The following is a 53,005-nucleotide window of genomic DNA, read 5'->3' as shown; positions in this document are numbered from 1 at the left end:
AACAACGACATCATCTTCATCGCAGAAAACCCCGTAACACGATGGGGACGCACCATCTCACAAATCACCCCATCCCTCATAACAACTCCAATCAACGCCGCCGTGAATTAAAAACCTCAGCAATATCCCTGCTGATATGACGTCGCCGATTCCGGAAAACAGCTGTTTCATGTGCGGCATATACCTGCTTCAGCTACAGAGCTGTGGATGTTTTCGGGTTGGCAGAGCACCCACGCCGTTAAGCGGCAACGATTGCTCAAGTCAGCCAATGACCCCTGATTTGTGTGCAAAGAACTGCCTCACCTGTGCAATTTCCTAATTGGTCAAGCGTCAGTTTGTCTAAAATGTACCGTGCCAGCACCGACAGGTGCCTTCGGATTGGGACACATCCCAAGTCTCTGAGGTTGTCAAAAGTCGTGTTATCTCTGAAGAGTATCCTGATACACGAGCAGAACTTCCTTGCCGCGCGGTCCGGACCTGACCGCAAGGATCGCGCAATTTGCAGCCAAAACCTTGGCGAAGTGTCTCTGAAAGCCGTTGACACCGCCGCTCGAAAACGAGCGACAACACGGGAGTACCAACCTCGCGAGGCGTAGGTGCTATACAGGCATCACCGGGGTCTGGGTCATGCCAGAACCATTGCGTGAATTCCCAACGCCGTTGTGCCAGTGGAGTGCACCCGCAAGACACCGACAGGAAGGATAGAAAAATCTGTAACCTGAACTGTTCGTGTCTCACCCCGTTCTGTGGTCATTACCACAGTACCGCCTGTTTCGACGTATAGACCGATTGCTGTGTTGGCCATATCCACCGTGTCAGAGGGTACAACGGGTACAACATCACGCGCGGGACCGGAAAGGCTGGATACGCGATTTGTAAATGGATTTGCTGTCATCATGAGTCAGGTCTCGTTGTTTGTGTTAACTGGCAGCACGTTAGGCAAAACCGTTTAACGACCTGAAAGAATAGCGAGCGTTGCATCCCGCGTACGCACAGAGGATGTAGGAAAAAATTCAAGAACTTGCCAGTAAAGCTGTTTCAATCGGTGGTATTGAGCCAAATTGCCCGTCCGCTAGGGCCTCCAGGTGACGATCCCAAGAACTCTTTGCGTCTGCCGCTCTTGCTCTTCAAATTCGCCTGAGTGCCCGGCACGCATAGTGGCCAAGAAGGTATCAGGCCACGGACCCGTCGCCGCCAGATTCCATTTTTGCTGAGATTTCGGCAACTTCCTTGTCAATGTAATAGAGCGAGTGCGGACCGTCCCCGATCAATTTGATCCGGTCTATAATTCCCTGAAATATCTTTATTTCCTCACGCTGCTCCATCACGAACCATTGCAGGAACTCGAAGGTGCTGTGGTCGTCCGAAGCCTGAGCCTCTTTCACGGCCGCGTTGATCCCATCTGTCACTTTCTTTTCGTGGTCTAGGATCAACTGAAACAACTCTTGTACCGAGTTCGGCTCAACCTTTGGTTCCGGCAAGGCTTTGAAGCGGATCGGCCACTCGCAATCAATAAGGTAGTTGAGCATCTTTTTCATATGCGTCAGCTCTTCATCCGCATGGCTCAACAGAAGGTCCGAGCAGCCGTTCAAGTTGCGTTCGACACACCACGCGCCAGCCTGCCAATACAGGTGCGCTGCCCTGAGCTCACCATTCATCAGATCGTTCATAGTGGTCGCAGTTGCCGGATGGGTCATCGGGAAATTCCTAAGTCAGCATGGATCAAAAGGTGGCTACTTATGCTCGGTGTGGACAGATCAACCTTGAAAGTTCTCGAAGTCTGCTCACAAATCATGTTGATTATCAGGGTGTTGACTGAAACTATCGTGTAACCCGAGATTTCTGTCAACGTTAGGTTTCATCCGCATTCACAACGGGGAAACAAAGACTCCCACTCGTTATTACCCTGCCTTTATTCAAAACGGAGACTGCAAGCCTCAAGCTGGTTTGCATGACTCGCCATCAACGGTTTGGCGACGCAGCATCCAATTTGGTAGCGTCATTCCAATAGGAACCCTCTTTCCGGTCAATATGCAGCTTTAGGATGGACAGAGCCTTCGGGATATCGCCCTTTTCAACACAATCGACCAACTCGATATGTTCGCGGTAGGATTTCTCCATGTGATCAGGGTGATGGCCCAAACGGCTGCGTAGCGCGGCCATTTTTAGGGCAATCGTTTGGTATGCGTCGTTAAGAAACCTATTGTCGGCACAATTGAACAGGCTCTGGTGAAACACAGTATCCTGAGACAGGTATTCGGCATCGTCTCCGGCCTCTCGGGCGACTTTCATTCTGGTGACACAATCGGCAAGCTCTGAATGCAATGCGTGCTGATTGGTCTGCATGGCTGCTGTCATTGCTGCGGTTTCCAGACAGACGCGAGCGTCACACAATTTTGCCAGTTCTTCGGGTTCAAGGTTGAACACAAACGAGCCGCGTTGCGGTTCGATGACCAACAAACCTTCCATTTCAAGCCGGTTGATTGCCTCGCGAACCGGGGTCCGGCTGACCTCAAGATCTTTGGCGATTCTCGCCTCGGATAATTGCTCCCCAAGTTCGAACTCACCCTTGATGATCCGTTCACGCAGGTTCTCGGTAACCAATTCCGTCAATGATTTCGGTCTGTTGAATAAGCCCATGTCGCTCTCCTCGGTTCGACAGTAGCAGCCCTGTATCTAGCATACAATATGTTAGTGTTGACACATTAGCATACTGTATGCCAGTTTTGATTCTCACAAAGAGACGGCAATGGGAGGGGCGTCTTTGCAAACTCTGGAGACATGGATTGTTGTGTTGAACCGCGCGCTGGTCGCCCTAGCGTTGGCTGCGGTCTTTGCAATTGTCTTCGCCAATGTGGTCGGCCGATACGGGCTAGGCACGTCTCTGGCCTGGGTTGAAGAGGTCGCCCGCCACTTGATGATCCTGGGTGCATTCTGCGGTGCCGGTCTTGCCCTACGTGAAGGCCGGTTGGTTGCGATCACCACATTTCCTGATCTGTTGCCGGATGCTCTGGCTCGGCTGCTGCGCTGGGGCATCGTCATCGTCATGTTCGGCTTCATGGCAACGATGCTTTGGCTGGGCATCCAGTTCGTCGAATTCGGCTGGAACAAAGAAACCATGTCCACCGGAATTTCTCGCGGCATCCCCTATCTGGCGATCCCGATAGGGTGCGCGCTGTTCCTGATCCAACTCGCCTTCTTCGCCAAACGCTTTGTCGACCAAGATTTTGAACACGGCCCAAACCCCGATGGCGACGAGGCGGAGGTCTGAGCTGTGGCAAAAACTCTGATCATTCTCTTCTTTGCCACTCTGTTTCTAGGCGTCCCTGTCGCCTTTACCATGGGGATCGCCGGGCTTGCGGCGATCTTCATCGACGGCTCGCTAAACCCACTGGTGGCAACCCAACGCATGTTCGCTGGCATTGACAGCTTTCCCCTGATGGCGGTGCCATTCTTTATTCTGGCGTCCGAGCTGATGACGGCATGCGGCCTGACCAACGCCCTTTTGCGGTTCGCAAATGCTCTTGTTGGCCACGTACGCGGCGGGCTGGGGCATGTGAACATCCTTGTTTCAATGCTGTTTGCCGGGATCAGTGGGTCCGCATTGGCAGATGCGGCGGGACCCTCGGCCATCGTCATGCGCATGATGCGCGAGGCGGGGTATGAGAAGAACTATGCCGGAGCCTTGTCGGCCGCGACAGCCACCATCGGCCCAATTATTCCACCATCAATTCTGGCTGTGATTTTTGCGATCTCAACCAATGGCGTGACAGTTGCCGGGCTGTTTCTGGCCGGGATCGTGCCGGGCGTTCTGCTAGGTGTCGCATTGGCAATCGCCAACCACTTCGTCTCTAGCCGCTATGGTTATCGCGGGCGCGACCATCGCGCGACTATGACCGAATTGCGTAGTGCAACCCTCACGGCAATCCCTGCCCTGATCATGCCTGCGATTATTCTGGGCGGTATTCTGTTTGGTGTATTCACTCCGACCGAAGCAGGCGCGGTGGCTTCGGCCTACGCTCTGTTCCTTGGCTTCGTCCTGCGCGCCTTCACTTTCCGCACGCTATATGCCGCTTTTGTGCGAGCTGCCGTGGTGACATCTTCGGTCTTTTTGATTGTGGCGATGGCGTCAATCTTTGCCTGGCTTCTGACCTACCTGCAAATCCCGCAAGAACTGGCCAAGCTGATCACCCAGATCACTGACAACCGTCTTGGCATCCTGTTCATTCTGGCGGCTTTCGCCCTGATTTGCGGCTTCTTCATCGACACTCTGCCCGCGCTAATTATCCTGACGCCGATCCTTGGCCCCATCGCCTATTCCGCCGGGATCGATCCGCTTCAATTCGGCATGATGCTGGTGCTGAACCTGACTATTGGCATGATCACACCTCCGGTTGGCCCGGTGCTGTTTGTAATCGCTACGGTCGGACAACTGAAAATCGAACGCCTGTCAAAAGCAGTGTTGCCGCTGCTGCTGGCTGAACTTGTGGTGCTGCTTCTGGTCATTCTTGTCCCGAGCGTCAGCACTTTCATCCCCAACTTCTTTGGATTTGCGAACTGACATGAAAGGGAGGAACCTCATGAAAACCATGTCGAAACTGATGACGGCCACGGCTGTTGCTGCGATGACCGCCGCAGGTGCTGCCTCGGCCAAGGAACTGAAATACGCACATTTTCAAGCCGCTGACCTGAGCTCGCCCAAACACGCCGCCGCGCTGGCCTTTGAGGCCTGTGTCGAGGGCAAGACCTCGGGCTCGATTGACGTCCAGATCTTCCCGGCTTCGCAGCTGGGTGGCGGACCCGAGATCATGGAAGGTCTTCAGCTGGGCACCGTTCAGATGGCAGCGATTCACGATGGCCCGATCTCGGCTGTTTACAAACCCTTCTCGGTCCTGGCGATGCCGTATCTGTTCGACGACCAGGCGATGGCCTGGGCGGTTATGGACGGCGACTTCGGTGACGCGCTGGCCGAAGACATGCTGGCCAAAACCGGTATTCGCAGCTTTGGTGTGGCCGACAACGGCGTGCGCAACTTCACCAACAACGTCAAACCCGTGGCCGAGCCTGCAGATATGGAAGGCCTGAAGGTGCGGGTGATGACCGCGCCGGTCTGGGTGACTCTGGTTGAAAGCCTAGGCGCTTCGGCAACCCCAGTTCCGTGGCCGGAACTGCCTGGCGCGCTGCAGCAAGGTGTTGTGGATGGGCAGGAAAACGGTGTGACCAACATCGTCAACGCCTCGCTCTATCAGCACCAGAAATACGTCTCGCTGGATGGGCACGTGTTCAGCTGGCACGCCTACCTGATGTCGGACATGTTCTACGAAAGCCTGACGGACGACGAGAAAAAAGCCGTCGAGCAGTGTGTAGAAATCTCAAAGACGATCCACCGCGGTATGACCGCCGCGCAGGACGCGAATGCAACCGCGATTCTGTCTGAGAAAGGTATGGAAGTTGTTCCGGTAAGCCCTGAGCAGAAGGCCATGTTCCGCGCCGCAGCCCAACCCGCTGTTCGCGAGTACATTGTCGGTGAGATTGGCGAAGAGTGGCCCGATCGTCTCGACGCAGCTGTTGAAGCCTACAAGGCCCAGTAACCCAGGCCGAGGGACCGTCACATGACCCGCCAAACCATCGCAATTCTTGAACCAGGCTATGCCGCCTACGGCACCGAGGCCTCGGTGCTGGCCGAGCAGGACGTTCAGATCGCGCCGGTTGAGCCGGAGACTGAGGCGGTCCCAGCTTTACGGGCGCTGGATCCCGTCGCGATCCTCGTGCGGGAACGCACCGTGGATGCGGCTGTGATCGACGCCTGCCCTAACCTGAAAGTCGTCGTCCGCTATGGAGTGGGCGTCGACAACATCGACATGGACTACGCTCAGTCACGCGGTATCTATGTTGCGAACGTTCCCGACTATGGTGCCGAAACCGAAGTCAGTGAACACGCGCTGGCGCTGTATCTGGCGGTGCAGCGGCGTATCCCATCGCGCGACGTCGAGGTACGACAAGGCCAATGGGGCATCGGCCAAGCGGCCCTTATCCCCAGTCGGGAAAACGCCACGCTGGGTCTGATCGGGTGTGGCAAGATCGGTTTGCAAGCTGCGCAGAAGTTCCGGGCGCTGGGATTTTCATCAGTTCTGGTGTTCGACCCCTATTTGCCGGACGACGCGGCCATCGCGGCGGACGTGCGCAAAGTGGAACTTGCCGAGCTTTGCGAAACCGCTGACGTGATCAGCCTGCACGCCCCGCTGACGCCCGAGACGCGGCATATTCTGGATGCCGACCATATCGCGCTGATGAAGCCAACCTCGATTGTCATCAATGTCTCGCGCGGCGGTTTGGTCGACGAGGCCGCCCTGGCCGAAGCCCTAAGCGAGGGCCGCGTTTTTGGTGCCGGTATCGACGTGTTCGAACAGGAGCCTGTTGCCCCCGACAATCCACTGCTGCGCAGCCCCAACACCATCGTTTCCGACCACGCTGCCTGGTATTCCGAACGGTCGGTCGCGGTTCTGCAACGCAACGCTGCCGAAGAAATCACCCGCGTTCTCAACGGGGATCAGCCCAAAAGCTGGAAAAACCCGTGGTGAGACGCCCCGCTTTCTAACTACCTGATCTAAGAGGACTAAACTCATGAACACTCAAGAACTCGTTGCCGGGTTTCGCGAAGTGGCGACGGCATCCGTCGCGGATGCCGTGGACAAGATCGCAGGCAAGACCGGATTTCTGCCCGCGTCGATCAAACCCCGCATCAACGAACAAAAGATCGTTGGCCCGGCTGTAACCATTCTTGAAGGCCCCACCGACGAATTTCTGCCGCCCCAGCACGCGCTGGACGCCATTGACGAATCCGAGGCCGGTTCGGTCATCGTGATCTCGACCAACGGCACCACCGATGTGGCGCTGTGGGGTGGTCTGATGACCGCCGGTGCTGTCGCCAACAAGCACGAAGGTGCTGTTCTGGACGGTGGTGTCCGCGATCTGGTTGAGATCAAGCGCGACTATGACTTCCCGGTCTATTCCCGCTGCGTCAGCCCGGGTACTACGCTGGGCCGCATTCGTACGCTGGCTTCGAACGTCGAAGTCGCGATGGGTGAGGTCATCGTTCACCCAGGTGACATCATTGTCGCCGACATCGACGGTGCGGTTTCCGTGCCCAGCGAACACGCCGAAGCCATCCTGGAAATGGCACGTGAGATTGATGAACGCGAAGCCGAACAGGCGCGTTTGATCATCGAGAGCGGCTCGCTGCGCGAAGGCTTGGCAAAGTACGGTCGCATCTAAAAACAAACGTTCCGCAGGCTGCTGCAACAGCCTGCGGAACACCAGACATCAGCAAGGGAGGAATACATGCTGAAACGAATGCTCAACACGGTGGCCCTTACCGCCGTTCTGGCTACCCCCGCGCTCGCGAACGGGCCCGAGGTTGTCGCGGAATGGAACAGTCTGCCCTATGCAGTCAAGGATGTAGCAACAAAATCCGCCTGGGAAAGCAGCGAGATATTCGGCAAGGCGCTGGTTCAGGGCGCCAAGGTTGACAGCCAGGGCAACATCTATGTCTCGACCGCTCGTTGGGGCGGGGCTGAGATTCCCTCAACAGTTTCCAAACTGATCAAGAACGGTGAAACGTGGGAGTTAGAAGCGTTTCCGTCCGAAGATATGAACAGCATGTCGAACTCCGATGGTCTCAAAGCCGTGTTAGGGTTCGAGATCGACCGCAACGACGTGATGTGGATTCTGGATCAGGGCCACGTGGCAGGCCCTCCGTTCGAGGATGGCGACGCCAAGCTGGTGCTGTGGGACCTAAAAGAGAACAAGGAAATCCAGCGCTACATCTTCACTGCGGAAGAAGCGGATCGCCAGTGTTCTTTCCTGAACGATCTGGCCGTTGATAACGACACCGGTTTTGCATACATCGCCGACAGCGGCATCTTCTGCGATCCGCTTCATGGTGGCCTGATCGTCTATGACAGCAACACCAATTCGGTGCGCCGCATTCTGGACCAACACCGGTTCACCAATGACGAGCCGAGTTTCTTTTTCAACATCGACGATCGCCCTGTTCTGAAACAGGGGGGCATGCGCACCGGTGCCGATGGCATCGCGTTGTCGGGCGACAAAGATACGCTCTACTGGACCAACCTGACCGGCAATCACCTCTACAGTCTGCCGACAGAAATCCTGCGCGATTTTGAATCCAATGAGACGATAATCGAAAATGCGGTCGAGGTTGCCGCCGTGCTACCTTCGAACACCGACGGGATGACCGCCGATAACGCGGGCAACATCTACATGACCGCGCTGTCGCTGGACGGGATCATGAAGTTCGATGAATCCACCCGTCAGGTAAGCCGTTTCGTCCACCACCCGGAAATGAACTGGCCCGACACGCTGGCCTGGGGACCGGACGGTGAGATGTATGTAGTCTCGAACCACCTGCATATCTGGGTCGATGGCGACATGAATTTCGAAAATCCCGAAATCCCGAACTTCCGTATCTGGAAGATTCCGGGTGTCGGCCAAAGCTATACGGCCGAATAATCCTCCCATATAACTTGGCCAGCCCACTCGGGCTGGCCCCTTTACCCGAGATGAGATGACAATGACCCCCGATATTCTGTGCCTTGGCGAACCGATGTTGGAGTTCAACCAGCAGCCGGACGGCAACTATCTGCCCGGACATGGCGGAGACACCTCGAACTGCGCTATCGCCGCCGCGCGACAGGGGGCATCCGTTGGCTATGTGACGCGTATCGGCGCGGATACGTTCGGCAATTCCTTTATGGATTTGTGGCAAGCAGAAGGGGTCGATACCTCGACCGTACGTCAGGTCACCGATGCTCATACCGGGGTTTACTTCGTAACCCATGGCGCAAATGGGCATGAGTTCAGTTATTTTCGCGCAGGGTCCGCCAGCAGCCGGATGGCGGTAGAAGACTTGCCAGAGACAGCGTTGCGATCCGCCAAAATTCTTCATGTCTCAGGTATTAGCCAGGCGATTTCCTACACGGCCGCAGATGCTGTATTTGCCGCCATCAAGATTGTGAAAGAAGCCGGCGGCTTGGTGTCTTACGACACCAACCTCCGTCTGAAGCTCTGGCCCATCGAACGCGCGCGGGCCGTGACCCATGCAGCGATGGCGCAGTGCGATATTGCCTTGCCCGGTCTGGATGATGCTACGCAGTTGACCGGCTTGACTGACCCGGATGCCATCGCCGATTTTTACCTGGATCTTGGTGCAAAAATAGTGGCCCTGACCCTCGGGGCCGAGGGCACTCTCGTTGTTACGCCCGAACGACGTGAACGCGTTAAAGGCCGTCGGGTTGAGGCGGTTGACGCCACCGCAGCTGGAGACACTTTTGATGGTGCTTTCCTCTCGCGCATTGTGGCTGGCGATGATCCGTTCCGAGCCGCCCGCTATGCCAACGCGGCCGCTGCCTTGTCGACCCAGGGATTCGGGGCGGTTGCTCCGATGCCGCGCAAGGATGCGGTAGAAGCGTTTCTGTCGGAAGAAGACTGACCCATGAAACATGCCATTGTCATAGGCGGAACCCGCGGTATCGGCGCTGGTATCGCGGATGAGTTGCGCCGTAAAGGCTGGCGCGTGACGACGACCGGTGTTGGAGCGGATGAGGTCTCGACCTATGCTGCGAAGCACCCCAATGACGCCTCCGAGCAGCTGGATGTGCGCAATACTCAGGCCGTAAAAGCATTCTTTGACAGGATCGAAAAACTGGATGGGTTGGTCAACTGCGCAGGAATTCTTGCGCGTGGCGCTGAATATGAGATCGAAACATTTGAAACAGTCATCGACATCAACCTGACCGGGACCATGCGCTGCTGTCTGGCTGCGCAGCCCTTGTTGGCTGCATCAGGTGGGTCCATCGTGAACACGGCTTCGATGCTGAGCTTCTTTGGTGGACCCCTGGTTCCGGCTTACTCCGCCAGCAAAGGTGGGGTGGCGCAACTGACCAAAGCCTTGGCCGGCAAGTGGGCGTCCGATGGCATACGCGTCAACGCTGTTGCGCCGGGATGGATCGAAACTGAAATGACGGAAGCGCTGCGCGCGGATCAGACACGCAACCAGCCAATCTTGAGTCGAACACCCTTGGATCGTTGGGGGCAACCTTCTGAGGTCGGTGCACTGGTCTCTTGGTTATTGTCTGAAGAGGCAACGTTCGTAACGGGTGCAGTCTATCCTGTGGATGGCGGCTATTCTGCAATGTAAAAGAGAGAGTATTCGATCCCGGGGGCAAGGCTATGTCGAACAGATCATCCAATAAGCGCCTGAGGTTGGCTCTGGTTGCCCATGACGCCAAAAAAGATTTGATGGTGGAGTGGGCACGAGCCAATGGCGATAGGCTTAAACATGCGCATATATACGCAACAGGAACCACCGGCGGTCGCATCAGCGATGCTTTGCCTAATCTGGAGGTGACCGCGTTGAAAAGTGGCCCTCTGGGTGGGGACCAGCAGATTGGCGCTATGATTTGTGAACAAAAGCTTGACGGTTTGATTTTCTTCATCGACCCGATGTCACCTATGCCGCATGACGTGGACGTCAAAGCTTTGAGTCGACTGGCAATTGTGTACGATTTGCCTTTTGCTAGCAGCCCCAGCACCGCCGAATATGTTCTAAAAGGGCTTTACACCGGCGACTAATATCCGAACCTGACAGCATCAAATCTAAACAAGTTACTGCACGCCCTGCCGACTGAGCGCTGCCAAGCAGGTGATTGACGTGGCCGCAACTTCATAGGTTCCAAAGGCTTCCATTCAAGTTATTACCCTGACGAAAACCGACACAATGTCGCTTTTGGTTAGTAATTGGCCTTATCTGCTGGACCAATTTCAACGACTATTTCTGATCTTCCGCCTGCACAGAAGAGGAGAGCTTAAATGTCGGACGGCACCGAACCGATTCCCCCAGAAAGTACGGATACTGACTATGAGGTTGGACAGGATAACGTCCAGGTCATGGGGTTGGATATCCACAACCCGGTCTTTGCAGTCTCTGCTCTGACTATCGTCGCATTTGTCTTTTTCTCGTTGGTCTTCCGAGAAGAGGCAGGAGAGTTCTTTGGGTGGCTCAGGCCCGCGTTGACCAGCAATTTCGACTGGGTGTTCATGATCGCGTGCAACATCTTTGTGCTCTTCTGCCTGTTCCTGATCGTCACCCCATTGGGCTCGATCCGTCTTGGCGGTGCCGAAGCCAAACCTGATTACAGCTACATGGGATGGTTCTCGATGCTGTTTGCCGCTGGCATGGGCATCGGCCTGGTATTCTGGGGTGTGGCCGAGCCGATTTCTCACTACGGTTCGTCCCTTGGCGGGATTGCTGCGGAAGACGGCCTTCGCACCGACTGGGCGCCTTTGGGCGCGGCTGAGGGAAACCCGGAACAGGCCCGTGATCTGGCAATGGCCGCGACCATCTTCCATTGGGGGCTGCACCCTTGGGCGATCTATGCAGTTGTCGCGTTGGCACTGGCATTCTTCAGCTTTAACCGCGGTCTGCCACTGACAATGCGGTCGGTGTTCTACCCGATTTTCGGCGAAGCCACTTGGGGCCCGCTGGGGCATATCATTGACGTTCTGGCCGTGTTTGCCACAATCTTCGGCCTTGCGACCTCGCTCGGTCTGGGCGCGACGCAAGCACTGGCTGGTTTGAACTATTTGTTCGATGTGCCTGTGACCGATGGAATGAAGGTGCTGTTGATCATCCTGATCACAGTATTCGCACTGGTTTCAGTTGTAGCCGGGTTGGACAAAGGCGTTAAACGCCTGTCCGAGGCAAACATGATCCTGGCAGCTCTGCTTTTGTTGCTGGTACTTGTCGTTGGCCCGACCATGTTGATCCTCAGCGGTTTCTTCAACAGCCTGATCGACTATGTCGAACAACTGCCGTCCTTGTCGAACTGGATGGGCCGTGAAGACACAAACTTCATGCAAGGCTGGACGACTTTCTATTGGGCTTGGTGGATCTCTTGGTCGCCCTTCGTTGGCATGTTCATCGCGCGTATCTCGCGTGGTCGGACCGTGCGCGAGTTCGTAGTCTGCGTGTTGCTGATCCCGACCGTTGTCGGAACCCTGTGGATGAGCGTCTTTGGTGGCGCAGCCCTTGACCAAGTGATGAGCGGTACAGGCCAAGCACTGTCTGACGCAGCGCTGGAACTGAAAATGTTCACCATGTTCGAGGCCTTCCCGATGACAGGTCTACTATCCTTCATCGGCATCATCCTTGTGGTGGTCTTCTTCGTCACCTCGTCCGACTCGGGCTCTCTAGTGATCGACACCATCACCGCAGGTGGAAAGACAAACGCCCCGACCGCTCAACGCGTGTTTTGGTGTATCCTCGAAGGTGCAATCGCGATCGTATTGTTGCTGGGAGGAGGCCTTGGCGCCTTGCAGGCCGCTGCAGTTGCAACGGGCTTCCCGTTTGCCATTGTGCTGATGCTGATGTGTCTGTCGATTTTCATCGGCCTCACCCGCGAAAAACGCGGAAAATAAAAAAGTCCTAACGCTAAGCGGCCCCGAGAAAATCACGGGGCCGCTTTCTTTTTTTGGATCCGAGATCGCCTTAAAGCCCGGTTATCGCTGATATGCGCTAAGCGTTCAAAAGGGTCAGAAGTTGGGCGTGTAATTCCGGAGTTGCCGCGGAAATGACGGCACCATCAGAAGCAAGCGACAGTGGTTGTCCCTGCCAGTCTGTCATCACCCCACCCGCAGCTTCAATCAGCGGGGAAAGTGCCAGAAAATCATAGGGCTGTAAGTCATAGTCCACCACTGCGTCCACGTGTCCGGCCGCCAGCAACGCGTGCGGGTAGCAGTCATAGGCAAAGCGGCGGGTTTGTCCGGACTGCATCAAGCGACCGAAGAGTCCGGGGTGGTCGCGGTAGATCTTGTCGCCTTCGTTCACGTAAAGGATTGAACGATCAAGCGCGATCTGGCCTGAGACGTGGATCGGCTGTCCATTCAGCGTTGCACCCGTTTCAACCATGCCCACGAAAGTCTCGTTCAGTGCAGGCATCCCCACGACACCCAACTTCGGCTTCCCATCGACGAGATGCGCTAAAAGAAACCCGAACAAAGGGTGCCCCGAAAGAAACGAGCGGGTGCCATCGATGGGATCGACGACCCACATGTGGCGCCCGTCACCGTCCTGTTTACCCTCTTCTTCACCAAAAACACCGTGATCCGGAAAATGTTGGGTCAGATAGGCACGTACTTCGGCCTCGACGCCTTTGTCGGCTTGGGTAACTGGGCTTTCATCCTGTTTGAACTCGACACCCAATCGCCCTCGGAAATAGCGCATGGCCGCATCCGAAGCGATTGCTGAGATTGACTTGGCGTGGTTCTCAATCGAGATCATTTCTTGCACATTCAGCGTCACGTTTTGACGCGCTCCATCTTCGGATCAACGAGAGGTTGCAGAGTGACCTGACAAGGAACGCGCTTGGTTGCAACCTCCAGCTGATATGTGCCCGAGGTGACAAAATCAGCGTCAACACCATCTGGGTTTCGAATATAGCCGTAGCCGATGGATTTCCCGACCGTATAGCCATAGCCGCCCGAGGTCAGCCAACCGACGCGCATGCCATCACGATAGATGGTCTCGCGTCCCAGCAACACCACATCCGGATCCACAGTAAAGCAGGCCAGCATCTTTTTGACGCCTTCGATCCTTTGTCTCTCAGAGGCCACGCGACCTTTGAAATCAATATCCTTGCGCAGCTTCACGGCCCAGCCCAACCCGCTTTCAAACGGCGTGTGATCCGGCCCAATATCCGAGCCCCAGGCGCGATAACCCTTCTCAAGCCGCAGCGATTCAATGGCACGATAACCGGCGTTGATCAGACCATGCGGCTGTCCGGCCGCCATCAACGCAGCATAGACGGTTTGAGCATACTCCACCGGAAGGTGCAGTTCCCAACCCAACTCGCCTACATAGGTCACGCGCAGCGCTTTGACCGGGCAACCAGCAATACCGATGGTGCGGATCGTGCCGAATTTGAACCCTCCATTCGAGACATCGTCGCGGGTCACTGCCGACAGAATATCCCGCGCTTTTGGTCCCATCAGCGACAGAACCGCGTTGGAGGAGGTGATGTCGAACAGCTGGCAGTTCATCCCGTCGGGAATGTTGCGGTTGATCCAATCGAAATCATGCGTGGCAAACCCGGTGCCGGTGACGATGTAGAACTCGTCATGCGCGACGCGGCCCACGGTCAAGTCGCACTCGATCCCGCCCTTGTCGTTAAGCATCTGTGTATAGACCAGCGAGCCCACCGGCTTATTCACATCATTGGCGCATATCCAGTTCATCGCGGCCAGTGAATCGGGGCCTTTCAGCGCGAATTTGGCAAACGAAGTCTGGTCGAACAGCACTGCCGCTTCGCGCGCGGCCTTGTGTTCCCGTCCCACGGCGTCGAACCAGTTCTGGCGGCCAAAGCTGTATTCGTCCTTGGGCGTCTCACCCAGCGACGCATCCGCGTACCAGTTCGGGCGTTCCCAACCGAGTTTCTCCCCAAAACACGCGCCCTGCGATTTCAGCGTGTCAAAAAGCGGCGACTTGCGGCACGGACGGCCTGAGTCATGTTCCTCATACGGCCAGCCCATCGTGTAATGTTTACCATAGGCCTCGACGGTCCGGGTGCGCACCCAGTCGGTGTCAAAATGCGGGCGGCCAAAGCGGCGGATATCAGCGGACCATAGGTCGAAGGGAGGTTCGCCTTTATGCACCCATTCGGCCAGCGCCATACCTGCGCCGCCGCCCGCTGCTATACCGAATGCGTTGAAGCCTGCGCCAACAAAGAAATTACTCAGCTCAGGCGCCTCGCCGATGATGAAATTGCCGTCCGGCGTAAAGCTTTCCGGTCCATTGGTCAGCGTTTTCACGCCAGCGTTTTCCAAAGCGGGCACGCGGCCCAACGCCAACTCCATCAACTGTTCGAAATGGTCGAAATTGCTGTCGAGCAGCGTGTAATGAAACCCTTGTGGAATGCCTTTTGTTGCCCACGGGATCGGATTCGGTTCATAGCCGCCCATAACCAACCCGCCGACTTCTTCCTTGTAATATGTCAGCCGATCCGGGTCGCGCAGCGTGGGCAGGTTGGACGGCACATCAAACGGTTCGGTAACCATATACTGGTGTTCCATCGGTACCAGCGGCACGTTCACGCCATAGCGACCGGCAAAAGTGCGGGTCCACTGACCGGCGCAGCAGATCACCTTTTCGCATTCGATCCGGCCATGTTCGGTGATCACCGCGCGGATCTTGCCATTTTCGATCTCGATATCAGTGACTTTGGTATCCTCGAAAATCTTCGCCCCGGCCATACGAGCGCCCTTGGCCAGCGCCTGCGTGATATCCGAAGGATTGGCCTGACCATCGGTCGGCAGATAGGCCGCTCCAATCACGTCCGAGACATCCATCAGCGGCCACAATTCCTGCGCCTCGGACGGTGTCAGCAACTGCATGTCCAGACCGAATGAATGCGCGGTGGTGGCCTGGCGTTTGACCTCGGTCCAGCGCTCCTCGTTACAGGCCAGACGCAGACCGCCGTTCATTTTCCAACCGGTGCCCAGCCCGGTTTCCTCTTCGATCTTGTTATAGAGATCGACGGAATAGCCCAGCAGCTGCGTGATATTTGCATTCGAACGCAACTGCCCGACCAAACCGGCGGCATGGAAGGTGGTGCCCGAGGTCAGTTTCTTACGCTCCAGCAGCACCGTGTCGGTCCAGCCCAGCTTGGCCAAGTGAAACGCGGTTGAGCACCCGATGATCCCGCCGCCGATAATGACGGCTTTGGCTGTTTTCGGAAGGTCGGTCATGTCTGTCCTCAGGTATTTTTGAAATCGGTCAGGGCCGCGCGGAACCGCGCGAGGTTGTCGGCTGTGTAAGCTGCGTAATCGAATTCGATATCCGAGGTGATCTCGGACACCATGCTCCACATGGTTTCGCGCAGCAGCGAGGCGCATTTCATCGCCGTATAGCGATGGCGCAGGTCGTCGGTGATGGGGGTATCGAAGTAGGTTTCAAGCACCCAATCTTCCTGTTCGGGAGACAGACCATTGTTCGAGGCCAGCCCCCCCAAATCAAATAGAGGCGAATTGAACCCGGCATAGTCGAAATCGATCAGCCACAGGCGGTTGCCATCATCCAGAAAGTTCCCGCAGAGCAGGTCGTTGTGGCCGAAGACCATGTCATATGGCCCCGCCTCGGCTTCGAGCCTGTCACCGGTTTTCACCAGATCAGGGATCATAGCCGAATGGGTACTGCCACGTTCCGAGAGTGTAGCGGCATAGTCGCGGATGACGTGGAACACCCAGAACACCAGTGACGGGCCCCGTAGGTGCTTGGGCATTTCGGTATGGCAAGCCTTCACTAGATCCAGCACGCGAGGCAGCATGTCGGGATGGCGCACATCCTCCTCCGTTAGGGTGCGGCTTTCGACGAACTCCAACACCGTCAGATCGTCAGACGCATGAACCACGGCGGGCGACAAGCCCGCCGCATGAGCGGCTTTGCTCGCGGCCAATTCGTTGAACCGCATCACCTGATGCAGAGGGATATCATCCCCCACGCGCACTACATAGGACCCGCTACTGTCGGTGACCTTGTAGTTTACATTGGTGATACCCCCGGTCAGAGGCGTGGCCTCGATCTCGCCTTGCCAGATCGGCAGGGTGCGAATGCGGGTGATCAGGTCGGATTGGCTCATGTTAATTCTCCAGTCCAAAGCGAATTCGGGCCTGACGGGCACCGGCGTTGATTAGCCGGTCGGCAATGATGGCGATAAAGGCGATCGACAGGCCGGCTACCAAACCCCGGCCCGTGTCTGCCTTGGTCAGGGCAATATAGACCTCCTGCCCCAGGTCTCGGGTACCTACGAGAGCAGTGATGACCAACATAGACAGCGCCAGCATGATCGTTTGGTTTACGCCCAGCAGGATTTCCGGAAGGGCCATCGGCAGGCGGATATGGCGCAGCAATTGCGTGCGGGTACAGCCCGAGACCAGACCGGCCTCAATCAGATCTTCACTGACCGAGCGCACGCCATGGGCTGCGTAACGCACCGCCGGAGCCAGCGCATAGAGGACGATGGCAATGAGAGCGGTAAAATCGCCAACGCGGAACAGCATGACAACCGGGATCAGATAGACAAAGCTAGGCAAGGTTTGCAGCGTGTCGATTAGCAGGCTGATCACCGCTCCTGCCCTCTTATTCAGCGCGGCCAGCACACCCAGAGGCACTCCGATCAGTGTCGCAAGGATCACCGATGCCCCGCACAGATAGACGGTCACCATCGCCTTGGACCACAGGCCCGAAACCAAGATCAGCGAGGCCATTCCGCCGCACAGCAGCGCCAGTCTCCAACCACCCGCATGCCAGCCTAGAAGGGTCAGCATCGCGATAGCCCAGGGCCAGGGTATACCCAGCAGAACCGTCTTGATCGGGATCATGAACCAGGTCAGGAAGAAGACCTTGATTGCCTCGAACACGTCGAAATAGTTGACGTTCAGATACTCTACCGTGTTGTCCCAGAACGCGCCCGTGGTGATGGTCTGGCTTTCAGGATATTCCAGCAGCAGGGACGAGAATTGGCCCAATACCCAAGTGACGACCAACAGGATCAGCACCAGTACCGTGCGGCGATGGCGTGCCACCCACGAGCCCGGCTGTTCGTGATGCACCTGCCCCATCCGCTCGGCAAAGGCTTGGCTCAGCCGATCGACAGCGATCGCTAGAACGACAATGGCGATCCCAGCTTCGAACCCTGCGCCAATATCCAGACGGCGCAGCGCGGCAAGGACGTCAAAGCCAAGCCCTCCGGCTCCGATCATCGAAGCGATGATCACCATGTTCAGCGTCAGCATGATCACCTGATTGACGCCTACCATCAAACTCTGACTGGCCGAAGGCACCAGGACCCGCCACATCAACTGCCGATGGGTCGTGCCCGCCATGCGACCAAAATCCAGAATCTCGGGGTCAACTGCCTTTAGCGCCAGCGTGGTGATCCGCACCATCGGCGGCGTGGCATAGATGATTGTGGCCACCAGTGCGGAAATAGGGCCAAAACCAAACATGAACAGGATCGGCACCAGATAAGCAAATATGGGGATCGTTTGCATCAGGTCCAGAATGGGCGAGATGATCTTTTCAAAAACCGGATGACGATAGGCCAGAATACCCAGCATCAGCCCGCCACCCGCACCGATCGGCACTGCGATCAGGACCGAGGCCAGCGTCACCATTGCGCTATCCCATTGCCCGAAGACGGCCAGATAGATGAAACAGGCCCCGACCAGCGCGGCCAGCGCCCAATCACGACAATACTGACCCAGCGCGATCACGGCAGTAATAACCACAATCCAACTAATTGCGGGCAGGATCACAGTCGCCTCATTGCCTTGACCACTGACAAATCCATCCGCCAGCAATGCCAGAACGAGATTATAAGGTTGTTCGATCAACCAAGCGACAGAACGGGTCACATCGGTGAAGGCAATCGGCCCGATGGCAGCATCCTCGATCAACCAGGTCATCGCCGCTGAGATGTAGCTTTTGAAGGGGATCACCCACGCGGAGGGGAACTTGGTCAACCAACGCGCATCCAGCGCCTTGCCCAAATCACGCCCATAATACCCCAGCACAATCGTGATCAGCACAAGCGTCAGAATGACGAATTGGCTGCGATTGAGGCGAGTCATGCCGCGCCCCTTTCCCCAAACAGCACACGAGCCACGGCTTTGCGATCAATCGTTCCAACAATCTGGCCGCTGTCATCTGATACCGGGATTGGGTTGTCCGAGGCGATGATCTTTTCAGCCACATCCGACACACGTGTTGCCCGCGGGATCGGCTCTCCTTCGCCCGAGGTACCAGAATTCATTATGCCCCCTATGGTCAGGACCTTGGAGCGCGGAATATGACGGGTGAATTCCTCGACGTAATCGGTGGCAGGGTTCATCACCAATTCTTCCGGCGTGGCGATCTGGATCACTTCGCCATCTTTCATGATTGCAATGCGGTCAGCCAGACGCACGGCCTCTTCAAAGTCGTGAGTGATGAAGACGATAGTCTTGTGCAGGCGCTCCTGCAGACGCAGGAACTCATCCTGCATTTCACGGCGAATAAGAGGATCAAGCGCCGAGAAGGGCTCATCCAGAAACCACAAGTCGGGCTCTGTCACCAGCGAACGCGCGATGCCGACACGCTGCTGCTGCCCACCCGAAAGTTCCCGCGGGTAGTAGTCTTCGCGCCCTTTCAAGCCGACAAGCTCAACCACTTCGCGCGCTTTGGCCTCGGCTTCTGATTTGGGCGTGGCCTGAATGGTCAGCGGGAACATGACGTTCTGCAACACGGTCAGATGTAGTAGCAACGCAAAGTGTTGGAACACCATGCCCATCTTATGACGGCGGATCTCGATCAACTCTTTTTCGCTGGCCCGCAGCAGGTCTGCCCCGTCAAACAGAACCTCTCCAGCCGTCGGCTCGATTAACCGCGACAGGCAGCGTACCAGAGTGGACTTGCCGGACCCGGACAACCCCATGATGATGAAAATTTCACCTTCAGCGATATCGATATTGGCATTGCGAACTGCCCCGATGACACCTGCGTTTCGAATGTCGTCCGCAGAGGGGCTAGGCGTACGCCGCAACAACGTCTCAGCGTTGCCACCATAGAATTTCCAAACATTTCTGCAGGACAGTTTGATCTTGGGGGTCATGAGGGGGGTCCGGAAAAGCAGTCAAAAAGCCGGAGCGAGGGGAGAGGGCTACTCGCTCCGGCAGGGCAGATTATTTGGAAATCCAACCGGACCAGCGGTCCTTGTTTGCTTCCATCCAATCCGCGACAACAGTATCAATGTCGACACCTTCCAGATCAGCCTTGCCGACCATGGCGCTCATTTCGTCATTGTTGATATTGTAGGCTTCGATGATGTCATACGCGCCAGGCCATTTTTCCTGCAGGCCGGACCAGGCCGCTTTCCAGATCGGACCGCGGGGCTTGCCGCAATCATAAGCCAGATCCGGGTTCACACCCACGGACGGGTCAGTATAACACTCAGCCGAATATGGCGGGAACTCCACAAACTCACCGTCATATTTTGCGGGTGCCCAATGCGGGACGTACACCCAAAGCATAATCGGATCTTCCCGCTGATAGGCTGACTCCAGTTCGGCAAACAGGGCCGCATCGGTGCCCGCGTGGACAACTTCGAACTCCAGCTCCAGCGCCTCGACGCGCTCCTCATCAAAGCCGCCCCAGGTAACCGGGCCGCCCACATACCGTCCGTTCGGAGCGGTTTCAGCCGTTGCAAATTCTTCGGCGCAATCCTTGAGTGCCTCCCAGTTCGGCAGACCGGGACACTGCTCTTTCATGTAGGACGGGTACCACCATTCCTCGATCGCCATCAGCCCGGTTTCGCCGACATTCACGACATTCCCGGTTGCAGTCGCCTCATCCAACGCTTCACGCCCGGTGGTTTCCCAAATCTCCATTGCCAGATGCAGATCACCCGTTTTCAAGCCCGCAAACTGCGCAATGTAGTCAGCCTGAAGGTATTCGACGTTGTAGCCCGCTTCTTGCAAGATCGAACCCATGATCTTGGTGTTGATCAACTGCCCCGACCAGTCATGCAGCGTCAACTTGATAGGGTCGGTCGATTCCACGGCCAATGTAGGTGAAGACGCTCCAGCCGCCGCAAGGGCCAAAGCGCAGAGTCCCAGTTTGCCTTTCATTTTACCATCTCCCTGTTGTGGTTTTTTGTGATGAATCGGCGTTGTTTCTAGTAGACCAGCACAATGTGAGGTTTTATGTCAACTAAAACCACGTTTAACCACATCTTGTAACAATTTTCGAGCCTAAGGATTAGTATATGCAAAGCAATATTGCATTATGTGGTGATTGTGATATGCGTAAACCTCACATTCACGGCAGGAAATCTGACGCAAACTTATGAACCTGAAGACCACCAACCAGCGAGAAGATGAGATTTTGCGGGCATTAGCCCGGGCCGGTGGCTCTTGCCGCGTCAGCTTTCTGGCTAATGAGCTGGGCGTCACGCTGGAAACCATCCGCCGCAACGTGCGCAATCTTGAAGAGCGCAGCATCGTGCGCAAAGTACATGGCGGCGTTCACCTGCTGGAAGACATTCTGGAACCTACGCTGGAAAGCCGTCTGGATAAAAAGGTCGACGCAAAGGAAAAACTGGCCAAGGCCGTGGCTGAAATCATCAGCGACGGGGACTCCGTTTTCCTCGATATTGGATCAACAACGGCCTTTGTCGCCAAAGCCTTAAAAAACCACAAAGATCTGTTCGTTGTAACCAACTCCGTGGTTGTCGCCAATGAACTGGCGGCCCACAACAATAACAGGGTTTACATGGCAGGTGGCGAATTGCGCCCTCATGACGGCGGTGCGTTCGGGGTGGAAGCGCAAGAATTGATCAAACGCCTGAATGTTCGCTTTGCCATCCTTTCGGTTGGTGCGGTGAATGCTGACCTGGGATTCATGCTGCATGACCTGCAAGAGGCCAACCTAGCTCGCATCGCGATTGAAAGCGCGCAAGTGCGTGTGGTGGTGGCCGATGGGGAAAAGCTGGGTAAACGTGCTCCGGTCACCTTGCAGGCAGCGCAGGATATCAACCTGTTTTTCACCGATGTTCAGCCATCACGATCCATTGAGAAAATGCTCATTGAAAACGAAATTGACTTAGTGGTTACCGACGGGCCGGACCCTGACTAGAGGGATATTCAATCAGAAATGTATTGGCTTCACCGCTTTAGATTCCAGTCAAATTGTGTGCCGGCTCAGCGTATGCGACCTGCCAAAACCATAGACACTGTAAAACACACGTGTCACCTGCACGCCCTAGTGACAGCCGAGGGATGTACCCTTCAAGCAGACTGACTGAATATGCGGCCACCCTCGGCATTTCCCTTTCTAGAGAACACTAAGATCAACCGCGCACAAGATGGCCGCCGTCAACATCCAGAACTGAACCTGTCAGGAATCCGTTGGTCATCGCCATGATCACAGCCTGTGCGATTTCATGCGCCTGCCCCACGCGCCCGACCGGCAAGCTACCACCGACTTGAGCGTACATACCTTCTCGAGCTTCTTCGGGCATGTCGGCATAGGCTTCGGTTGCGACCATTCCCGGACTGATGCAGTTAACGCGTGCTTTGCCAGACAGCTCTTGCGCAAGCCCTTTGGCCAAGGCTTCAACAGCCGCATTGACCGATCCCAGACCGGTTGCACCCGCCGAAGGACGACGGCTTAAAACGCCTGAAAACAACGAAATCGAGCCCCCTTCAGACAGATAAGGCAATACCTCGCGCACGGTTACATAGGGGCCAATGAATTTAGCTTCCAGCATGGCGCGCAGATCCCCAGTTGGCAGATCCGAAAATGCGCCATGTGCCGCGCTAGAGGCTGAGATCACCAGATGATCCACCTGTCCCAGACCCGCAGCCCAGGCTTTGACGCGCGCCTCATCAGTCATATCTACGGCAGCTACCGACACGTCTCCGTCGATGGCGGAAGCGACTGCATGCAACTTTTCCTGATTGCGGCTGGCTAGCGTCACTCTAGCACCCAGACCAACTGCCAATTCCGCAGTTGCTTTTCCCATGCCACTGCCTCCGCCGACAATGACGACGTGTTTTCTGTTCAAGGCATCTTCGAGTATTGCTCTCATGACAGAGTTTCCCTTTTTCCGCTGCTGGTTCGGTTGCCGAACCCGTTACTGAGCATCAAATAGAGCGCCGTCAGAAATAGTTGAAATGGATAATTAAAATACTGTAAATTCATGAAATGAATTTAAATACGCTCGACCTAAACTTGCTCAAAGCGTTTGATGCACTCTACCGCGAGAGGCACGTTGGCCGCGCCGGTGCTGCGATTGGGCTTGCGCAACCCTCAATGAGCAACGCATTGAATCGCTTGCGGGCTCAGTTCGACGATCAATTGTTTCTTCGGGGTCCGGATGGCATGACGCCCACTACCAAGGCCGAGGCCATGGCCCCGCAGGTTCAAGATGCGCTCGCCTCTATTATACGATTGCTGGCGCCTGTCGAATTTGATCCACGAACCGTAGAAGCAGATGTGAGTATTGCCGCTGCGGATCTTATGATTATCAATATCGCGCCTCACCTGATGACCTACCTGCATGAAGCTGCACCCAAGGTGCGGGTGAGCTTTGTCCCCTTGGACAAACGCACGATGGAACAAGACCTGGACGACGGGTCGGTGACGCTGGCCATCGGAACATTTGGCAGGCTACCAGCTCGGTTTCTGCGCAAGACCGTTCTGCAGGATCATTTCATCTGCATCACCCGCCAAGGGTTGTTCGACGAAGGTGAAGGACTCACACTTGAAAACTATATCAATGGCCAACATGCCTTGATGACCTTAAGCGGCGATTTCACAGGTGCAGTGGATCAGGCTCTCAAGCGGCTGGGGTACTGCCGGCAAGTCGTCATGATCAGCACTCAGATGACTCTCTTGCCGGATATTGTTGCTCAATCCAATCTCATCGCGACGATCCCCGCTGCTCTGGCCCCATTTGCCCAAAGGGCAGGCTGTTGCATATTCCAACCACCATTGGAGTTGCCCAGCTGGGATATCGACCTGATCCAGACGCAAAAGTCCGCTGCAGAGCCCCTGGGGAGTTTCTTGAGCGGAATAGTGCAAAGTATCTTGGAAAAGCACCTGAAGGCGTTCCCGCCTATCATCCGCTGAGCAGATTTTCACAATGGCAAGCGCGGCGTACGCAGCTTCATAATTGTCCGCGATGGTGTTCTTTGACCGGCTTCTAATAACCCTATTTTTTGCCAGCTTTCGACACAGGCTGTTCGGGGCGTGATGAGCGGCAACCAAATCGCGCATCAGTGATTTCATTATGCGGGTAAATTTGGGGGGCCGCGATCGAGCGGGCACAAACCACTGAAAACCTGTGATTTGCGATCAGACGGTCTCGACATTGGAACGCGGACGCTTCCAATTTGTGTGAAAATTACTCATCAAAACCTAAAAATATTGAAATTGAGCTAACAAATAACCCTTCCTAAGATGCGCGGGAAAAGGCTTTATTGAGGGTGCGTTCATGCGGCGAACACGAACCAAACGGGCTGCCAAACCCACCACGCCACGGAGGACCTTGCCACCCCTCGGTGGCCGGTTCATGCCTCTTGACCATGGTAAGCTGACACATATTACCGACACTGCCTTCGACATTCTGGAGCGGATCGGTGTGTCCGGCGCGCCAGAGGACATCCGCATTCTGGCACTGGAAAATGGTGCCGTAGAACGCGCGGATGGACGCATTACCTTTCCACGCGGGTTAGTCGAAGACATGATCGCCAAGGCCTGCAAACGGGTCGAACTGCCCGGATTCGTTCGAGATCGCGGCATCGAGGTCGGCGGGGGTCGAGTGCATATTGGCACCGGCGGTGCTGCCGTGCAGGTGCTGGATGCCGCCACGAACACGTTCCGCGACAGCACATTGCAGGATCTCTATGGCTTGATGCGGATCGTGGATGCGTGCGACAGCATCCACTATTCACTGCGCCCCGTGGTGGCGCGAGACCTCGAAGACCCGCTCACGCTGGACATCAACACCGCCTTTGCAGCGATGAAGGCGACCTCGAAGCCGATTGGCACCAGTTTCTTTGAACCGACTAATGTGACACCGGTTATTGAGATGTTCGACGAAGCCCTTGGTGGCGAAGGTGCGTTTCGTGCGCAACCCTTCTGCTTTGCATCGGTTTGCCATGTCGTGCCACCCCTGACTCTGGCCGAAGAGGCCTGCGGCGTAATGCAAGAATGCGTGCGGTTGGGTATGCCACTGCAAATCTGTTCGGCTGCGCAGGCGGGCGCGACCAGCCCTGCCGCACTGGCGGGCGCATTGGCGCAGGGCCTGGCAGAGTCGCTGGTAGGCTTGGTGCTGGTCAACATGATGCAGCCAGGGTTCCCCTGCATACTGGCCTTTCTGCCCTTCATTTCCGATCTTCGCACCGGCGCAATGACCGGTGGTTCGGGCGAGGCCGCGGTGGCCAACGCCGCTGCCGCGCAGCTGTTGCTGAACCTCGGCCTGCCTTCGACCGTATCGGCGGGCATGACCGATGCTAAGACTGCGGATGCGCAATCTGGCTATGAAAAGGGCTATACGATCGCGCTGGCTGCGCAGGGCGGGGCCGACATGATAAATCTGTCTGTAGGCATGCTCGGTTCAATCATGGCCGCCAGTAAAGAGGCGCTGGTGATCGATAACGACATGTGCGGCGCCATCCTGCGCACGGTACGCGGGGTTGAAATGTTCGAGGACGCCATTGATCTGGATATGATCGAAGAAGTGGTGACCGGCGAAGGGCATTTCCTTGGCACCGCCCAGACACTGGACCTGATGACCAAGGAATATGTCTACCCAACACTGGGGGATCGTCAGAGCGTCAACGATTGGCTGGAAAGCGGTGCGCAAACGGTCTGGGACCGCGCCATTGCCCGCGTCGCTGAGATTGAGGCGCAACCTGCGCCCTCTCATCTGTCTGCCGATATCGAGGCCACCCTGCGTGCCCGCCTGCCCATCCATCTGAAAGACTAAACTCATGAAAAGCCAAGCCAAAGTTGTGATCATCGGGGGCGGTACGGTTGGTGTCTCGACCCTCTACCATCTGGGCAAAGCCGGGGTGACCGATACGCTGCTGATCGAGAAGAACGAACTGACCAGCGGCTCGACTTGGCACGCGGCGGGAAACATCCCGACCTACGCCAATAGCTGGGGCGGTATGCGCGCGGGCAACTACGCCTGGCGGCTCTACAAGGATCTGGCGGAAGAGGTCGACTACCCAATCACCTATCGCCACACAGGCGCCTTCTGGCCCGCCCACACACCTGAACGGATGGATCTGTTCCGCCATCTTGTCGGTATCTCGAAGGGGCTGGGTTATGACATGGCCATGCTCACCCCGTCTGAGATGGACGATATGCACCCCTATTTCAGTTCGGGCGACAGCATCATCGGTGGGATTTTTGATCCCTATGAGGGTGACGTGGATCCTTCGCAATTGACCCAAGCGCTCGCCAAAGGCGCGCGGGATCAGGGCGCGGCGATCGCGCGGTTCACCACGGTCACCGGCATTGAACGCCGCGCGTCCGGCGAATGGGAGGTGCAGACCGACAAGGGCAATGTCGTTTGTGACATCGTGATCAACGCCGGTGGTTATTATGGCCGCGTCGTCGGTGAGATGGTCGGCCAGAAACTGCCCGTCGTCACGCTGGAGCACCAATATCTGGTCACCGAAAGCCTGCCCGAGCTTGAAGCCAACCCCGAGAACTTCCCGCTCATCCGCGATCCGGACATCATGTATTACCTGCGGCGCGAGCGGAACGGGCTGCTGCTGGGCTCATACGGCCACGAAGGTCGGCCCGCATGGCTGGACGGGATGCCCGATTGCTTTGCCAATCAGCTCTACCCCGACAGCGTCGACGACATCGCCGAAATCCTAGAGGCCGCGCTGGAGCATGTGCCGCTGCTGGGCGAGGCCGGTGTCAGCCGTTTCGTGAACGGCCCGATCCCTTACAGCCCCGATGGAGCCCCGCTCTGCGGCCCCGCCTTTGGTCTGCCGAACTTCTACCACGCCTGTTGTTTCCCTGTTGGCATCACTCATTCGGCGGCAGCGGCGAAGACCTTGACCGAGTGGATCACCGAAGGTGAGACAGAATGGGACATGTCCTTCTGGGATCCGCGCCGTTTTGGTGAGGAATGGGCGACATTCGACTATACGGTCAAACGGTCCAGCGAGTTGTACGAACACCAATATGCCATCCCCTACCCGCACCGCCTTTGGAAAGCGGGACGCCCGGTGCAGGCAACACCATTGTATGAAACGCTTAAGAAAAAGGGCGCGGTGTTCGGACAGGTCGCTGGCTGGGAGCGCGCGTTCTGGTTCCAGACTGACGCGATCAAGGATGACGGTCAGCTCAGCTTCCACCACGAAGCGTGGCATGACGCGGTCAAAGCTGAGTGCGAGGGCGTGCGCGACAATGTCGGTGTGATGGATCACGGTGGCTTCACCCGGTACGAGGTCGAAGGACCAAAAGCGACCGAGTTCCTCAATCATGTGTTCTGCGGCGCGATGCCATCAGTGGGCCGAGTCAAGCTTTCCTATATGCTGACGCCCAAAGGCAAGATCTGGTCCGAGGCCACTATCGCGCGGCTGGATGAGAATAAATACCTGCTCTGCGGTCCGACGCTGGCTGATCAGCGCGACCACGACTGGATGTCCCAGTTCCTGCCTGACGAAGGCGTGACCCTTTCCAGAGGTTCAGACTTCGACGCCGCCTTGATGGTCATGGGACCAAAGTCCTGTGATGTGCTACAACCGTTGACCGAAAGTGATTTGTCCAAAGAAACAGCTCCTTGGATGTCGGTGCGCGAGATCACCGTCGCCGGCGCGCCGGTGATAGCCCTGCGCGTGTCCTATGTCGGTGAGTTGGGATGGGAGCTGCATATGCGCAGTGCCGATCTGGTGTCGGTCTACTCGGCCATCATGAAAGAGGGCGCTAACAAAAGCATAGTCGAATTTGGGTCCTACGCGCTGAACACCATGCGGATTGAGAAAGGCTATCACGGCTGGGGGGTCGATTTCGGCATCGAATACACCGCCTTTGATGCCGGGCTTGATCGGTTCGTCAGCAAGAAAAAGGACAGCTTTGTCGGCCGCGATGCGTTTTTGGCGCAGGCGGAACAGCCTAAGGGATATCACTTCACCGCCTTCGTACTGGACGGTCACGGGGCCGACGCCTTGTCCTCAGACCCGATCTGCCGTGATGGCAAATCGGTGGGATATGTCAGCTCGGGCGGCACCGGGTTTCGCATCGGAAAGCGCATCGCGCTTGGTTACCTGACCGAGGCGGCGGAGCCCGGAGACGTTTACCAGATCGAAGTACTCGGTGTTCCGGTCAACGCGACCGTGTCCACGGTGCCCTTCTACGATCCTGAAAACGACCGGTTGCGGGGATAAGAACCATGGCAAAACCTCTTCCGACCGACGTGCAGGTCGCCATCATCGGCGGCGGCATTGTTGGCTGCGCCACCGCGTATCACCTCGCCAAGGCGGGCTGGTCGGTCGCCCTGTTCGAACGCAAGAAACTGACATCCGGCACAACCTGGCACGCCGCAGGGTTGGTCAGTGAAACGCAAGGCGTGCCGGTCATGTCGGCGCTGGCGAAATACGGCCTCGACCTGATGGAAAGCCTTGAGGATGAGACCGGCCAGAACACCGGCTTCAAACGCAACGGCTCGATGACTGTGGCGCTGACCGAGGCGCGCATGGAAGAGCTGCGGCGCAAGGTCGACTATGCCCACGGCTGCGGGTTGCGCGCCGAAGAGATCAGCCTGACCGAAGCGCAGGAGCGCTGGCCGCTGCTGTCGACCGAGGGCGCAAAAGGCGCGTTCTGGTTCCCCGGGGACGGCTATACCAACCCGATCGACACCACGGTGGCTCTGGCCAAGGGCGCGCGGATGTATGACGCACAAGTCTTCGAAGACACTAAAGTCACCCGCGTGGTGATCGAAGGGGGCCGCGCCATCGGTTTGGAAACCGAGCAGGGTTTGGTTCGCGCCGAACATGTAGTCAACGCAACCGGCATGTGGGCACGCGAATTCGGCCTGTCACATGACGTGCAAATCCCGTTGCACTACACCAACCACTACTATGTGGTGACTGACCCGATTGAAGGCGTAACCGGTGATCTACCCGTCCTGCGGGTGATGGATGAATACGCCTATTACAAGGAAGACGCGGGCAAGCTCTTGATCGGGTGTTCGGAACCCAACGCCACCCCGTGGCTGCCCAAAGACGGCCTGCCCGACAGTTTCGAATTCGACGAACTGCCCTGCGATGAGGAACACCTCTACCCCATCCTCGAAGCGGCAATGGAGCGGGTACCGGTGTTGGCCGAATCCGGTATCCGCAAGTTCTTTAACGGACCAGAGTGTTTTACCCCGGACGCAAAGCACTATCTGGGGCCAATACCGGATGTGGCGGGCTACTGGGTTGCCACCGGGTTCAACTCGACCGGCATTCAAAACGGCCCCGGCGCGGGGCGTGCGCTGGCCGAGTGGATCATGACAGGGCACATGACCATGGACCTGACCGATGTGGATAGCCGCCGCATTGTTCCAGGCCTGAACGCGCGCGCCTATACCGCCACCAAGGCCGCAGAAACACTCAGCCATGCCTATGCGATGCACTGGCCCTATCTGCGCAAAACACAGGCTCGCGGCCTTCGCCGGACCCCCTACTACACCCACCTACGCGATGCGGGGGCGCAATTTGGCAGCGCCAATGGCTGGGAACGCCCCTTCTACTACGGTCGCGAGATGACCGATGGGTTCGGACGCGAGCCGTGGTTCGACGATTGGCGGGCCGAGCATCAGGCGTTGCGCACCGATCTGGGCTGCATTGACCTGACCTTTGGGCGCTTTGTCGTAGATGGCGAAGATGCCGAGGCCCGGATGCAGCGACTCTGCGGTGCCAATTTGGCCGTCACGCCGGGTGCTTTGGTCTATACTCACATGTTCAACCCGCAGGGCGGGATCGAGGCCGATGTAACGGTCGCCCGACTAAGCTCGACGCGCTATCTAGTCATGGCCTCTGCCGGGGCCGAGCCGCAGACCGAATACTGGTTGAAAACGCAACTAGTTGGCACAGGCGTATCGGTAATCAACGTCACCTCGACCGAAGCCACACTGGCGCTGATGGGACCGCGCGCGCGGGATTTCCTCGCAGGGCTGACAGATGCCGATCTGTCGAATGAGGCCTTCCCCTTTGGCTCATGGCAGACGCTGCATGTGGGACATGCCCCGGTCCGGGCGCAGCGGATCACCTATGTGGGAGAACTGGGGTGGGAGCTTCACATCCCCTCGGAATTCGCCCAGCACGTTTTCGAAACAATCATGGCCTCGGCAAATGCACCGCGTCTGTGTGGCGGCATGGCGGTGGATAGCTGCCGGATCGAAAAGGGTTTCCGGCACTGGGGCCACGATATCGGCCCCTTTGACAGCCCGGTGGAAAGCGGCCTGACTTTCGCCTGCGATTTCTCCACCGACTTCACTGGTAAAGAGGCCATTATCACCCGCAAATCCGAAGGCGCCGCAAGCCGCCTGTTTTCTCTCCGTCTGGACGACCCGGATGCGCTGGTCTTTGGAAAAGAACCTATTCTTTGCGACGGCCAGAATGTTGGGCGCCTGACCTCGGCAAGCTACGGTTGGTCTGTGGGCGGGGGCATAGGCATGGGCTATGTTACCCGGCCCGAGGGAATGGCGATGAAAGACCTCGCCGCGCGGGCCTACCAGGTGAAGGTCGCCGGGCGTTCCATCCCGACACGGGCCAGTCTGCGCCCACTTTATGATCCCGACAACAAGCGGATGCGCGGCTGAATACCGCGCACCTCTGGACTTTGTGTTTCCTCGATCAGCCGTCCTGACCCAATACTTTGATCGCGCCCAATAGGCGGGCAATTTCTTGTTCCGTATTGTAGTGACAGAACGAGATGCGGATACAGTCCGACAGGCCCAGCGGTGTGAGCACATTGCCCGAGTAGTGGTCAGCCTTGCGGGTATGGGTGCGGATGCCCTGTTGGTTCAAGATCTCGACCACTTCTTCCGAGGCATGCTCTTTGATCACGATCGAAACCAACCCTTCGCGCGCAGGATTGTCGGCCCCGGCCAGAATGGTGACGTGCTCCATATCGCGCAGGCCCGGCAAATTTCCGGTGCCGTTAATGGCGGTGTTGGTCAGGTGGGTTTCATACGCGTGGATGGCGCGGCCAGCGGCCTCGATCCGTTTGCGTGGATCGGTCTCGTCCGACACTTCTCCGCCCAGCCAGTCGAAATAGGACACCACATCTGACACGGTGGCGTAGGAGCCGGTGTCGCGGGTGCCGAATTCCCAGCCGGTCGCAGGGGCATCAATGAGCATGTCATGCGGTGTGGTACTTAAGCGGTCGGATATCCAGGCAATGCCGTAGCCGTGGCGCGAAAACACCTTGTAGGGCGAGATTGCATAGCCATCTACGTTGTAAGCGTCCAAATCCAACTGCCCGTGCGCCGCGTGCTGGATTCCATCAACAATGATCATGCAATCGGGCGCCACCGCTCGGATCGCCGCTGAGATCGCCGCCACATCCATACCCATACCAGTGACGGGCGAGGCGTGCAGGATCGTCGCGACTGCCACATCCGGAGTCATCAGTGCGGTGTAATCCTCAGCGGAGACCATGCCGGTTTCGTTGTCATGGGGCACATTCACATAGTCCAGCCCGGCAATTTCGGCCCAGCGGCGCGCGGCGCTGCGGGTGGCTGGGTGTTCGATGGACGAACCGATCACCTTAGCGCCCTTGGGGGCGGCCAGACAGGCGGTGCGGATCATGCGGAACAGCAGCTCGGTACCGCTTTCACCCGCAAAGAACTGGCCGCTTGACGCGTTCATAAATATGGCCAGATCCTGTTTGGCCTTGTTGATCGTGTTCTGAGTCCCCTGCCCCGCCGGGTTGATGCGGCCTGGATTGTCAGGGATCGCTGCATAAAAGGCCGATGTCTCAGCCACCGCTTTCAGCGTCAACGCTCCACCAGCGTTTTCGAAAAAGATGCGTTCACCCTGAAACGGGCAACTGTCGACATGGGCAAACCGGTCGCGAATGGCGTCGATGAGGGCAGGGTTGTCTTGGATCATGGGTCAGTCCTGTGAGTTGTCAGAGCGCTCGGCTCACGATCGTGCGGCAGAGTTCGGCCACCGCAATATGGCTTTGGCGTGGGAAACCATCGACGCTGTCATCGACGACCCCGTGGGTGGAATTGATCAGGCCGTTAGAGACCATGGTATCCAGCAACAAGGCTTCGCGACCGGGAGTGTGCAGCAGATTTGCGTTGCCCGCGCGCGCAGCCATGGCGGCGGCAATCGCGGTGCAGCCCCAATTGGAACAGGCCGCCGTTACCAGCACGTCACAGCCGGTCACTGCGCCGATTCCGCCGCCGCAGCCACATTGGCATGTGTCTCCGTAGGGCACATGCGCTTTCACATGATCTGCGACCTTGCCCATGCCGATCTCATTCCCGCCATCGCCGACGGCCACAACGGGTATGCCACGCTCAAGCGCCAGATCGAACAGCAGATCGACACGCGCGCGGCCCATGCCATAGTCGATGCCGCGCATCGAATGATAGACGCCCTTTTCATTGCGCCCAACCCGTTCGGTCGAGAACAGCAGGTCGGGGTTTAGCTCCGCCAACAGCGTTTTGGCCTGCTCCAGCCCACCTTCGTCGTCGGTGGCAAAGGGCAGCATAACAATCGTGGCGAGGCTCTTGTCCGCCTTTGCAATCACCGCTTGCTCCAGCGTCACCGGGAACAGACCGGCGGCCTGGCATGTATTGCGGATCGCGGGCAGCAGGGTCTCTTCGCACAGCATCACGCAGGTCACGTTGCGCGCCAGCACCAGTGCTCGCGCAATCACCGCTGCGCCCGATGGGCCATCGTTTTCGCCCAACTCCGGAGTGATCCATGCGCGCGAAACCGAACCGGTGGTGATCACCACCGTGCCGCCCTCGGGCACCACCAGCAAAGCATCTGCCGCCGCACCGACCAGAGAGCGACCCTCAAGCGCAAGCGCGGCTTCGAACAGATGTTCCACGCCGCGCTCACCCACGTCGATATTCACCAACTGGTCCAGCCGGCTATCTAGTCGTGCAATCAAAGCAGTGTCGGCCATTCAAGTGTCTCCAAACAGCGTTGCCGCAAACCAAGAATTGTCGTGCAGATGGGCCGCCGTCTGGCGCATTGCCGACATCAGACAGTCTGCCACCGCCATTGCGCCCCCGGCCCGAGCCACCGCGCCCGAGGTTGGCTTCAACCTGATAGAGACACGCCCACCGGGTTGACCGTGGGTGTTAACTGTCACGATCCCCTTGTCCCGCAGCATCAACATCCCGATGACGGCGGTCACCTCCGCAGGCACCAGGTCCGTTTTGTCTGCGGATGCCATGCCCAGAACAATCTCCATCGCGTCCTGTTCGTCGATCTTCGGCCCCAGCGCCGAGCGGGTCACGCGCCCTGCCCCCAACGAGGCTTCCAGCGCATCGGCCAGATCCTGACCATCCTGCGCTTCTTGCAGCAGCAGATCGGGGGTAAACCCCTGCAAGCTGCGCATGGCTCCGACGGCCACGGGTGCGCGCGCTTCCATCCCCAATTCGCTGGCTTTGGCCTGCACCGGGATCAGCGCCTTCGGGTCACCACACAGTACGCCGGCACGCGGACCGGATAGACCAGCTTTGTCGGCATTGGTGATCACCAGATCGGCCCCAAAGGACAGCGACGCCCCGCCGCCATGCAACACCGGGCGAAAACGCGCCCCATAGGCGTCATCGAGGAAGGTGACACAGCCCACCTTTTTCCCCGCTGCCACTGCATCGCGGATCAGTTCATCGCTCAACATCGACAATTCCGATGTCACAGGTGTGATCACGAAAAGCGCCGGGTTCTCCTCGGCCAGCGCTTGGTTCACAGCCTCCAGATCATGCACCTCGCGCACCGGCACACCGGCCAGTCGCGCCCCGCGCAGGACCGAAGCATGGCTCCGGTCGCCTTCTGCCACCAGAGACAGCACCGGTTTGCAGCCCGAATGGGCCAGCACGGTCGCGACAATCCCAGCGCTGGTGCGGTTGACCACCGCCGCTGCCTCATAACCCTGCCCACCCAAATGAGCGATGGCTGCCTGACGCAATTCCTCTCCAAATAAACCGGGCCCGACCCACTCCTCACACAGCAGGTTCAGATCGTCCGGCGTCGCCGGGTAGAACCGCAGATTGCCGGTGCAGATGGCGATTTTGTCGATGCCTTCGCGCTCTACGAAATCCGCAGCTACACAACCCGCGTGCGCCAACCTGCGCACCTCATCCGCTGAGCCTTGCAGCAGAAGACCCCGGGCGTATCCCACGCCCGGATCAATAGTGTTACCGAACCGGTCCGTGCTCACGCGCCGCCCTCGATATTGATGGTGACGCATTTGCGATAGGTATAGGCCTCCAACGCGCCTTCGATGGAGTATTCGCTGCCCATTCCCGATTGCTTGGTGCCACCATAGGACATGCCAGGGATCTGCCCGCCGCCCTGATTGACCTGAACCCAACCGGCATCAATGGCGCGGGTCAGGCGGGTAATCCGGCTGACGTCATGTGTGAACAGGAACGCAGCCAGCCCGTAATGGGTGTCATTGGCCATGGCGATGACTTCTTCTTCGGTCTCAAATGGGATGGCAACCATGACCGGGCCAAACACCTCTTCCCGCGCGATGCGCCAGTTGTTGTCAACGCCAGTGATGATGGTCGGGTTGGGACAGAAGCCGGCAGGGTCCTCAGTTGGCGTTTCGCCGATCAGGAAGGTGGCGCCCTCGGCCTCGGCCTCAGCCACATAGGCGCGGATTTCGCCATAGCGTTCGGCGTTCACGACCGCGCCCATATCCACATCCGGGTCCAGCGCATCCCCTACTTTCAACGCTGCCGATTTCTCGGCCACTTTGGGCATCAGCTCGTCCCAGATGTCCTTGTGCACAAACAGCCGCGACCCGGCGGTGCAGCTCTGTCCCTGACGGGCAAAGCGCATCGCATTAGCCACCTGCTGCGCGGTGCTGTCCAGGCGGCCATCCGCGATGGCATCCGGAAAGACGATTGTCGGGGACTTGCCACCCAGTTCCAGCGTCAGCTTGGCGATACGGTCGGCGGTGGCCTTGCCGATCAGTTTGCCCACTTCGCTTGACCCGGTGAACGACACCTTATCAATGCCCGGATGCGAGGCCAGCGCCGCGCCTGCTTCCTCGCCCAACCCTGTGACCACGTTGAACACACCCGGTGGGAACAGACCATCGGCCAGTTCGGCCAGCTTCAGGATCGCCAGCGGCGCGTCCTCGGCCGGCTTCAGAACCAGACAGTTGCCAGTCGCCAAGGCCATCGAAATCTTCACTGCCCCCAATTGCAAAGGCGAATTCCATGGAATGATCGACCCCACAACGCCGTGGGGTTCACGCGTGGAAAAGCTCAGCAGCCCGGGGCCCAGCGGCAGAGTCTCCCCCTTCTGCTCGACCGCCACGCCACCGTAATATTTCAGAACGCCAGCAGCCCCCATCGCCTCGCCCCGCGATTGGGTCTTGATGGCATTGCCAGACTCAGCAGCCAGCACACGGGCCACCTCTTCGGCATTCTCTTCCAAACGACGCCCGAGTTTCGTCAACAGCTTGCCACGCTCACTCGCCGCCAGAGAGCGCCACGCTGGCAACGCGGCACGGGCGGCGGCGACGGCCAAATCGACCTCGGTTGACGTGCCGCGACCGACCTCGCAGATCGCGGCGCGGCGCGAGGGGTTCTCGACCACCAGCCGTCGTTCGGGCCAGTGCCAGGCCCCGTTGATGTAACTTCCGGCCAGCCCTGCGTCGGGCAGTTTCGGTTCCAGGTGTGTCGTCATCCCTGTTCTCCTTGGCAGGCTGAGGGCATTCCAAAAATAAGGCGCGCCGCCTGAAGGGGAGAGGGTCGGCGGCGCAGGGATCGGATGAGAGCTTGGCTCCGACCCCGAAAAGGTGATCAGATCTTGGCGCGGACCACGGCCCAGGCGTCATCCAGCGCGCCCTTGAACCGTTCGGTTGCGATGTCGATCTCGTCTTCATTGATGATCAGCGGCGGCATAAAGCTCATCCGGTCGCCGATCGCCCGCAGGTACAAGCCCCGATCATGGGCAAAGTTCTGCACAAGCTCACCGACTTTCCAAGAGGGATCGAACGGTTCGCGGGTTTTTGCGTCCTTCATCAGCTCAAAGCCGCAGAATAGGCCGACACCGCGCACCTCGGCCACCAACGGGTGGTCGACCATGGCGTGACATTTCTCGAGGAACCGGGTCGAGACCTTACGGACGTGACCGACCAAGTCGATCTCATCATAGATATCCAGCGCCTCAAGCCCGACGGCAGCACCCACCGGGTGACCGGCATAGGTGTAACCGTGGCCGAAGGTGCCGACCTCGTCCGAGTTCTTCATCATGTCGGCATACATCTCGTCCTTGAACATCAGCGCCGAGATCGGGAAGAACGCCGCCGACAGCGCCTTGGCGCAAGAGACCATGTCCGGCTCCAGCCCCCAGGTCTGCGATCCCCACATATTACCGGTGCGGCCAAAGCCACAGACGACTTCATCCGCCAGAAACTTGATGTCATATTTGCGCAGAACCGCCTGCATTTCCTTCCAATAGCCTTCGGGCGGCATCAGCGCGCCGCCACCGGATATGGCGGGTTCAGCAAAAAACGCCGCTACGGTTTCGGGGCCTTCAGCGAGGATCAGTTCTTCGAACTTGGCCCCCATCCGGGCGGAGAACTCTTCTTCGCTCTCGCCGTCGATGTGAAACCGGTAGTAGTTCGGCAACTCGGTGTGCTTGAACTCGGGCAGAGGCAGGCCGAACTTGGCGTGCATATGCGGCTGGCCCGACAGCGACACGGTCGCCACCGTGTTGCCGTGATAGCCACGCACTCGGCCAATGATCTTGCGGCGGTTCGGCTCGCCCTTGGCGGTGTTGGTGTACCACAGCAGCTTGATTGCGGTGTCGTTCGCTTCAGACCCCGAGCATTGGAACATCACGCGGTTCATGTTGCCAGGGGCCATGCCGATCAGTCGCTCGCCCAGCTCCGCCACGCGCGGGTGCGAGCGGTTGTAGAAAGTCGGCGCGAAGGGCAGCACATCCATCTGACGCTTCGCCGCGTTCGACAGCCGTTCGTTGTGATAACCCAGCGAGACACAGCCCAGACCGGAGAACCCGTCAATAATCTCACGGCCTTCGCTGTCGTAGATGAACACCCCCTTGCCATGGGTGATCATGGTCGGACCGTGCTCGGCATGCTGGCGCAAGTTCGACTGCGGATGCACATGATGCGCCTTGTCCTGCTCGATCGCGCGTTTGGCGTCAACGTTCATAGGGGAAGCTCCAGATCAAAACCTGGGGCGATTTCACATTTATATTGACTGAATTTCAAATTCGAAGTTTTTACGATTTCGTGAATATTTTTCAGGCTGAGGACCAATGAAACCGCTATTAGATCTGCGCCACCTTCAATTGATCCAAGCGATTACTGAAACCGGTCGGATCACCGATGCGGCCAAGAAGCTCGGGGTGACGCCCTCCGCCCTTTCCCACCGCCTACGCGAGGCCGAGCGCAGGCTGGACGTGCCGCTGTTTACCCGGATGCACAAAAAGCTTCGCCGGACCCCGGCGGCAGACTACATGGCGGTCGTGGCCGAGCGAATCCTGACCGATCTCAGCCGCGCCGAGGAGGATGTGCGCCGCATGAATGCCAATGTGCAGCACGTGGTGCGCCTGTCGGTCGAAGCCTATAGCAACTACCGCTGGTTGCCGTCCTTTATCAAGTTCATGAAATCGCGCACCGACGGCATCGATATTCAAATCATGGCTGGCGCACGTAGCGACCCGTTGAGCGGGTTGCTGAACCGACATTTGGACATTGCAATCATGTCAGGCAACGTCTCACAGGCAGGGTTGAGCAGCATGAAACTCTTCGAAGACCCGCTGCTCTACATAATGCCCCCCACTCACCGGCTGGCAGAGCGGGACTATATCGAAGGTACAGACATCGTTGGCGAACCGTTCATCACCTACACCAAGGTGCCGGAACCTGATCGCGAATTCGCGCTGCTGTTCCGCCCTACCGACAGCTATCCCAAATGGGCGGCCACCGTTGAATTACCCGAAGCGATAGTCGAATTGGTGGCTTCGGATTTGGGCACAAGCGTCTTGTCGAATTGGGCCCTTCAATCCGCGCTCAAGGAGGGTCGTATCGTTGGTGCTGGTGTTACAAAAGACGGCATCTCGGTCCCTTGGCGTGCTGTTCTACGGACCGAAGATATGGAAGAAGGAGATCCAATCCTCGAGATCGCCCAACTTCTGTCTGAGTGGTGCGATCTGCCTGATTGCGGTTTTCACATCACCTGACGCCCATGCATCGTTGCCAAAGCACGAGATGTTGTGTCGATTGCGTGATGCCGTTTCGCAGGACTTGACCTGTTAGGCTCTCAGTTCCTGTCAAGCGCGACACGATGAAAGAGGCTCACCCTTCCATCAATAAGGCTGAAAGGGTTTCGATCCCAACCTCTGCCTTTGCACCCCATGACAATATTCAGAATACTAGCTAGTCCTGCCGAACCACTTTGTGCTTCCGTTTTTGGAGGCAACAACGTGACAATGCCCATGCACGAATGGCTCAATGCCACGGCAAGTTACGTGCATGACACGTTCGATTGAGAGCTATCTGCAAGCAATCTGCGCATCGCATCAGGATCGGCGACCAGGGATTTCAACATTTGTTCTGACCACTGCAATGCGCCCGAGGTCAAAAGAAACGTCTCTGGTACAACGATCCATTCACCAATCCAGACACCTCCTGACCGTTCATGTTCGTGCAAGGTCAGTTCACCGATTTGTTCAGCGCGTTGGCGTCCCAATCTGGCAACGGCTTCTCCGAATTCCGAGGCCCGCTGGTTACGCTTGTGTCCCATCGCAGAAGAGACACCCTTACCTGGCTCATAGGTCTCGGAAAATTCACCGATGTCAGAGGATGACAGTTGATTGACGTTGTGGGCTATTTTGCACAGCGTTCCACACAGCGCACCGAGGGCCATGACAATATCTGCAACACCGTCTCGGGCGTTTTGCCAATGCGGCTCGACGACATTCAGCCCCAGCGACGCCGCAACGCCCTGCTTAACTTGTTGCCCGGTCCCGTTCTCGTAACCGCGCAAATCCCCCACCGGGCCACCGATTTGAACATTTAATCCGCGCTCTGCCGCCTCTCTCAAAGCCCTTGATCGGCGTTCCAATTCCGAGCGCCAGACTTTGAACTTCGTCGCCAGATTGATTGGAACCGCGTGCTGACCGTTGGTTCGGCCCATCATCATCGTATCCTTGTGGGACGAGATATGATGATCAATTGCCGCGGTGACGCACTGGAGAGTGTGCTGGAGGCTCTCCAGCCCCAGTTTCATTTGCAACGCCATCGCAGTGTCCATGAGGTCCTGCGTCGTCGCGCGGAAATGCACGTGGGCGGCGTGGTCCGGCAACACGCTTCGCAGCTGCCTAACCAAACCGACGATGGGGCGGCCGACAAGCATCATCTCTGCCTGCAGTTCGGAACAGTCCAAGTCGCAGATCGAAACTGCCTTGATTGCCTCTGCCGCCTCTGCCGGAATCAGACCGGCGGCAGCTTGATGCGCGGCAAGAACCTGTTCAACCTTAAGCCATGCCGATAGTGTCGCGTGCTCGGACCAGATGGACCGCATCTCGGCACTGGAGAAACAATCCCGGTATATGGCGTAATCAAGCATCACCGAGCCCTCCTTCGGCGACGCGGCGCTCTTTGACGATACCGCGAATTCGGAAAGCCATGGCCGCTATCCCGACAAGCAGGAAGGCGAGCGCAATCGGACGTTCCACAAAGATCAGGGCTCCGCCGTCAGACATCAGTAGGGATTGGCGGAAGGTTTCCTCGGCCCCCTTGGCCAACACAAAAGAGATCACGAAAGCCGCTACATTGAAATCGTATTTCCGCATCAGCCAACCCGCAAAGCCGGCAACGGTCATAACGGTCACATCGAACATCGATCCGCGCGCGGAATAGGCAGCGACAAAAGACGTAAGGAAGATCAAGGGATACAAGACGTTGGTCGGTATCTTCAGGATCAGCCGCGCAACCTGCGTTGCCCCAAAATAGCCAATCAGACCATAAGCCAGAATTCCCAGCATGCCGCAGGCGAACAGTTTATAGACCAATTCCTTATCGGTCAGGAACAAGGTGGGGCCGACCTGAATGCCGTGGATCAGGAAGACCCCCAGCAGGATCGCGCCGATGGTTGAGCCCGGAATACCAAGGGTCAGCAGTGGCGCCATCGACGGTCCGGACACCGCGTTGTTGGCAGCCTCGGGCGCGGCAACGCCTTCCAGCGCGCCCCTGCCCCACATCTCGGGGTTCCTGGCACGGCGTTTGCCTTCACCGTAAGAGATGAAGGCCGCGATTGCCGAACCCAAGCCCGGCAGAACACCGATACCTGCGCCGATAAACCCGCCGCGCAACGCGTGTGGCAGACAGGGCTTGTATTCCTCCCAGGTCAGGCTGTTGCCATCTGCGGTACTCTCGTGTTCCTTGGTCTCACCAGTGACTTTGCTGCGGGATTCAAGCTGAGCAAACACTTCGCCCAGAACGAAAACACCAATCATCAGGGGCACAAGGCCGATCCCATTCGACAGGTCGAATGATCCGAACGTATAGCGTTCCTCGCTTGAGATTGGGTCCAGCCCGACCATGGCGATCAGGATACCCGTCAATGCCGACGCCAACCCTTTGACGATGGAGTTACCAATCACCGAACCGATAACGGCAAAGGCGGCAAAGTAGATGGCAAAGGTTTCCGGTGGGCCGAGTTTCAGCGCAATGGCCGCAATGAAACCGACTCCGATCACCAGCAGGATATCTCCCATCAGGTCTCCGATAATCGAGGAAATGGTCGCAACTTTCATCGCTTTACCTGCCTTGCCGGCACGGGCCAGCGGGTAACCATCAATCTGAGTTGCCGCGCTGGCCGCCGTTCCGGGCGTGTTGAACAGAATGGCTGCGATCGAGCCTCCGTACCGCCCGGATTTGCCGATTACGTACAGAAACGCGAGGGCAAAGATCGGCGGCATATAGAAGGTGATCGGTAGCAGCATCGCGATGGCCGCCGAAGCTGTCAGCCCGGGCGTCGCGCCAACCACCATGCCCACCGCCGCTGCGAGAACGATTGCCAATAGCAACGAGGGATCGGTGATCACCGAAAGAAGTGCGGGAAATATCTCCATGGTGTTTTACCCCTGAAGCCAGCTGAGTAGATCGAAAACCTCGCCATAGGGCGGGAATACGCCCAGCAGGACGAAAAAGATGAGATGGAAGACCAGCGGGCAAAAGACCATGGACAGGATCAGGCCGATCCGGCTGCGCACGCCGAAAAAATAGAGGACCACAGGGGCCACAATCGCCGTCGGCAACAGGTAGCCGAACCAGCGAAACGACTGTTGGTAGAGCAACGCGATGATGAACAGACCGATGATCTGCAGGGTCGCCCGATTATCCTGATCCTGCCCAGTGTCGCCCGCCGTCTGACGCGCAGCACCCGCCAGCATCAACCCGGACAGGAGCAGCAAGGCGACCGACGCCGAAAATGGCACGATCCCGGCCCAAGTATCCCCCGGAGATGCCGCAGGCACTTGCCAAGCACCCCAGAGGGCGAAAAGTGCGATGAGGGCAAGCACCAGACCTTCTGCATAGGCACGCATGTCGTTCCTCCCAGATTTCAACAGGTAGAAAGGGGCCAGACGACCATAGTCCGCCCGGCCCTGAGGACTTTAGTTGGTCAGGCTTTGGACCAAGGGAGTGGCGTCCTCTTTCATAGCGGACAGGGTCGCTTTGGCATCCGGACCATTTTGGTAGACCGGGCCGGTCCCGCGTGAGGCGAGAAGCTCCGCAAATTCGGGCTTTGCCGCGATCTTCTCCAACGCTGTTTCCATCGCGGAAATCACCTCTGTCGGAGTATCCTTCGGCGCAAACACGATGACCGGGGAGGAGACAGCGGCAAAGGGAATGCCCAGTTCACCAAACGAGGGGACATCTGTCATGATCCCATCCCGGTCCTGGCTATTTACCGCCAGCGCGCGTAGCTGTTCTTCGAAACCGGCCAGCTGCTGAACACCCAGGAACCCGAAATCCGCCTGCTCTCCGATCAGAGCAGCCCGAGTCGGCCCGCCCCCTTTGAACGGCACATCCTGCGCATCAATGTCGTTGCTGGCCAGAAAGCCCAGCCCGCCGACATGATGGAAGCCTCCGCGCCCCGAATGCGCCCAACGCAGTTCACCGGGATTGGCCTTGGCCGCGTCAATAACATCCTGAACGGTCTGATAGGGGCTGTTCACAGGTACCATAAGCGAGGTCTGCAACTGTCCGACCTGCGCGACGAAATCGAAACTCTCCAGCGCGTCAATGTCAGTATCCCGGGTCATGGTCGATAGCAGGAACGACCCTCCGGACGTCATCATCAGAGTATATCCATCTGGCCGTGCTCCAACGACGGCATTGGCGCCGTTCAAACCTCCCGACCCCGGTTTATTGACCACGACCACTGGCACATCCAACACCCCTTCCGCGGCAGCCGAGATAGCGCGGGCATAGGCGTCGGTCCCACCGCCGGCTTTATACGGTACAACCAGATTGATCGGCCGTTTTGGCCAGTCTTCGGCAAGGCTTGCGGTGGTCGTTGCGGTGACAGCAATTGCAGCAATTGCGGCACCAAGAAGCGTTCTGCGTTTCATGAGGTTCCTCCCAATTCAGCTTGGGAACAGACTACGCCAAAACTCCAATTGTAAAAAATGCAAAGGTGTTATCTACTCTTGCAAAATATGAAAGCATTGAGGAATGAACATCAAGGCCCTGCGCGCGTTTCGCGCGACCCTATCCGAAGGTTCGCTTGTCGCTGCATCCGACATCCTTCACCTCAGCCAGCCTGCGATCAGCAGGCTAATCTCGGGACTCGAGGCCGAACTTAGGCTGACGCTGTTTGATCGCAGCGGTCGCAATCTAACCCCGACACCAGAAGGGCTGGCCTTCTATAAAGAGGCCGGGCGGATACTCGATAACCTTGATGAGATCCCGCGCATCGCAGCGGAAATCAAAGCTGGCCGGACTGAGACACTGCGTATTGTCACCATGCCCAGAATTGCCCAGTCCCTTTCGGCTCCGGCTGTTGCACGCTTCCTGAAGAACAACCCAGACACAAATATCAACCTCGATGTTCGAGCGAGGCGCGAAGCGGGTAAATGGCTAGCCGGACGGGAGTACGACATCGGCATTGGAGCACTGCCGGTAGATCATCCTGGAATCGTCACCAAACCGTTGCTGAGAGTAAGAGCACAAGCCGTTTTGCCCCTAGGCCATCCCCTTTCATCCCGAAAGGAGCTGACTGCAGATGATCTTGTAGACGAGACGGTCATACGCCTGATGCACGGCCTTTTGCTACGCGACCAACTGGACGACTTTTTTCATTCGGCGGGTGCCACGCCCCGGCAAACATGCGAAGTCGCCGCATCTCAACTCGCGTGCTCGCTTGTTGCAGAGAGAGCCGGTGTTACAATCGCAGACGAATTGGTCGCCGCTCAGACCCAGTCGAGCAAACTTACACTTGTTCCTGTGACGCCTGAACGTTGGATGACATTTGGCATCCTTTACCCTTTGTCCGACACGAAGCCAGACGCCCTTCATCTGTTTGAAAATGCGCTGTTTGAAATTGTAGCTGAACTGGCGCAACAAAGCCCGACACTTGAATTAGCCTTTTAACTTCGCCTTGGTCATTTTCCCATAAGCTTGGGCATTCGCAAGACGTGCAGCGATGGTTTGGCTCCCGCCATTTCGATAAAACTTCAACGCCCGCCACTTTGGCAAACCTGTCTTTGAGACTCGTCAGGGTAAGAGTTTCAAGATACCCGACTTAGTAGTCCAATCAATGAACTGTCGAGCGCCCGCCTGACACCGAAATTCCGCCCCCTAGAAAATTTTCAAAACTGACTGATACTGCAGCCACCACCAATTTGTTTGTTTCAACAAGAACTTTGAAACAGAAACCTTCAGAAAGTTGGTAAAAGCGGTCTATTTTTCCCTCAGGTTTTCGGGCCGCAAAACCAAAGTTATTCAGCTCTGCTCGCCACCTGTTTCGTCAGGCCAAACTGCGTGAGGGTTGGCTTTCACCCCTTCCAACATTCTCAACACCTCGGCTTTCCAACCTGCTTTGATCTTCAGTGCCAATTGAGACGGTGGTCGGTGGTCGGGCTCAAGGAGCGCGTATTCATATCTAAGCGGTTTCTCGAAGGGTAGGAACGCAACTTTTCCATTGGACAGGTTTAGTTCTCGTTCAGTCGCTACGGTCAACGGATCCACGATCGAATAACACTGACCCGAGCTCACAAAGGGTATCAATGGTAGAAAGTACTGACAGGTCACCGTTGGATTGTAGTCAGCGGAAACATCCTGAAACTCTTTCCGAATTTTGCTTTGGAATGGATGCGTGGCATGCAATCCCCCCATTGGTGCCCCGTCGAGATCGGAAATGGTTACGGTCTTGCACAACGCAAGCGGGCTATTACGATCGACGGCACAAAAACAATCTGCCCGTATCAGTTCGGCCGAGTACTGAGGCTTTTTCCCGGTCGAATGTTCGAAATCCGCGAAGCCGAAATCTATGTTCTGCGTCCCGGCAAGTTCCATAATCTGGGGCGAGCTACGCGTTGATAATGTGATGCGTATCTCGGGGTTCTCACCAACCGATTGGCTGATAAACCGCGGGAACAAGAAGGCGGACGGGCCCGGCATTGTAGCGATATTGAGGCTGCCGGAATGACCTTTGATCAGCCCCTCCATTGTGCTGGAAATCGTCGCAAGGCGGTCCAGAATACCTGTGGTTTCGGCCAATAGGTAATGCGCTTCGGGAACAGGCACCAATCGCCGTCCTTTACGCTCAAACAGTGTCAGGCCCAGATTCTTTTCAAGGTTCTTCAAGGCCAGGCTGATCGCTGGCTGTGTGCGATTCAGCTTCTTGGCAGTTTGAGAGATAGAGCCGGTCTCCATCACCTCGCGAAAGACGGTGAGCTGCGTAAGGTTCATGGTCAATATATAAGCCAAACCTTAGTTTTGTGAAATATAACAAATTTGTATTTATGAAATTTACCATTACGCTTGCGGGATCGAAATTCGGCCAAACCGAATCCGACGATCCAACAAGGGAGATGAGATGATGAAATTCGTAAAATCCTTGACCGGACTGGCCCTGGCAGGCGCGCTTGCCGCCCCTGCGCTGGCTCAGGACCCAACCTTTTTCCGCATCGGGACCGGTGGAGCAGGTGGAACCTACTTCCCCATCGGCGGCACCATCGCAAACGGAATCTCCGCCCCTCCGGGCTCGCGTCCGTGTGAAGAAGGCGGCCAGTGCGGTGTTCCGGGCCTGATCGCAATCGCGCAATCCACCACCGCTTCGGTCTTCAACAACGCGGCTGTACAGAACGGAGAGCTTGAGGCCGGTCTGGCCGCAGCCGACGTCACCCGTTCGATGTATCTGGGTGAAGGCAAGTTCGAGGGCAAACCTCACCCCAAGCTGCGCATCGTGGCCAACCTTTTCCCTGAAGATCTGCACCTGGTTCTGCCAGCGGGTCAGACGATCAATGATCTGGGCGATCTGGAAGGCAAGCGCGTTGGTATCGCACAGGCGGGTTCGGGCACGCAGGTTGCCGTTCTGCAAATGCTGGATGCCTGGGGCGTCAACCGTGACAACATGGACGAAGCCGAGCTGAACAACAGCCAGAGCGCTGAACGTTTGGCCGACGGTCAGTTGGACGCCTATTTCTATGCCGCAGGTTGGCCGGTTGCCGCGATGGTTCAGCTGTCCTCGACCAAGGGCATGAACCTGCATTCCTTCAGCGAGGAAGATCTGGCAAAGATCAACGAGATCATCCCGGCCTATATCCCCTCGACCATTCCGGGCGGCGTTTATGAAGGCATCGACGGCGAAACCAAGACCCCTGCAGTCAGCGCGATGCTGGTTGTTTCTTCGGATCTGTCCGACGAACTGGTCTATGAACTGACCAAGGCGCTTTGGAACGACAACACCCGCAAGCTGCTGGACAACGGCCATGCCAAGGGCAAGCAGATCACCCCTGACACGGCGCTGGACGGCGTCGAAGCTCTGGGTGTTCCGCTGCATCCGGGGGCTGAGAAGTTCTACAAAGAAGCAGGTCTTCTCTAATCCACCACTCACTGAACTGACCTGCAGATGCGGTGCCCCAATAGGGGCATCGTAATCTCAAAGTGCACTAAAATAACAGGGAGGCCATCATGTCCGAGACCCAGAAACTTGATGACCACGAACTGACGGCCGAGGAACTGGCCGCCATTGAAGAACAGTTCGACGAAGGCGCCGCAGTCCGGCAAGTTACGCCCACAACGGGCAAGGTACTGCGCGTCGTTGCCCTGATCTTTGCATTTTATGAATTTTTCACGGCCGGGTTTGGACTGCCGGCAGATCATTGGCACATGGGCATCTATTTGGCCCTGCTGTTCATTCTGGTCTACGCGACGATCCCGATTATCGGAACCAAGAGCCTTTATGCGCTTAAGGTCAGCCGATTCCGCATCGGCAACATCCCTCTTTACGATCTGGTCTTCATGGCGTTGGGGATCATTGCGGCGCTGTATGTGGGCGTCGCCTGGCGCGGCATTCCGTTTCTGGGGATCGAGGAACAGACATTCCGCATGGGCAACCCCAACACTTACGACGTGGTCTTAGGCGTGATCATCATCCTGTTGGTGCTGGACATCGCGCGCCGCACCTTGGGTTGGGTGCTGCCGCTGATCATCTGTGTCTTCATCTCTTACGCCCTGCTCGGGCCCTATTTCCCCGGCCTGCTGCAACATCCCGGCGTGAATTTCAAAACCTTCGTGTCGTCGATGTATTTCCCGCAGGAAGGCATCTACGGCGTCACCCTTTGGGTTGTTTCGACCATCGTGTTCCATTTCGTGTTGTTCGGCGTAATCGCGCAGCGCACGGGTTTGGGACAGCTTTTCATCGATAACGCTACGATTTTGGCGGGCCGCTATACCGGCGGTCCGGCAAAAGTGTCGGTGGTATCCTCGGCCTTCTTCGGCACGATTTCGGGCTCTTCGGTGGCCAACACCGTTTCGACCGGCGCGCTGACAATTCCCAACATGAAGCGCCTTGGATACCCCGGCCATTTTGCAGGCGGGGTCGAAGCCGCGTCTTCAGCTGGTGGGCAGATCACTCCGCCGATCATGGGGGCCGCAGCCTTCATCATGGCCGAGTTCCTTGAAGTTCCCTACACTACCATCGTGATCGCAGCGATCTTCCCGGCCATCCTGCACTATGTCGGCGTCTTTGCTGTCGTGCACCTGATGGCACGCAAGCTGAACCTGAAAGGTCTGGCGAAAGAACAACTGCCGCAGCTCAAGGCCGTCTGGGCCGAAGGCTGGGCCAACATCGTGCCTCTGATCGGCCTGTTGGTGGTGCTGTTCACCGGTTACACGCCCTTCATGTCGGCCTTCTGCGGTATCTCGCTAGCCGTGATCGCTGGAATGTCGCGTTTGAAACAACCTCCGACACTGATCTATGCGGCGGCGTTCCTGGCCTTTGTGCTATGGAAATTTTCAGATGGCGGGTTTGACCTGGCCATGACGGCGATCCTGTGTGCTCTGTCCATGGTCGCGACGCTGAACCCGCAAAAACGGATCGAAGTGCCCGAAATGCTTCAGGCGGTCGAGTTGGGCGTAAAATACTCGCTGGCCGTGGGTGCTGCGGCCGCTGCTGTTGGCATCGTGGTGGGCGTGATCAACACGACCGGCATCGGCTTCCGCATCGGCTTTATGGTCACGCAAGGCGCGGGCAATCTGGCTGCTGATCTCTACAACATGATCTCGTTCGGCAGCTTCCAGCTGTTTGCAATGGAAGACCTGCAGCTGTTCATCTCGCTCGTCTTCATTGCTGTTGTCTGCATCCTGATGGGCGCAGGCATCCCGACGACTGCGCTGTACATCATGCTGGTTTCCGTCGCCCAGCCCGCGCTGGCGCAGTTGGGCGTTCCGCCGATCGCAAGCCACCTGTTCGTTCTTTATTACGGTGTGGTGTCCGAGATCACGCCCCCGGTCTGTACATCGGCCTACGCGGCTGCGGCCATTGCCAACTCGAACCCATTCCGAACCGGGCTATCCGCCTTTACGCTTGGACTGGGCAAGGTGATCGCGCCGATGGCTTTTGTCTACGCTCCGGTTCTACTGTTCGTGTCATCGACCGGGTTCAATCTTTGGGAGTTCACCTACACCGCAGCCAGCTGTATTGCAGGGGTGATCGCGCTGTCGGCCGCAGTGGTGGGCTATTGGCTGCAACCAATGAACATTGCATCGCGTGTTCTGATGGCAATCGCCGGGGTTATTTTCGTCGCACCAAGCCTGACTGCGGATCTGATCGCGCTGGCCGTGGCCTCGCCGGTCATCGTCACCCAGTTGATCGCCCGCAATCGCAGCCATTCTCCGGCGTGACACGATGACCGAACAAGTCACCATCATCGGCGCTGGGATCGTCGGCATCTGCTGCGCCCTGTCCCTGCAAGAACGCGGCATCCCGGTCCGGCTTATCGACCGGGGTGAGCCGGGGCAGGAAACCTCGTTCGGGAATGCGGGCGTGGTTTCGCCGTGGTCGATCATTCCGCAAGCGGTTCCGGGCATTTGGAAGAAGCTGCCGCAGATGCTGATGGACCCCAAAAGCGCGCTGTCGGTGCGGCCTGCCTTCTGGCCGAAGATGATACCGTGGGGGCTGCGCTTTCTGGGCAAGTCCGGCGAAAAGTCTGTGCGCGAAGTCTCGGATGCGATGGAGATTTTATGTCGCCCATCCATCGACCTATACCGTCGGCATCTGCTAGGTACCGGGCACGAAGACCTGATCGCAGACAGCTACTATATCCACGCGTTCCGTAACCCGGAAGAGGCCGACCTAGACGGGCTTGGTTATCTGATCCGCCGGGAAAAAGGCGGCGAGTTGGAGCGTGTCGACGGCGCGGAGTTACGGCGCCTTGAACCCGCGCTGTCGGAGGAGTTCAAGGCCGCGATTGTGATCAAAGGCCAGGCGCGTGCAACTTCTCCGGGACGGTTGGGCGCGGTTTTAGCCGAAAAAGCGCGTGCCCAAGGTGCTGAATTCGTTCGGACCGAAGTCACTAAGCTGAGCCGCGCCGAGGATAACGGGTGGCAGCTTGCCACGTCGCAAGACACGTTGCGTGCGCGCAATGTTGTCCTTGCGGCCGGAGTGTGGTCTGCCGATCTGCTGAAACCCCTCGGACTACCCGTGCCACTAGTTGCCGAACGGGGCTACCATGTTGAATTCCCAAGCCCTTCAGCTGTGCTGAACAATTCCGTCATGGATGTGGATGCAAAGGTCGTCGCAAGTTCGATGCAGGGCGGCCTGCGGGTTGCCGGCACTGCTGAATTTGGCAGCGTTGATGCCCCGGCCGATCCGCGAAAGGAAAAGATACTGACCGATCAGGCCAAATCCTTGGTACCGGACCTTAATACAGACGAAGCACAGTTCTGGATGGGACGGCGTCCCTCTTTTCCCGACAGCCTGCCCGCGATTGGACCGCTCAATGGCAAAGAGGGGCTCTACACTGCGTTCGGGCATTCTCACTATGGCCTGATGATGGCACCGAAGACCGGAGAGCTTGTGGCGGATCTCGTGTCTGATCGCAGCCCAAATATCAGTTTGGACCCATTCTCGCTGGCCCGATTCTAAATCTCCAATTCGAAAGGACCTAAGCACCATGCCAATATACGAAGGTGGTCAAAACATCTGCGGGGCTTCGATCGGGGTTTTGTGCCTAGAAAGCTATTTCCCAAAACCGCCCGGGCATATCAAGAACCCGTCCAGCCTTCCGTTTCCGGTGCTCTATGAAATGATCGACGGCATCACCGTCCCGACCCTGCTAAACAACCCCACGCCCGAACTGCTGGCCCCCTTTATCGAGGGCGCGCGGCGGCTTGAGGCCGAGGGCGTTCGAGCCATCACAGGAAGCTGCGGATTTCTGGCTTTGTTTCAAAAGGAACTGGCCGCGGCTGTTTCTGTGCCTATCTTTGCGTCCAGCCTGATCCAGGTGCCTCTGGCATTTCACATGACCGGAGCGAATGCTCCGGTGGGCGTTCTGACCGCTGATGCGTCAGCACTGACGCCGAGGCATTTCGAAGGTGTCGGAGCGGCTGGTATTCCCGTTGCGGTACAAGGGTTGGAGGATACCAGCGAATTCGCTGAGGTGATCTTGCGGAACACACGGACCCGCATGGACACCGATCTGATCGAGGCCGAAGTTCTAGAGGCGGCGCGGCGACTAAAACACCAAACACCTGAAATTCGGTCGCTGGTACTGGAGTGTACCGATTTGCCGCCATATGCCGCGCGCCTTCAGGCAGAGCTGCAACTTCCAGTCTTCGATTTGACGACACTGGCGCAGATGGCGCATACCGTTGCGACGCGCCAAGCCTATGGCGGCATTATGCCTTGGGCGTAAAGGGATAGTAGTATCGCGCGGGACGTGGGGGATTTTAGTGTCCGTTGACTTTGCCATCCTGATGGCTGCCATCGGTCTTGGCGCAATGCTGCAAGTCGGCGTTGGCATTGGGTTTAGCATCATTGCGGGGCCACCGATGATGATCCTGCTTGGGACATCGACGGCGGTTCCCGTACTGCTGCTGTTGAACACCGTTGTATCGGCGGTGGCGACTGACCGGCACGTGCTCAAGGCCGACAGACCGACAATTCGAACAGCAATCATCGGATGCCTCATTGGAGTGGTTGCAGGCCTCGCCGTCTACCCCTTGTTGAGCGAGGCGTTTGTTCTTGGCTTGACGGCCAGCCTGTTGCTGATCGGGCTTCTTACAACCTTGCTGCCCTTGCGCCGCTCAATTGGAACCGGGGGATTTTCAGCTGTCTCTGGATTGTCTGGACTGGCAACCGTTTGGGCGGCGACCCCCGGCCCTCTTATGGTTTTCGGATTGATTGCGAAAGGCCGCTCAGCCAAAGAGGTTGCAAAGCTGGTTCAACCCATTGCGCTGGTGGCGTACGGCATCGCATTTCTTTTGCACAGCCTGTCAGAGGCGCAGGCGTTCACTTATGGACCGCAACTATGGGGCTTCGTTGCACTCACACTGATAGGTAGCCTCCTTGGTCGCGTCATAGGCCCGTACTTGCCACAATCGCTCGTCACAGCAGCTATCCGCGTGGTCTCTTTGATAGCCTGCTGTGTTCTCTTTCATCGCGCATTTACGATCGCGTAAAATCGAAGGGCAGACGATGACACAAAGTAACAACTTGGACAAATTTCCACGAGCCCAACTCATGTCTGGTGCAACACCCTTGGAACAGTTGGACAGATTGTCTTCGGAATTGGGGATAGACCTTTGGCTGAAACGCGATGACCTGACCGGGTTGGGGTTCGGTGGAAATAAAACGCGGCAGCTCGAGTTCTATTTTGGGGATGCACTTCAGCAAGGTGCCGATACCATTCTGATCACTGGCGCTGTTCAGTCCAACTTCGTTCGGACCGCGGCAGCCGCTGCCGCCAAATTGGGCATGCAATCCGTGCTGCAACTGGAAGAGCGTGTGCCGGATATGGGCGAGGAATACTACAGTTCCGGTAATGTCTTGTTGGCACAGATACTGGGCGCCGAACATATGAGCTATCCCGAGGGTGAAGACGAAACCGGCGCGGACGCTGCGTTACACGCGCGCGCCGAGGAACTGAAAGCTCAAGGGCGCAAACCCTATGTCATTCACCTGGGGTTGAACCATCCCCCCTTGGGTGCCTTGGGCTATGTCGTCGCCGGACAGGAATTGTGCCAGCAGATGCCAGACTTCGATGCGGTCGTCGTCCCGTCTGGTAGCGGAGCCACACATGGAGGCTTGTTGACGGGAATAGCCCTGGAAGATAACGCCGGTTCTGTGTTTGGGGTCTGCGTGCGCAGGAATCGCGAAAAGCAACAGGCCCGAATGAGTACCGTCCTGCAGAAACTGGCGGATTTGCTAGGTATCGACGCAGCGCCTTTGCAGGACAGGATCAACGTACTGGATGAAGCGTTGCCCCCCGGTTACGGCAAAGTAAGCGGAATGACTCGCGCTGCATTGGAAAAAATGGCGCGCACCGAAGGAATATTCCTTGATCCAGTCTATTCCGCGAAAACCTTCGCGGGGTTACTGCATCTGGTGAGTGCAGGAGAAATTCAACCCGGGCAGAAAGTCGTCATGTTGCACACGGGTGGGTTGCCTGCGCTCTTCGGGTATCAAAACGAGTTGGTAGACAACCTATCGTAAAACCAACCAAAACAGTCCCGAAACCCTACCTACTTGCGCCTTGGGTTTTTTATCGCAGGACGCGAAAAAAACCTTATCTGCCAATCGCTATTTTGGCGTCAACGAAAATCACCGCAAGTTTCCCAAACTGGAAAGATACAAGACATGACTATCACCCGAATTGAAACCGGCCAGCGCATGAGCAGGATCGTCAAGCATAACGGCGTCGCCTATCTGTGCGGCCAGATTTCGGACGCATCTACAGTCGCTGAACAAACACGCGACATCCTGGCTAAGGTTGAAGACCTGTTGACCAAAGCCGGCAGTGACAAGACGCGGATTCTGAAATGCGAAATCTGGCTGGCCGACATGGCAGACTTTGCTGAGATGAACGCCGTTTGGGACGCCTGGGTGCCCGAAGGCCACGCTCCAGCCCGTGCCTGCGGAGAGTCCAAGCTCGCGCGCAATGTACTGAAGGTTGAGATGATTGTGACGGCTGCCTACGACTGAACCACCTCCGACTGGCGTTGGATCAATCGGTTAGAGAACTGTTTCAATTCCGCTCTCTGTTTCTTCGCGAAGCCAGTTTAAAAAGGCTTCGCGTGCAGGGGTCATTGCATGCGGAGACGGCGGAAACAGATAGTACCCTTCGGCTAGCTTTACCTCAGCCTCAAAGGGCCGAACCAATTGCCCTTTTTCCAGCAAATCGGACACCAGTGAATCGTGGGCCATTGCCATTCCTGCGTTGTTCAGTGCCGCATTGACAGAAATTACGTAGGTGGACGCCAGATTGATATGTCCGGACCTGTTAAATTTCAGACCTCCGGCCTGACACCAGGCCTCCCATGTGCCAGTTGTTCCGGCGCAATCGAACAAAATTGCCGTTTCCAGATTCACGTTGCCGTTTTGATAATCCGGCGTGCAAACGGGAAAGAAGTTGTCCGTGGTCAATCTCTCGGCTGACTCAGGCATTTCTTCGGGGCGACCAAAGCGAA

The 53,005-nt window shown here is 57.3% G+C and carries 46 protein-coding genes and 1 pseudogene (1 of these 47 running past the window's edge); 26 read left to right on the top strand and 21 right to left on the bottom strand.

Annotated features, from left to right (window positions below):
• Nucleotides 1–111: hypothetical protein (locus ABLN94_RS17430; protein ID WP_417750530.1), on the top strand; the 111-nt coding region annotated here is incomplete at its 5' end.
• Nucleotides 112–625: 514 nt separating this feature from the next.
• Here ABLN94_RS17430 and ABLN94_RS17425 read toward each other — a convergent pair.
• From ABLN94_RS17425 to ABLN94_RS17415, 3 genes are all read right to left on the bottom strand, one after another.
• Entirely contained in the window at nucleotides 626–898 is a 273-nt protein-coding gene (locus ABLN94_RS17425; protein WP_352994717.1) for a spike base protein, RCAP_Rcc01079 family, read from the bottom strand.
• A 274-nt stretch (nucleotides 899–1,172) separates the two neighbouring features.
• Nucleotides 1,173–1,697 carry a ferritin gene (locus ABLN94_RS17420; RefSeq protein ID WP_352994714.1) on the bottom strand — a complete coding sequence of 175 codons (525 nt, stop codon included), beginning with the start codon at nucleotides 1,695–1,697 and terminating at the stop codon, nucleotides 1,173–1,175.
• Between the two features lie 265 nt (nucleotides 1,698–1,962).
• Nucleotides 1,963–2,640, bottom strand: coding sequence for a GntR family transcriptional regulator (locus ABLN94_RS17415; RefSeq protein WP_352994711.1), 678 nt, complete (start codon nucleotides 2,638–2,640; stop codon nucleotides 1,963–1,965).
• A gap of 109 nt (nucleotides 2,641–2,749) precedes the next feature.
• Between ABLN94_RS17415 and ABLN94_RS17410 the strand changes: the two genes are divergently transcribed.
• The 10 genes from ABLN94_RS17410 to ABLN94_RS17365 all read left to right on the top strand — a co-directional run bounded on the left by ABLN94_RS17410 (nucleotide 2,750) and on the right by ABLN94_RS17365 (nucleotide 12,498).
• Nucleotides 2,750–3,271 carry a TRAP transporter small permease gene (locus ABLN94_RS17410; RefSeq protein WP_352994708.1) on the top strand — a complete coding sequence of 174 codons (522 nt, stop codon included), beginning with the start codon at nucleotides 2,750–2,752 and terminating at the stop codon, nucleotides 3,269–3,271.
• A gap of 3 nt (nucleotides 3,272–3,274) precedes the next feature.
• Nucleotides 3,275–4,561, top strand: a complete 1,287-nt coding sequence (locus ABLN94_RS17405; protein ID WP_352994705.1) for a TRAP transporter large permease — start codon at nucleotides 3,275–3,277, stop codon at nucleotides 4,559–4,561.
• A 19-nt stretch (nucleotides 4,562–4,580) separates the two neighbouring features.
• Entirely contained in the window at nucleotides 4,581–5,591 is a 1,011-nt protein-coding gene (locus tag ABLN94_RS17400) for a DctP family TRAP transporter solute-binding subunit (RefSeq protein ID WP_352994702.1), read from the top strand.
• 21 nt (nucleotides 5,592–5,612) lie between these two features.
• Nucleotides 5,613–6,581, top strand: a complete 969-nt coding sequence (locus tag ABLN94_RS17395) for a C-terminal binding protein (RefSeq protein WP_352994699.1) — start codon at nucleotides 5,613–5,615, stop codon at nucleotides 6,579–6,581.
• A 43-nt stretch (nucleotides 6,582–6,624) separates the two neighbouring features.
• On the top strand, nucleotides 6,625–7,275 hold the full coding sequence (locus ABLN94_RS17390) for an RraA family protein (RefSeq protein WP_352994696.1): 651 nt from the start codon (nucleotides 6,625–6,627) through the stop codon (nucleotides 7,273–7,275).
• Nucleotides 7,276–7,341: 66 nt separating this feature from the next.
• Entirely contained in the window at nucleotides 7,342–8,532 is a 1,191-nt protein-coding gene (locus ABLN94_RS17385; protein ID WP_352994693.1) for an L-dopachrome tautomerase-related protein, read from the top strand.
• Between the two features lie 61 nt (nucleotides 8,533–8,593).
• A complete protein-coding gene (locus tag ABLN94_RS17380; protein WP_352994690.1) occupies nucleotides 8,594–9,511 on the top strand; it encodes a sugar kinase in 918 nt (305 codons plus the stop codon).
• A 3-nt stretch (nucleotides 9,512–9,514) separates the two neighbouring features.
• Nucleotides 9,515–10,219 (top strand): SDR family NAD(P)-dependent oxidoreductase, encoded by a 705-nt coding sequence (locus ABLN94_RS17375; protein ID WP_352994687.1) that lies wholly within the window; start codon nucleotides 9,515–9,517, stop codon nucleotides 10,217–10,219.
• Between the two features lie 32 nt (nucleotides 10,220–10,251).
• Entirely contained in the window at nucleotides 10,252–10,653 is a 402-nt protein-coding gene (locus tag ABLN94_RS17370) for a methylglyoxal synthase (protein WP_352994685.1), read from the top strand.
• A 237-nt stretch (nucleotides 10,654–10,890) separates the two neighbouring features.
• Nucleotides 10,891–12,498, top strand: coding sequence for a BCCT family transporter (locus tag ABLN94_RS17365; RefSeq protein WP_352994682.1), 1,608 nt, complete (start codon nucleotides 10,891–10,893; stop codon nucleotides 12,496–12,498).
• A gap of 97 nt (nucleotides 12,499–12,595) precedes the next feature.
• Here ABLN94_RS17365 and ABLN94_RS17360 read toward each other — a convergent pair whose 3' ends face one another.
• The 6 genes from ABLN94_RS17360 to ABLN94_RS17335 form a co-directional block, all read right to left on the bottom strand.
• Entirely contained in the window at nucleotides 12,596–13,360 is a 765-nt protein-coding gene (locus tag ABLN94_RS17360; RefSeq protein WP_352994733.1) for an inositol monophosphatase family protein, read from the bottom strand.
• Between the two features lie 17 nt (nucleotides 13,361–13,377).
• The gene (locus ABLN94_RS17355) at nucleotides 13,378–15,822 is read right to left on the bottom strand and encodes a GcvT family protein (RefSeq protein ID WP_352994679.1); all 2,445 of its coding nucleotides are present in this window, start codon (nucleotides 15,820–15,822) and stop codon (nucleotides 13,378–13,380) included.
• An 8-nt stretch (nucleotides 15,823–15,830) separates the two neighbouring features.
• Complete coding sequence (locus ABLN94_RS17350) at nucleotides 15,831–16,712, bottom strand: phosphotransferase (protein WP_352994678.1); 882 nt, start codon at nucleotides 16,710–16,712, stop codon at nucleotides 15,831–15,833.
• Nucleotide 16,713: 1 nt separating this feature from the next.
• On the bottom strand, nucleotides 16,714–18,705 hold the full coding sequence (locus ABLN94_RS17345) for an ABC transporter permease (RefSeq protein WP_352994676.1): 1,992 nt from the start codon (nucleotides 18,703–18,705) through the stop codon (nucleotides 16,714–16,716).
• Nucleotides 18,702–19,724 carry a quaternary amine ABC transporter ATP-binding protein gene (locus tag ABLN94_RS17340; RefSeq protein ID WP_352994673.1) on the bottom strand — a complete coding sequence of 341 codons (1,023 nt, stop codon included), beginning with the start codon at nucleotides 19,722–19,724 and terminating at the stop codon, nucleotides 18,702–18,704. Before ABLN94_RS17340 ends, ABLN94_RS17345 begins: the two co-directional genes overlap by 4 nt.
• 70 nt (nucleotides 19,725–19,794) lie before the next feature.
• Entirely contained in the window at nucleotides 19,795–20,739 is a 945-nt protein-coding gene (locus tag ABLN94_RS17335) for an ABC transporter substrate-binding protein (RefSeq protein WP_352994670.1), read from the bottom strand.
• Between the two features lie 217 nt (nucleotides 20,740–20,956).
• Here ABLN94_RS17335 and ABLN94_RS17330 point away from each other — a divergent pair, with 217 nt between their 5' ends.
• Complete coding sequence (locus tag ABLN94_RS17330; RefSeq protein WP_352994667.1) at nucleotides 20,957–21,745, top strand: DeoR/GlpR family DNA-binding transcription regulator; 789 nt, start codon at nucleotides 20,957–20,959, stop codon at nucleotides 21,743–21,745.
• Nucleotides 21,746–21,959: 214 nt separating this feature from the next.
• Here the strand turns inward: ABLN94_RS17330 and ABLN94_RS17325 are convergent, their stop codons facing one another.
• Nucleotides 21,960–22,700, bottom strand: a complete 741-nt coding sequence (locus ABLN94_RS17325) for an SDR family oxidoreductase (RefSeq protein ID WP_352994665.1) — start codon at nucleotides 22,698–22,700, stop codon at nucleotides 21,960–21,962.
• 116 nt (nucleotides 22,701–22,816) lie between these two features.
• Between ABLN94_RS17325 and ABLN94_RS17320 the strand changes: the two are divergent.
• The 5 genes and pseudogenes from ABLN94_RS17320 to ABLN94_RS17300 form a co-directional block, all read left to right on the top strand.
• Nucleotides 22,817–23,005, top strand: a pseudogene (locus ABLN94_RS17320) (helix-turn-helix domain-containing protein); the annotation flags it as partial.
• Between the two features lie 15 nt (nucleotides 23,006–23,020).
• Nucleotides 23,021–23,743, top strand: a complete 723-nt coding sequence (locus ABLN94_RS17315) for a LysR substrate-binding domain-containing protein (protein ID WP_352994731.1) — start codon at nucleotides 23,021–23,023, stop codon at nucleotides 23,741–23,743.
• A gap of 364 nt (nucleotides 23,744–24,107) precedes the next feature.
• Nucleotides 24,108–25,604 carry a trimethylamine methyltransferase family protein gene (locus ABLN94_RS17310; RefSeq protein ID WP_352994664.1) on the top strand — a complete coding sequence of 499 codons (1,497 nt, stop codon included), beginning with the start codon at nucleotides 24,108–24,110 and terminating at the stop codon, nucleotides 25,602–25,604.
• A 4-nt stretch (nucleotides 25,605–25,608) separates the two neighbouring features.
• The gene (locus ABLN94_RS17305) at nucleotides 25,609–28,026 is read left to right on the top strand and encodes a GcvT family protein (protein ID WP_352994662.1); all 2,418 of its coding nucleotides are present in this window, start codon (nucleotides 25,609–25,611) and stop codon (nucleotides 28,024–28,026) included.
• Between the two features lie 5 nt (nucleotides 28,027–28,031).
• Nucleotides 28,032–30,446, top strand: a complete 2,415-nt coding sequence (locus ABLN94_RS17300; protein ID WP_352994659.1) for a GcvT family protein — start codon at nucleotides 28,032–28,034, stop codon at nucleotides 30,444–30,446.
• Nucleotides 30,447–30,480: 34 nt separating this feature from the next.
• Here ABLN94_RS17300 and ABLN94_RS17295 read toward each other — a convergent pair whose 3' ends face one another.
• The 5 genes from ABLN94_RS17295 to ABLN94_RS17275 form a co-directional block, all read right to left on the bottom strand.
• Nucleotides 30,481–31,740 carry an aminotransferase class V-fold PLP-dependent enzyme gene (locus ABLN94_RS17295; RefSeq protein WP_352994657.1) on the bottom strand — a complete coding sequence of 420 codons (1,260 nt, stop codon included), beginning with the start codon at nucleotides 31,738–31,740 and terminating at the stop codon, nucleotides 30,481–30,483.
• Nucleotides 31,741–31,759: 19 nt separating this feature from the next.
• Nucleotides 31,760–32,773 carry a glutamate cyclase domain-containing protein gene (locus ABLN94_RS17290; RefSeq protein WP_352994654.1) on the bottom strand — a complete coding sequence of 338 codons (1,014 nt, stop codon included), beginning with the start codon at nucleotides 32,771–32,773 and terminating at the stop codon, nucleotides 31,760–31,762.
• The gene (locus ABLN94_RS17285) at nucleotides 32,774–34,036 is read right to left on the bottom strand and encodes a hypothetical protein (RefSeq protein ID WP_352994652.1); all 1,263 of its coding nucleotides are present in this window, start codon (nucleotides 34,034–34,036) and stop codon (nucleotides 32,774–32,776) included. It lies immediately after the preceding gene.
• Nucleotides 34,033–35,517 (bottom strand): aldehyde dehydrogenase family protein, encoded by a 1,485-nt coding sequence (locus ABLN94_RS17280; RefSeq protein ID WP_352994650.1) that lies wholly within the window; start codon nucleotides 35,515–35,517, stop codon nucleotides 34,033–34,035. Before ABLN94_RS17280 ends, ABLN94_RS17285 begins: the two co-directional genes overlap by 4 nt.
• 116 nt (nucleotides 35,518–35,633) lie before the next feature.
• A complete protein-coding gene (locus ABLN94_RS17275; RefSeq protein ID WP_352994647.1) occupies nucleotides 35,634–37,010 on the bottom strand; it encodes an aminotransferase in 1,377 nt (458 codons plus the stop codon).
• A 106-nt stretch (nucleotides 37,011–37,116) separates the two neighbouring features.
• Between ABLN94_RS17275 and ABLN94_RS17270 the strand changes: the two genes are divergently transcribed.
• Nucleotides 37,117–38,043 (top strand): LysR family transcriptional regulator, encoded by a 927-nt coding sequence (locus tag ABLN94_RS17270; protein ID WP_352994644.1) that lies wholly within the window; start codon nucleotides 37,117–37,119, stop codon nucleotides 38,041–38,043.
• Nucleotides 38,044–38,327: 284 nt separating this feature from the next.
• Here ABLN94_RS17270 and ABLN94_RS17265 read toward each other — a convergent pair whose 3' ends face one another.
• The 4 genes from ABLN94_RS17265 to ABLN94_RS17250 form a co-directional block, all read right to left on the bottom strand.
• Entirely contained in the window at nucleotides 38,328–39,431 is a 1,104-nt protein-coding gene (locus ABLN94_RS17265; protein ID WP_352994641.1) for a lyase family protein, read from the bottom strand.
• Complete coding sequence (locus ABLN94_RS17260) at nucleotides 39,424–40,938, bottom strand: tripartite tricarboxylate transporter permease (protein WP_352994638.1); 1,515 nt, start codon at nucleotides 40,936–40,938, stop codon at nucleotides 39,424–39,426. The genes ABLN94_RS17265 and ABLN94_RS17260 overlap by 8 nt, the downstream gene beginning before the upstream one ends.
• A gap of 6 nt (nucleotides 40,939–40,944) precedes the next feature.
• Entirely contained in the window at nucleotides 40,945–41,412 is a 468-nt protein-coding gene (locus ABLN94_RS17255) for a tripartite tricarboxylate transporter TctB family protein (protein WP_352994635.1), read from the bottom strand.
• Nucleotides 41,413–41,481: 69 nt separating this feature from the next.
• Nucleotides 41,482–42,441, bottom strand: coding sequence for a tripartite tricarboxylate transporter substrate binding protein (locus ABLN94_RS17250; protein ID WP_352994633.1), 960 nt, complete (start codon nucleotides 42,439–42,441; stop codon nucleotides 41,482–41,484).
• Between the two features lie 103 nt (nucleotides 42,442–42,544).
• Between ABLN94_RS17250 and ABLN94_RS17245 the strand changes: the two genes are divergently transcribed.
• The gene (locus tag ABLN94_RS17245; RefSeq protein WP_352994631.1) at nucleotides 42,545–43,462 is read left to right on the top strand and encodes a LysR family transcriptional regulator; all 918 of its coding nucleotides are present in this window, start codon (nucleotides 42,545–42,547) and stop codon (nucleotides 43,460–43,462) included.
• A 351-nt stretch (nucleotides 43,463–43,813) separates the two neighbouring features.
• On the opposite strand, the gene ABLN94_RS17240 is transcribed toward ABLN94_RS17245, so the two are convergent.
• Nucleotides 43,814–44,782: a LysR family transcriptional regulator gene (locus ABLN94_RS17240; protein WP_352994628.1), complete on the bottom strand. Its 969-nt coding sequence runs from the start codon at nucleotides 44,780–44,782 to the stop codon at nucleotides 43,814–43,816.
• Nucleotides 44,783–44,912: 130 nt separating this feature from the next.
• Here ABLN94_RS17240 and ABLN94_RS17235 point away from each other — a divergent pair, with 130 nt between their 5' ends.
• The 7 genes from ABLN94_RS17235 to ABLN94_RS17205 all read left to right on the top strand — a co-directional run bounded on the left by ABLN94_RS17235 (nucleotide 44,913) and on the right by ABLN94_RS17205 (nucleotide 52,520).
• Nucleotides 44,913–45,917 carry a TAXI family TRAP transporter solute-binding subunit gene (locus ABLN94_RS17235; protein ID WP_352994729.1) on the top strand — a complete coding sequence of 335 codons (1,005 nt, stop codon included), beginning with the start codon at nucleotides 44,913–44,915 and terminating at the stop codon, nucleotides 45,915–45,917.
• A gap of 89 nt (nucleotides 45,918–46,006) precedes the next feature.
• Complete coding sequence (locus tag ABLN94_RS17230) at nucleotides 46,007–48,220, top strand: TRAP transporter permease (protein WP_352994626.1); 2,214 nt, start codon at nucleotides 46,007–46,009, stop codon at nucleotides 48,218–48,220.
• Nucleotides 48,221–48,224: 4 nt separating this feature from the next.
• Nucleotides 48,225–49,463 carry an NAD(P)/FAD-dependent oxidoreductase gene (locus tag ABLN94_RS17225; protein WP_352994623.1) on the top strand — a complete coding sequence of 413 codons (1,239 nt, stop codon included), beginning with the start codon at nucleotides 48,225–48,227 and terminating at the stop codon, nucleotides 49,461–49,463.
• Between the two features lie 28 nt (nucleotides 49,464–49,491).
• Nucleotides 49,492–50,232 carry an aspartate/glutamate racemase family protein gene (locus ABLN94_RS17220; protein ID WP_352994620.1) on the top strand — a complete coding sequence of 247 codons (741 nt, stop codon included), beginning with the start codon at nucleotides 49,492–49,494 and terminating at the stop codon, nucleotides 50,230–50,232.
• A gap of 37 nt (nucleotides 50,233–50,269) precedes the next feature.
• The gene (locus ABLN94_RS17215) at nucleotides 50,270–50,998 is read left to right on the top strand and encodes a TSUP family transporter (protein ID WP_352994617.1); all 729 of its coding nucleotides are present in this window, start codon (nucleotides 50,270–50,272) and stop codon (nucleotides 50,996–50,998) included.
• 61 nt (nucleotides 50,999–51,059) lie between these two features.
• The gene (locus ABLN94_RS17210) at nucleotides 51,060–52,031 is read left to right on the top strand and encodes a D-cysteine desulfhydrase family protein (RefSeq protein WP_352994614.1); all 972 of its coding nucleotides are present in this window, start codon (nucleotides 51,060–51,062) and stop codon (nucleotides 52,029–52,031) included.
• Between the two features lie 144 nt (nucleotides 52,032–52,175).
• Complete coding sequence (locus ABLN94_RS17205; protein WP_352994611.1) at nucleotides 52,176–52,520, top strand: RidA family protein; 345 nt, start codon at nucleotides 52,176–52,178, stop codon at nucleotides 52,518–52,520.
• 30 nt (nucleotides 52,521–52,550) lie between these two features.
• On the opposite strand, the gene ABLN94_RS17200 is transcribed toward ABLN94_RS17205, so the two are convergent.
• Nucleotides 52,551–53,005: the 3' portion of a LysR family transcriptional regulator gene (locus ABLN94_RS17200; RefSeq protein ID WP_352994608.1), read on the bottom strand. 442 nt of this gene lie beyond the right edge of the window; 455 of the gene's 897 nt are visible here — the last part of the coding sequence; its start codon lies off the right edge, out of view; the stop codon is at nucleotides 52,551–52,553.

It is taken from the genome of Ruegeria sp. SCP11, assembly GCF_040329455.1.
Classification (GTDB): Bacteria; Pseudomonadota; Alphaproteobacteria; order Rhodobacterales; family Rhodobacteraceae; genus Ruegeria; species Ruegeria atlantica_E.
This window is presented reverse-complemented; position numbering and strand designations above follow the sequence as displayed.

What these genes read in the sequence shown, in the direction of transcription:
- ABLN94_RS17425 (WP_352994717.1), bottom strand. Translation starts at nt 898, where the DNA reads ATGATGACAGCAAATCCATTTACAAATCGCGTATCCAGCCTTTCCGGT.
- ABLN94_RS17420 (WP_352994714.1), bottom strand. Translation starts at nt 1,697, where the DNA reads ATGACCCATCCGGCAACTGCGACCACTATGAACGATCTGATGAATGGT.
- ABLN94_RS17415 (WP_352994711.1), bottom strand. Translation starts at nt 2,640, where the DNA reads ATGGGCTTATTCAACAGACCGAAATCATTGACGGAATTGGTTACCGAG.
- ABLN94_RS17410 (WP_352994708.1), top strand. Translation starts at nt 2,750, where the DNA reads ATGGGAGGGGCGTCTTTGCAAACTCTGGAGACATGGATTGTTGTGTTG.
- ABLN94_RS17400 (WP_352994702.1), top strand. Translation starts at nt 4,581, where the DNA reads ATGAAAACCATGTCGAAACTGATGACGGCCACGGCTGTTGCTGCGATG.
- ABLN94_RS17395 (WP_352994699.1), top strand. Translation starts at nt 5,613, where the DNA reads ATGACCCGCCAAACCATCGCAATTCTTGAACCAGGCTATGCCGCCTAC.
- ABLN94_RS17390 (WP_352994696.1), top strand. Translation starts at nt 6,625, where the DNA reads ATGAACACTCAAGAACTCGTTGCCGGGTTTCGCGAAGTGGCGACGGCA.
- ABLN94_RS17385 (WP_352994693.1), top strand. Translation starts at nt 7,342, where the DNA reads ATGCTGAAACGAATGCTCAACACGGTGGCCCTTACCGCCGTTCTGGCT.
- ABLN94_RS17380 (WP_352994690.1), top strand. Translation starts at nt 8,594, where the DNA reads ATGACCCCCGATATTCTGTGCCTTGGCGAACCGATGTTGGAGTTCAAC.
- ABLN94_RS17375 (WP_352994687.1), top strand. Translation starts at nt 9,515, where the DNA reads ATGAAACATGCCATTGTCATAGGCGGAACCCGCGGTATCGGCGCTGGT.
- ABLN94_RS17370 (WP_352994685.1), top strand. Translation starts at nt 10,252, where the DNA reads ATGTCGAACAGATCATCCAATAAGCGCCTGAGGTTGGCTCTGGTTGCC.
- ABLN94_RS17365 (WP_352994682.1), top strand. Translation starts at nt 10,891, where the DNA reads ATGTCGGACGGCACCGAACCGATTCCCCCAGAAAGTACGGATACTGAC.
- ABLN94_RS17360 (WP_352994733.1), bottom strand. Translation starts at nt 13,360, where the DNA reads ATGATCTCGATTGAGAACCACGCCAAGTCAATCTCAGCAATCGCTTCG.
- ABLN94_RS17355 (WP_352994679.1), bottom strand. Translation starts at nt 15,822, where the DNA reads ATGACCGACCTTCCGAAAACAGCCAAAGCCGTCATTATCGGCGGCGGG.
- ABLN94_RS17350 (WP_352994678.1), bottom strand. Translation starts at nt 16,712, where the DNA reads ATGAGCCAATCCGACCTGATCACCCGCATTCGCACCCTGCCGATCTGG.
- ABLN94_RS17345 (WP_352994676.1), bottom strand. Translation starts at nt 18,705, where the DNA reads ATGACTCGCCTCAATCGCAGCCAATTCGTCATTCTGACGCTTGTGCTG.
- ABLN94_RS17340 (WP_352994673.1), bottom strand. Translation starts at nt 19,724, where the DNA reads ATGACCCCCAAGATCAAACTGTCCTGCAGAAATGTTTGGAAATTCTAT.
- ABLN94_RS17335 (WP_352994670.1), bottom strand. Translation starts at nt 20,739, where the DNA reads ATGAAAGGCAAACTGGGACTCTGCGCTTTGGCCCTTGCGGCGGCTGGA.
- ABLN94_RS17330 (WP_352994667.1), top strand. Translation starts at nt 20,957, where the DNA reads ATGAACCTGAAGACCACCAACCAGCGAGAAGATGAGATTTTGCGGGCA.
- ABLN94_RS17325 (WP_352994665.1), bottom strand. Translation starts at nt 22,700, where the DNA reads ATGAGAGCAATACTCGAAGATGCCTTGAACAGAAAACACGTCGTCATT.
- ABLN94_RS17315 (WP_352994731.1), top strand. Translation starts at nt 23,021, where the DNA reads ATGGCCCCGCAGGTTCAAGATGCGCTCGCCTCTATTATACGATTGCTG.
- ABLN94_RS17310 (WP_352994664.1), top strand. Translation starts at nt 24,108, where the DNA reads ATGCGGCGAACACGAACCAAACGGGCTGCCAAACCCACCACGCCACGG.
- ABLN94_RS17305 (WP_352994662.1), top strand. Translation starts at nt 25,609, where the DNA reads ATGAAAAGCCAAGCCAAAGTTGTGATCATCGGGGGCGGTACGGTTGGT.
- ABLN94_RS17300 (WP_352994659.1), top strand. Translation starts at nt 28,032, where the DNA reads ATGGCAAAACCTCTTCCGACCGACGTGCAGGTCGCCATCATCGGCGGC.
- ABLN94_RS17295 (WP_352994657.1), bottom strand. Translation starts at nt 31,740, where the DNA reads ATGATCCAAGACAACCCTGCCCTCATCGACGCCATTCGCGACCGGTTT.
- ABLN94_RS17290 (WP_352994654.1), bottom strand. Translation starts at nt 32,773, where the DNA reads ATGGCCGACACTGCTTTGATTGCACGACTAGATAGCCGGCTGGACCAG.
- ABLN94_RS17280 (WP_352994650.1), bottom strand. Translation starts at nt 35,517, where the DNA reads ATGACGACACACCTGGAACCGAAACTGCCCGACGCAGGGCTGGCCGGA.
- ABLN94_RS17275 (WP_352994647.1), bottom strand. Translation starts at nt 37,010, where the DNA reads ATGAACGTTGACGCCAAACGCGCGATCGAGCAGGACAAGGCGCATCAT.
- ABLN94_RS17270 (WP_352994644.1), top strand. Translation starts at nt 37,117, where the DNA reads ATGAAACCGCTATTAGATCTGCGCCACCTTCAATTGATCCAAGCGATT.
- ABLN94_RS17265 (WP_352994641.1), bottom strand. Translation starts at nt 39,431, where the DNA reads ATGCTTGATTACGCCATATACCGGGATTGTTTCTCCAGTGCCGAGATG.
- ABLN94_RS17260 (WP_352994638.1), bottom strand. Translation starts at nt 40,938, where the DNA reads ATGGAGATATTTCCCGCACTTCTTTCGGTGATCACCGATCCCTCGTTG.
- ABLN94_RS17255 (WP_352994635.1), bottom strand. Translation starts at nt 41,412, where the DNA reads ATGCGTGCCTATGCAGAAGGTCTGGTGCTTGCCCTCATCGCACTTTTC.
- ABLN94_RS17250 (WP_352994633.1), bottom strand. Translation starts at nt 42,441, where the DNA reads ATGAAACGCAGAACGCTTCTTGGTGCCGCAATTGCTGCAATTGCTGTC.
- ABLN94_RS17245 (WP_352994631.1), top strand. Translation starts at nt 42,545, where the DNA reads ATGAACATCAAGGCCCTGCGCGCGTTTCGCGCGACCCTATCCGAAGGT.
- ABLN94_RS17240 (WP_352994628.1), bottom strand. Translation starts at nt 44,782, where the DNA reads ATGAACCTTACGCAGCTCACCGTCTTTCGCGAGGTGATGGAGACCGGC.
- ABLN94_RS17235 (WP_352994729.1), top strand. Translation starts at nt 44,913, where the DNA reads ATGAAATTCGTAAAATCCTTGACCGGACTGGCCCTGGCAGGCGCGCTT.
- ABLN94_RS17230 (WP_352994626.1), top strand. Translation starts at nt 46,007, where the DNA reads ATGTCCGAGACCCAGAAACTTGATGACCACGAACTGACGGCCGAGGAA.
- ABLN94_RS17225 (WP_352994623.1), top strand. Translation starts at nt 48,225, where the DNA reads ATGACCGAACAAGTCACCATCATCGGCGCTGGGATCGTCGGCATCTGC.
- ABLN94_RS17220 (WP_352994620.1), top strand. Translation starts at nt 49,492, where the DNA reads ATGCCAATATACGAAGGTGGTCAAAACATCTGCGGGGCTTCGATCGGG.
- ABLN94_RS17210 (WP_352994614.1), top strand. Translation starts at nt 51,060, where the DNA reads ATGTCTGGTGCAACACCCTTGGAACAGTTGGACAGATTGTCTTCGGAA.
- ABLN94_RS17205 (WP_352994611.1), top strand. Translation starts at nt 52,176, where the DNA reads ATGACTATCACCCGAATTGAAACCGGCCAGCGCATGAGCAGGATCGTC.